Genomic DNA, 57671 nt, shown 5'->3' on the forward strand with positions numbered 1-57671 from the left:
TACGGCCTGGCCCACGTTGTGAGGATGGGCTGAAGAATCCAGCCTCGCCGGCGTTTGAGGCGCGGGGTCCGGGGCGGAGCCCCGCGAGGGCCCGGTGGTTTCCAAGGGATGGTTCGCCGCTGCGTCCTCAATCGCCGGGTGGGCTGGATACTTCGGCTTCGCAGGGACGGCGGTTCGCCCAGGTGCCTGTTCCTTCGGCCGCTCGCCGCCGCGTCCAGGGCCCTCTATCGCCGGAGGGGCCGGATTCTTCGGCCTGGCCCACGTTGTGAGGATGGGCTGAAGAATCCAGCCTCGCCGGCGTTTGAGGCGCGGGGTCCGGGGCGGAGCCCCGCGAGGGCCCGGTGTTTCCAGGGGACGGTTCGCCGTCGGGCCCCGGGTCCTCCGTCGCCGGGCCGGCCGGATGTTTCAGCCTCGCCGGCGTTTGAGGCGCAGGGCTCGGGGCGGAGCCCCGTGCAGAGCCCGGGCGGAGCCCCGTGCAGAGCCCGGGCGGAGCCCCGTGCAGAGCCCGCCGCAGAACCCCGCGCGGAACGGGCCAGAAACCTCAGCCCCGCCGGCGATTGAGGCGCAGGGGCCCCGGGGCGGCACCCCGCACAGCCCCCAGCCCCCAGCCCCCACTCACGCCCCCGGCAGCTTCGGAATCGACGGCAGATCCGTCGGCAGCTCCCCCGCCCCCACCTTGCTCAACGTGTCCTTCTTGCCCGAGTCCCACGAGATGACCAGCGTCTTGTCATCGCTGGACTCGATCGTCCCCATCGTCCGGTCCTTGTTGCCGTCGACACACGTCAGCGCGAGCATCTGCTTGCCGTGGTCCGCGACTTCACCACTGCATGTGTGCCCCTCCGCGACGAGCACGGCCTTCTTGCCGGTGATCCCGAGGCTCACGGGCTTGCCCCCGCTCATCCCGGACCACGCGCCGGCGATGTCACCGCCGTCGCCGGCCGGTTCCTCCGTCCCGGGGTCGGTCGCCGAGGCCGTGGGCGCGCCGGGCGCCGGGCTCTTCTCCTTGGACGAGTCCCCGCCACCGTCCCCGTCACTGCCGCAACCGGTCAGCACAAGAGCGATCGCGGTGGCGATTCCTGCCGCGGCCACGGATGTACGTACACGCATGGGATGTCCCCCTGTGTCGGATGAAAGACCGCGCCAAGCTACCAGGATGCCGCGGATACCCCCGGGAGGAATCCGGCGTACGCCTTCCCACGCGGGCCCCCCTCGGGCCGTACCGTCCGACCAGCGCTGTCTGGACTGTTACCTGGAAAAGGGAGCCGGATGGGCCCCCTGAGCGTCTCTTACTAGTGCACGGGGGAAACGACCCGGACGACCCGCCCCGCACGTCGGCGCACACGCCCACGGACGGCGGTGGACGCTCGTCCGTTCCCCGGGCGCCTGAGGGGGCACTCGAAGTCACAGGGCACGGTGTGATCCGCCGGAACCGCTCACTGCGTAACCGAAGGAACACCCCACGTGCACGTGCATCTGCTCGTGCGGACGCTCATGCATTCGCAGGTGAAACAGAGCTATGATCCCCGACAGTTGACACATGCACCTTGTACCTCGGGAGCTACTCGTGCACCACGCGTACAACGGCATGGCGGCCACGGAGCTTCCCGGGGTCGTCTGGCAGAAGAGCAGGCACAGCAACTCCCAGGGTTCGTGCGTGGAGTTCGCCAAGCTGCCCGGCGGGAATGTGGCGATGCGCAATTCACGGCATCCCGACGGTCCCGCGCTCGTCTACACACCGGCGGAGATCGAAGCGATGATCCTGGGTGTGAAGGACGGGGAGTTCGACCATCTGATAGCGGGCGGCTGACGGGGCCGAACGCGCCTCAGCGGAGCTCAACGGGCCGCTCGGACACGGCCGTTCCCGCCGTGGGTTCCGTGGCGCCCGTTCCGTGGGGACGGGTTGGAGCGTGCGGATCGCCGTGTCCGCCACCGGCCCCACCAGGGTTCGAACGGGCTGCCCGCCCACAGGCGCGGTCGCCCCGGCGGTTACTGACGGACCGTCGGACGCCCCGCACCGGAACGCGGACCGGGACGACTTGAAGAAGACGTGAAGCAGGCATGAAGAAGCGGGCCCTCCCCCGAACAGTGGGCCCGCTTCCAGCTCGTTCGACCGGAACTCTCCGCCGTGTCGGCCCGGCGGAGAGTACGGCTCGGTCGGATTCAGCTCAACCGGAACAGCGCCCACACGACTTTGCCGTGCAGCGCCCCGGCGAGCGGGTGCCAGCCCCAGCTGTCGCTGAAGGCGTCCACGAGGAACAGGCCCCGGCCGGACTCGGCCGGCCCACGGGGGTCGGGGAACGGTGAGCCCTCGCCGAAGCTCCCGTCACCGAAGCCTCCATCACCAAGGGACTCGTCACCAAAGGACTCGTCACAGAAAGACCCATCGTCGAAGGCGCCACCGGCGGGCAGTCCGCCACCGGAGGGCGCCCCGGTGACGGAACGGCCGTTGACGCCATGGAGGGATCCGTTGCCCGACGACCCGTTCCCGGGGGAGTCGCCCCCGAGGCCCCCGCCCCCCTCCCCGTACGCCCCGCTGCCGAGCGACGCCCCGGGTCTCACCGGACTCGGGTCCCGCACCGCGCACACCAGCCGGCCGGGCCATCTCATCAGATGCAGCCGTACGGGCGGGTCCTGGGTCTGTCTTGTCTCGTCGGGCACGGCATGCCGCAGCGCGTTGGTGACAAGTTCGGACACGACCAGACTGACATCGTCGAAGCAGTCGTCGAGGTTCCAGTCCCGGAGGGTCGCCCGGGTGAACTTACGGGCCCCGCGCACCGCTTCATAGCGGGCCGACAGCGAGCAGGACGCCGAACTGGTGGCCTTCGCCTGGTCGATGGGGGGAAGCCCCTGCCTTAAAGGCTCGAGCATGGTCGATCCATTCGTCCCCATGCGAGGCACTCCCGGGAATCGCGGCTGTGACGCTTCAACACAAACGAACATGCAGGTGCGCAAGAACCATCGTTCCGAATGCTTACGGCAGATGCAAGGGCAGATGCACGTGCACGCGCCCGTCCTGTCCACTCCCGTGGGGGTTCTGGGTCATATCTTCCCCACATCTCTTTCATGGGCTTCCCAAGCGCTTCCCATTTCAGTAATCGAATGAGTACGGGCTGGAGTGTTTTGGTGGCAGAATCCGGCACTTGGGGCTAGGGGATGCCTCAGGCTGTAGGGACCGGAGGACCGGGAACGTTGGACGAGCAGGACGAGAAGGACGAGGAGGGTCCGAGTCGTGACCGCAGGCGAGTCGTGGGCCGAAGGGCCGGGTGGCGGATCCGTGGTGCGGCGCATCCTGTTGGGCTCGCAGCTGAGGCGGTTGCGCGAATCGCGCGGCATCACCCGTGAGGCGGCCGGCTACTCGATCCGCGCATCAGAGTCGAAGATCAGCCGCATGGAGTTGGGACGTGTGAGTTTCAAGGCGAGGGATGTCGAAGATCTGCTGACGCTCTACGGAGTCGCCGACGAGACGGAGCGGGGCGCTCTGCTCGCCCTCGTCAAGGAGGCCAATATCGCCGGCTGGTGGCACAGCTACGGGGATGTGCTGCCCGGCTGGTTCCAGACGTATGTGGGACTGGAGGCGGCGGCCTCGCTCATCCGGATCTACGAGGTCCAGTTCGTGCACGGTCTGCTCCAGACCGAGTCGTACGCCGCCGCCGTCGTCGCACGCGGCACACCGAACTCCACCCCAGCCGACATCGACCGCAGGGTGGCGCTGCGGCTGGAGCGCCAGAAGGTGCTCGTATCGGAGCGCGGCCCACGGCTGCACGCCGTCCTCGACGAGGCGGCACTGCGCCGCCCCTACGGCGATCGGGCCGTGATGCAGGGGCAGTTGAGGCATCTTATCGAGATTTCGGAGCAGCCGAACATCACGCTCCAGGTGATGCCCTTCAGCTTCGGCGGCCACGCGGGCGAGAGCGGCGCCTTCAGCATGCTGCGCTTCCCCGAGTCGGACCTCTCCGACATCGTCTATCTGGAGCAGCTCACCAGCGCGCTCTATCTGGACAAGCGCGAGGAAGTCGCCCAGTACGAGAGGGTGATGGAGCGCCTCCAGGAGGACAGCCCCGACCCGGAGCAGAGCCGTGACGTACTGCGCGGTCTGTTGCAGCTGACGTGAGCCGGAGGACCGTGACCTGCGGTCCGGTCCGAATCACCTGACCGTGGTCTACTCCAACTCGCCCTCTGCGCAAGTATAGTGACGTGACATCAGGCATCTGCTTCTCCTGACGGCTCCCGCTGCTTCCGCAAGAGGTAACTGAGGGTAAGGGATCGGATCACATGTCCTTGTTCACCGAACTGGCCCACCAGTACATCGACGGCGAGTGGAGGCCCGGGAGCGGCTCCTGGGACATCATCGACTTCAATCCCTACAACGGGGAGAAGCTGGCCTCCATACCCGTCGCCACGGCGGTCGAGGTGGACCAGGCGTACCGGGCGGCCGAGCGTGCGCAGGTGGCCTGGGCCGAGACCAACCCGTACGCCCGCCGCGCCGTCTTCGAGAACGCCCTGCGCATCATCGAGGAGCGCGAGGCGGAAATCACCGAGGCGATCATCGCCGAGCTGGGCGGGACCCACCTCAAGGCGGGCTTCGAGCTGCATCTGGCCAAGGAGTTTCTGCGCGAGGCGATCCAGCTGGCGCTGAGGCCCGAAGGAAGGATTCTTCCCTCGCCGGTCGACGGCAAGGAGAACCGCGTCTACCGGCTGCCCGTCGGTGTCGTCGGAGTGATCAGCCCCTTCAACTTCCCCTTCCTCCTCTCCATCAAGTCGGTCGCGCCCTCGCTGGCGCTCGGCAACGCGGTCGTCCTCAAGCCGCACCAGAACACCCCGATCTGCGGTGGGGCGCTGGTGGGCAAGGTCTTCGAGGACGCGGGGCTGCCGCCCGGACTGCTGAACGTCGTGATCACGGACATCGCGGAGATCGGCGACGCGCTGATCGAGCACCCGGTCCCCAAGGCGATCTCCTTCACCGGCTCCGACAAGGTCGGCCAGCATGTCGCCACCGTCTGCGCGGCCAACTTCAAGCGGGCGATCCTGGAACTGGGCGGCAACAGCGCGCTGATCGTTCTGGCGGACGCGGATATCGACTACGCGGTCGACGCGGCGGTTTTCAGCCGTTATGTGCACCAGGGGCAGGTGTGTATGGCGGCGAACCGGGTGCTCGTGGATCGCGCGATAGAGCAGGAGTTCACCGAGAAGTTCGTCGCCAAGGTGCGCACGCTCAAGGTGGGCGACCCGGCCGACCCCGCCACCCACATCGGACCGCTCATCAACTCCCGTCAGGCCGACGCCGTCACCACACTGGTCGCGCAGACGGTCGAGGCGGGCGCGACCGCACTGCTGCGGGGCGGGTCCGAGGGCAATCTGGTGGAGCCGTCGGTGCTCACGGGGATCGCGACCGACTCCCCGGTCCTGGGGCAGGAGATCTTCGGGCCGGTCGTGCTGATCGTGCCGTTCGACGGGGAGGACGACGCGGTGCGGATCGCGAACGACACTCCGTACGGACTCAGCGGAGCCGTCCACACCGCCGATGTCGAGCGGGGCGTGGCCATCGCCAAGCGGATCAATACCGGCATGATCCACATCAATGACAGCACGGTCCATGACGAGCCGATCGTGCCCTTCGGCGGGGAGAAGCACTCCGGGAGCGGGCGGCTGAACGGGGAGTCGATGATCGAGGCGTTCACGACCCAGAAGTGGATCTCGGTACAGTACGGCCGCTCGCGGTTCCCCTTCTGACCCTTCTGGCCGCTTGAAGGGCATTTGTTACCCACACTTTCGGACGCTTGCGCAGGCTTACGGACGGGACGGGCCGTCCAGGACAGAAACTGTCCTGGACGGCCCCTAGCGTTTGCGGTGACGGAGGGAGGGCGGAAGCCTCTCCTGTGGAGCAGCCTGAAGGGCGGACACGATGGTCACTCACGTTCCGGCGGAAGCCGAGGGAGACGAGCGCGGGGCGCTGCTCGCCTTTGTCGAGGCACAGCGCGGGGCGATCCGGCGGTCGGTGCTGGGGCTGACCGAGCAGCAGACGGCGAGCCGGCCGAGCGTCAGTGAACTGTCGCTGTCCGGACTGGTCAAGCATGTCGCCGAGACCGAGCTGAACTGGCTGCGGATGGCCCAGCAGCGTCCGAACGAGAAGCAGCGTACGGAGGAGACCTGGGGCGACAGCTTCCGGCTGGTGGACGACGAGTCGCTGGAGGACATGCTGGCGTTCTGGGGCTCGGTCGCGGCGGAGACGGCCGAGTTCATCCGCGCCGTGCCCAGCCTGAACGACACCTTTCCGCTGCCCGAGGCGCCGTGGTTCCCCAAGGAGGGCAGGGTGTCCATGCGCTGGCTGATGATCCACCTGGTGGAGGAGATCGGCCGGCACGCGGGCCACGCGGACATCATCCGTGAGTCGCTCGACGGGAAGACGGCGTTCGACCTGGTGGCGCTGGAGTACGGCGAGAACGGGGCCGGGTAGACCCCGGAACAGGGCCGGGTAGACCGCGGAGAGAGCCGGCGATACGCGTGCCCGCCGGCCGTACGTATGAGTGCCGACTCTGCGGTGCCGAGCCTACGTATGGGTGCCGACGATCCGCGTGACGCCGGCGGTCCGCGTGACGCCGGCGGTCCGCGTGGACGCGCCGTCGGCGTGAGGGTGCGCGTGGAAGGCTGCTTTACGGGTGGATGGCGGCGCCCCCGGGAAGGTAACCCCTACTCTAGTCAAAGTTGAAGAGATGGGAGTCCCGGACGATGTCAGCGATCCGCATGCTGGTCCTCGGGGCCGTGCGCCAGCACGGGCGGGCGCACGGCTACCAGGTCCGCAACGACCTGGAGTACTGGGGCGCGCACGAGTGGTCCAACGCCAAACCCGGTTCGATCTACCACGCGCTCAAGCAGATGGCCAAGCAGGGCCTGCTGCACGCGCACGAGATCGCGCCGTCCACGGCGGGCGGCCCGCCGCGCACCGAGTACGAGATGACCAAGGAGGGTGACGAGGAGTTCTTCCGGCTCCTGCGCGAGGCCCTCACCGCCTACGACCAGAAGATGGACACCCTCTCCGGGGCCATCGGCTTCATCGTCGAACTGAGCCGGGAGGAGGCCGTGGCGCTGCTGACGGAGCGCGTGCGCGGGATGGAGGACTGGCGGTCGGCGGTGACCGGCTACTACACCCCCGAGGAGGGGCCCGGGCAGCTCGGGCACATCGGCGAGATCATGAATCTCTGGGTCGCCTCGGCGGACTTCGGCGTCGATTGGACGCGTGGCCTGATCGCCCGTATCGAGGGCGGCGCGTACACCTTCGCGGGGGAGGGCGAGCCCTTCGTGGGGGTGCTCGGCGAGGGCGAGGAGAACCCGTACGCGACGGGTGAGCCGCACGAGGGCGATCTGGGCTAGTGGGCATGCGCCGGGGGCCTGATTCTCGCGCCGTCAAGTAATCAAGTTTGACTAACGAGCAATCGGGGGATAGCTTGCTCTGGCTGTAGTCAAGTTTGACTAATAGGTGCGGCGGCGCGGAAGGAGACGTATGACAGACGTGATCGTCATCGAGGGAGCGCGGAAGCGGTTCGGCGACAAACCGGCCCTGGACGGACTGGATCTGGCGGTGGGCCGGGGCGCGGTCCATGGAGTGCTCGGGCCCAACGGCGCGGGCAAGACCACCGCCGTACGCATCATGGCGACGCTGCTGCGGCACGACGAGGGCGTGGTGCGCGTCGCAGGGTACGACGTACGGAAGGACTCCGCCGAGGTGCGGCGGCGGATCGGGCTCCTCGGCCAGCACGCGGCGCTCGACGAGCACCTCGGCGGCCGGCAGAACCTGGAGATGTTCGGGCGCCTCTACCATCTGGGCGCGCGCCGGGCGGGGCGGCGGGCCGATGAACTCCTGGAGCGGTTCGGGCTCGCGGACACCGGATCCAAGGCGGTCAAGCAGTTCAGCGGGGGTATGCGCAGGCGGCTGGACCTCGCGGCCTCACTGATCATCGAACCGGAGGTGCTGTTCCTGGACGAGCCGACGACCGGACTCGACCCGCGCGGTCGGAACGAGGTGTGGAGCGCGGTCCGCTCACTGGCGGGCGGCGGTACGACCGTCCTGCTGACCACGCAGTATCTGGAGGAGGCCGATCAACTCGCCGACCGTATCTCCGTCATCGACAAGGGCCGGGTCGTCGCGGACGGTACTTCCGACGAGTTGAAGGCGAAGACCGGTGGCGACCGGATCGACATCGTCCTGCGCGACGCGGAGGATCTCGACGTGGTCGCGGCGCTGCTGCCCTTCGACCGTACGGTGACGCTCGACCGGGACCGCCGGCTGCTGAGCGCACCGGTGACCGGGCGGATGGCGGCGCTCACCGAGACCGTACGGGCGCTGGAGGCCGCGGGTATCGAGGCGGAGGACATCGCGGTCCGCCGGCCGACGCTCGACGAGGTGTTCCTGCACCTCACCGACGACTCCGCCGGAACGGCACCGGGGCCGGGGAAACCCGGGAACTCCGAGAACTCCCGGAACCCGGGGGCTCCTGAGGAATCCACCGAGGCCGCGGGCAAGGAGGTCTCCGCATGAGTACGCACGTACTGACCGACGCGTGGACGATGACCCGGCGGGAACTCGCCCACTGGGCGCGGATGCCGTGGCAACTCGTCTTCGGCCTCGCCTTCGGGGTCATGATGATGGTGATGTTCGCCTTCCTCATGGGCGGCGGCCGGGGGGTCGAGGGCGGCTACATCGGCTATCTGGTGCCCGGGATGCTGACGCTGACCATGGCCTTCGGCCTGGAGTCGACGATGGTCGCGGTGACCGAGGACCTCAACCGGGGGGTGATCGACCGGTTCCGCTCGATGCCGATGGCGGACTCGGCGGTCCTCGTCGGCCGGAGCGTCGCCGACATGCTCGAATCCGCGCTCAGCCTGACCGTCATGATCGGTGCCGGTTACGCGATCGGCTGGCGCTGGCACGGCAGCTTCGGCGGTCTGCTGGCGGCGGTGGGGCTGCTGCTGATGCTGCGGTTCGCGATGCTGTGGATCGGTATCCACCTCGCGATGGTCGCGGGCAGGCCGGAGTTGCTCCAGGCGGTGCAGATCCTGGTCTGGCCGATCGCCTTCCTCTCCACCGCGTTCGCCTCGCCGTCCTCGATGCCGGACTGGCTCGCCCTGATCGTCGAGTGGAACCCGATGTCGGTCACGGCGACGGTGGTACGCGACCTCTCCGGCATCGCGGTACCACCCGGCGGCTGGGCCACGGACCACGCGGCGCTCCTCGCGGTGCTCTGGCCGCTCGCGCTCCTCGCGCTCTTCTTCCCCCTGGCGGTCCACCGCTTCCGCGACCTGAGCAAATAGCCCTGAGCCCGGGCGCGTTCCCGCCCGGCACCGTGCCTCGGGCGATTTCAGCCTCGCCGGCGTTTGAGGCGGTACGCGGTGGTGCACCGGTGTTGTCCGCGGTGGTTGCCGTGTTTGGCGTGTGGGGTGGCTTCGCCCTGGGGTGCGCGGCGGGGACATGGCCGGTTCTCGGCCCGATGCGCGGGCGTCTCGGTGCCCGGCGGGCTGGGTTGAGTATTTTCAGCCTCGCCGGCGTTTGAGGCGCGGGGTCCGGGGCGGCGCCCCGCTTCCACCTGGTGTGGTCTGGGCTGGTTCGGCGGTGTGGGTGGGCCCGGGGCGGCGGCACCCGCGCTGTTCGTGGCGGCTCCCCTGCGGGGCAGTTGGCGTGTCCCCGTTCTGGACTGCCTCGGTGCCTTGGGGGCTGGGTTGAGTATTTTCAGCCTCGCCGGCGTTTGAGGCGCGGGGTCCGGGGTGGAGCCCCGCATCCACCTGGTGTGGTCTGGGCTGGTTCGGCGGTGTGGGTGGGCCCCAGGCGCGGCACCCGCGCTGTTCGTGGCGGCTCCCCTGCGGAGCAGCTCCGGCACCCGGCGGGGACACGGCCGGGCCATCGGCTCGACGCGCGGGCCCCGCGCAGAGCCCCGCACCAACCCCGCTAATGATGAAACGCCGTCGCCGCCGCCACATCCTTCCCCAACGGCCGCTCCTGCCGCCGCAACTCCGGCATCAGCTGGTCCAGGTCCTCCACGAGCAGCTCCGCCAGATCCGCGGAGAATCCGTTCCGGCAGACCACCCGCAGCACGGACAGGTCCTCCCGGTTCGCGGGGAAGGTGTACGCCGGCACCAGCCACCCCTGCTCCCGCAGCCGGCGCGACACGTCGAAGACATCGAAGTTGGTCACCCCGGGCGCCGTGGTGACGGCGAAGACGGGCAGCTCGTCGCCGTTCGTGAGCAGCCGGAACTCGTCGTACGAGCCGAACCTCCGCGCCAGCCCCATCGCCACATCACGCGTGGTCTGCTGCACCGCGCGGAAGCCGTCCCTCCCCAGCCGCAGGAACGTGTAGTACTGCGCGACCACCTGCGCCCCCGGCCGCGAGAAGTTGAGGGCGAAGGTGGGCATGTCCCCGCCGAGGTAGTTCACCCGGAAGACCAGTTCCTCGGGCAGTTCCTCGGCCGACCGCCACAGCGCCCAGCCCACACCCGGGTACACCAGCCCGAACTTGTGCCCGGAGGTGTTGATGGACGACACCCTCGGCAGCCGGAAGTCCCACACGAGGTCCTCGTCCACGAAGGGCGCCACCATCGCTCCGGACGCGCCGTCGACATGGACGGGAATGTCCAGCCCGGTACGGTCCCGCAGCGCGTCCAGCTCCGCGCACAGCTCGGCGACCGGCTCGTACGACCCGTCGAACGTGGAGCCGAGCACGGCCACGACCCCGATGGTGTTCTCGTCGCAGAGTTCGGCCGCGGCCCGGGGGTCGAGATGGAAGCGCTCGCCCTCCATGGGGATCAGCCGGGCCTCCACCTCCCAGAAGTTGCAGAACTTCTCCCAGCAGACCTGCACATTGACGCCCATGACGAGATTGGGTTTCGCGGTGGCGGGATAGCGGTCGGCGTTCCGCTGTGCCCAGCGGCGCTTGAGCGCCATGCCCGCGAGCATGCACGCCTCGCTGGACCCGGTGGTGGAGCAGCCGACGGCGGCGGAGGGGTCGGGCGCGTTCCACAGATCCGCGAGCATGGCGACGCACCGCCGTTCCAGCTCGGCAGTGCGCGGATACTCGTCCTTGTCGATCATGTTCTTGTCCCGGCACTCGCCCATCAGCACCCCTGCCTGGGGCTCCATCCAGGTGGTGACGAAGGTGGCCAGATTGAGCCGGGAGTTCCCGTCGAGCATCAGCTCGTCGTGGACGAGCCGGTACGCGGTCATCGGCGGCATCGGCCCGTCGGGCAGGCGGTGCGTCGGTGGCGCCGAGGTCATTCCACTGACCGGGTCGGCCTCGCCGTAGAACGGGTTCAGGGAGAGCCTGCGGACCTCCCGCTCATGCTGGGTCTCCCCGTCGGGGGACGTGTCCGCACCCTTGTGGAGGGCCATCCGCTCGCCGCCTTTCCGCGTCCGGGTGCCGTACGGCACCAGCTCTCAGGCTCATACGGCCACCCGGCACCCGCAACGCGAGGACCGGGCGGTGCGAGCCCTCTTCGGGACCGCGGGAGCCCAGGTCAGCCGGTCCGTCGAAACGGTGACCGACGCCCTGCGGCCCCCGGTCACCGCCCTGCGCCCGCCCCGCCACCGTCAGGCTCACGGTGTCCCGCGGGCCCCGTATGACCCGTGGTGCGTCCGGCTCGCGCATCCGCCGCCCTGGTTCAGGGGGCCAGCTGCCTCGCGTATGCGCCGGGCCTCCTGGTTCAGGGGTCCAGCCGCCTGGCGCATCCGCCGGGCCTCCTGGCCCAGGGCGCGGCCGGGCTCATGGAGTCCCTGCCCCACCGCCTCAGGGCCGGGGCGCGATCACCGCCGCCGTCCCGTACGCGCACACCTCGGTGCCGGTGTCCGCCGCTTCCGTCACATCGAAACGGAACATGAGCACCGCGTTCGCGCCGCGCGAGCGCGCCTGCTCGATCAGCCGGTCCATCGCCTGGTTGCGGGTCTCCACCAGGGTCTTCGTCAGCCCTTTCAGCTCACCGCCGATCATCGATTTGAGCCCGGCGCCGATCTGGCTGCCGAGATGGCGGGAACGCACGGTGAGCCCGAAGACCTCGCCGATCACCTGCTGCACCTCATGGCCGGGGACGTCGTTCGTGGTGACCACCAGTACGTCGGGGTGGGGCCCCTGCCCGCCGCCGTAGTCCTCGATGCCCATGTTCGTCCGCCTTCCGTCACTCCTGGTTCAGCGTCTTTGACGCACAGCTTTGTACCGGTGCGGGCACAGTGCATCCTGGGAGGGCCCGTGGAACGCGGACCTGGGCCGATGCGTTGATAACTTTGGACGACGGCCGGAAGTGCGCGTGCCGAGATACCGCCCCAGAGACTCAGGAGCCCGGACCTCGTGACTACCCTTGCGCTCGGACCGAGCTGGCTGGATCCGGACTATCTGATCGGGACCTTCGGCCTCATCGGAGTCCTGCTCATCGTCTTCGCCGAGTCGGGCCTGCTCATCGGTTTCTTCCTGCCGGGCGACTCGCTGCTGTTCACCACCGGTCTGCTGGTCACGACCGGGAAGCTGGACACCCTGCCGCTGTGGGCGGTGTGCGTGCTGATCGTGCTGGCGGCGGTCGCCGGTGACCAGGTCGGCTATCTCTTCGGCCGCAAGGTGGGCCCCGCGCTCTTCAAGAAGCCCGACTCCCGCCTGTTCAAACAGGAGAACGTGGAGAAGGCGCACGAGTTCTTCGAGAAGTACGGTCCGAAGTCGCTGGTCCTCGCCCGCTTCGTGCCCATCGTGCGGACGTTCACCCCGATCATCGCCGGGGTCAGCCGGATGAACTACCGCCTGTTCATCACATACAACATCGTCGGCGGCATCCTCTGGGGCGCGGGTGTCACCCTGCTCGGGGCGGCGCTGGGCAATGTCGACTTCGTGCACCAGCACATCGAGAAGATCCTGATCCTGATCGTGCTGATCTCGGTGCTGCCGATCGTGATCGAGGTCCTGCGGGCCCGTTCCAAGGGGAAGAAGGAGGCCGCGCGGGGCGACGGCGAGGGCGGCGGCACCGCCGACCGGACCCAGGCCCCCGCCCCGGTCCAGCGGGGTCGCCACGCCAAGCGCTGAAGCCCTTTCCGTACGACCCGGAAGCCGTGCCCGTATCGACCGGGGCACGGCTTCCCGCGTTTCCGGACCCGTATTCACGGCCCGCGCTCCCGACCCCGTGTTCCCGGCCCGCGTTCACGCACCCAGCAGGTGCGTTCGGGCGTCCACGTCCGGCGTCCACGTCCGGCCTCCACGTCCGGCCTCCACGTTCAGTCGGCACGTCCCGCGGTCACGGGAGGGCGGCGGCGGGGAACGGCTGGAGCACAGGCGTCAGAAGCCCCTGGTCCGCTTGGCCGCCTTGCGGCGGGTCGCCGGTTCGCCGACGCCCGGCACCCGCAGGAAGAGCCGGAACATCTCGCTTCCGAGGTTCACCCCGATCGCGATCGCCAGCGCCAGCGCCGCCGCCTTGGAGAGCGAGGCCAGACCGGTGTTCAGCTCGCCCCGGGCGATGGCCAGCAGGCCGAAGTAGGTGGCACTACCGGGCAGCAGCGGCCCGATCGCCGCCGTCACATACGGCAGCGCGGACGCGTACCGGTAACGGGAGAGCATCTGGCCGAACAGGCCCACCAGACCCGCGGCGATCGCCGTGGCGGCGACCGGCGGAATGTCCGCGGTGAGGGCGAGCGCCCCGTACACCGACCAGGCGACCCCGCCGTTCAGGGTCACCAGCAGCACCGTGTCACGCTCCTGCTGGAGGAGCACGGCGAAGCACAGCGACAGCGCCATCGCGGCCAGCAGCTGCACTTCGGGCCGCTCCACGCTGTGCAGCGCGGTCTCGGGGGTGAGCCCAGCGCCCAGCGCCAGCCCCAGATAGAGCACGCTCAGCACACCGATGACGATGGCGACGATCAGATAGCCGACCTCCAGCAGCCGGGCCGCCGCGGTGATGTAGAAACCGGTCAGACCGTCCTGCACCCCCGCGACCAGCGCCCGGCCCGGGATCAGCGCGAACAGCCCACCGGTGATCACGGCGGAGGCGCGGACGTCCAGCGGTGAGAGCGTCAGCGCGACGGCCATCGCGGCCGGGGCCAGCGCCGCCGCCACGAACTGGTAGAACTCCGGCAGCCCCCGGCCCGCGCACACCCACGCCAGCCGGTCGCCGAGCATGGCGCTGACCGCGGCCGCCAGGAACACCAGCACATCGCCGCCGACCAGCACGGACGCCGCACCGGCCAGCAGCCCGCTCGCCACCGTGAGCACCCAGCCGGGGTACGGGTGCCGGTTGCGCCGTATCTCCGCGAGACGGCGGTACGCCTCCTCCAGCGAGACCTCCGACTCCGGCGAGCTGATGTCGTGGACCAGCCGGAAGACCGCGGCCAGCCGGGTGTAGTCGGTGGCCCTGCGGCGTACGGTCCGGTTCGCCGTCACCGGGTCGTCGACCAGCGACGGCTGATACGTGATCGAGAGCAGGGTGAAGGTGACGGTCGGCTCGCAGCGGTCGAGCCCGTACGAGCGCGAGATGGCGAACATGGCCGCCTCGACGTCCTCGGCGCCCTCGCCGCCCGCGAGCAGCAGCTCTCCGATACGGAGCGTCAGGTCGAGCACGCGGGGAACGGCCGGACCGCCCTCCTCGTGCCGCTGCACGGCCTCCGGCACGGGCCGCTCGCCCACCGGCATCCGCAGCATCGTCCGCATCCGGTCCTGCCAGGGCGCGTCCTTGGTCAGCGTGACCACGGGAACGCCCTCGGCGGGGGTGAACGCGGGCGGCGAGCGCCGGGCGCTGTACGTGGACGGCGGGGCGAAAGCGGACCCCTCCGTCTCGGCCGCCCCCGCCGTCTCCGCCACGCCCGTGGGGGTCGCGAACTCCGAGGTGGGCTGGTCCTCCTCGGGGGCGTCGGGCGGGGCGACCCCGGCCGGAACCGCGAACTCCGACGTCGGATGCTCCTCGACCGGCGGCTCCGGGCGAGCGGGCACCCCGGGCGGCCCGAAGGCGCTGGTCGCCTCGTCGGACGCGGGTTTCCGCCCGGCCTGACCCGACCCTTCGGTCTCCTCGGGACCTTCGCTCTCGGGCTCCGGCACCGTTCCTCCCTTCCCTTTTGTGGCTCGGTTCTCTCCCTCAGACTCCGTCCGGGGGAGAGAACCGAGCCACAAAAGAAGGACCAGGGGCGGGACACCCTCTGGGTGGCCCGCCCGCTGGACGTGGTGCGTGTCAGGCGCTCAGTGGGCGCCGCCCTGCGCCTCCAGGCGCTTGTAGGACGCCTCGATCTCGGCCTCGGCCTCGGTGCGGCCGACCCAGTTCGCGCCCTCGACGGACTTGCCGGGCTCCAGGTCCTTGTAGACCTCGAAGAAGTGCTGGATCTCCAGGCGGTCGAACTCGGAGACGTGGTGGATGTCGCGGAGGTGCTCGACGCGAGGGTCGGAGGCCGGGACGCAGAGCAGCTTGTCGTCGCCGCCCGCCTCGTCGGTCATCCGGAACATGCCGATGGCCCGGCACTTGATCAGACAGCCGGGGAAGGTCGGCTCGTCGAGGATGACCAGGGCGTCCAGCGGGTCGCCGTCCTCGCCGAGGGTGTTCTCGACGAAGCCGTAGTCGGCCGGGTAGCTGGTCGAGGTGAAGAGACGACGGTCCAGTCGGATGCGGCCCGTCTCATGGTCCACCTCGTACTTGTTCCGCGAACCCTTCGGGATCTCGATGGTGACGTCGAACTCCACGGGTGGCTCCTCCATGATCAACACATACGTCCGGTGATGCTGTGCCCCTCCGGGCGGTGACCCCCGGACCCCCGGTCGGATGTCTCTGGTGCCGACCGGGGTGCCATGCTCGCGGCAAGACGCAGTTCTGGTGGTTAAGTGTCCCTCACGCAGGTGTGTGATCGCGAAAGGGGCTGGTGCGAGGTGCCCGGGATGCCGGTGATCAAGACATGGCAGCTCGCGGCGGGCGCGACCGTGGTGGGCCTCGCCCTGGCCGCCGGGGCGGTGGCCGCGGCCGGCCCGTGGGACTCGGGCCAGCGTAAGGCCGAACGGGACTGGGCGGCCGACCGGGCCCCCGGTGGTGGCGCGGATCACCGGGCGTCCGAGGGGAAGCGGGTCGCCCCGCCCGCCCCGGCGGTGCTCACCGCGCTCGGTTCCGCGGCCGGGGCCGCCGCCCCGGGCCGGGCGGCCCCCGTGCCCGCCGCGGGGCTCGCGCCGGAACTCGGGCGGCTGCTCCGCGACCGCGGACTCGGGCCCGTCCGTGCCGCCTCCGTTGTCGATATGACGACGGGCCGGGAGGTGTACGGGACCCGCTCCGGCGCCTCGATGATCCCGGCCTCCACCACGAAGATCGCCACGACCGTCGCCGCCCTGTCCGCGCTCGGCCCCGACCACCGCATCCCCACCACCGTCGTCGCGTCCGGCAAGGGCGCCGGGACCGTGGTCACCCTGGTCGGCGGCGGTGACGCGAGCCTGGACGGCGCCCGGCTCGGGAAGCTCGCCGACCGTACGGCGAGCGCCCTGCGCGCCGCCGGTCCGGCCCCGGTCCGGCTGGCGTACAGCACCTCGCTGTACCGGGGGCGGGAGCTGCACCCCATCGGCGTGAACGGGAACCTCGCCCATGTCACCCCGCTGATGGTCGATCAGGGGCGCCTGGACCCCCGGTCCACCGGGTCCGCCGAGCGCAGCGGTGATCCGGCCGGGGACGCGGCCCGCGCCTTCGGGCGGCTGCTGGAGGCCCGGGGGGTGGCGCTCGCGGCGGGTGCCCCCGCCCGCCGCGCCCCCGCCCCGGGCGCGCGGCAGCTCGCCGAGGTGCTCTCCCCGCCGGTGTCCGAACTCGTCGAGCGGACCCTGACCGAGAGCGACAACGACATCGCCGAGTCCCTGGCCCGGCAGACCGCGATCGCGACCGGCGAGGAGGCGAGCTTCGCGGGCGCCGGACGGGCCGTCAAGAAGCAGCTGGCACGGCTGAAGGTCCCGCTGGCCGGGACGAACTTCGCCGACGGCAGCGGTCTCGACCGCGCCGACCGGGTCTCCGCCCGGCTGCTGACCGCCCTGCTGGCCCGCGCCGCCGAGCAGGGTCGCCCCGGACTGCGCCCGGTCCTCACGGGTCTCCCGGTCGCGGGCTTCAGCGGAACCCTCGACTCCCGTTATCCGGCCACCTCGCCGGGCGCCGGTCTCGTACGTGCCAAGACGGGCACCCTGACCGGGGTGAACTCGCTGTCCGGCACGGTCGTCGCCCCGGACGGACGGCTTCTGGCCTTCGCCTTCCTGGCGGACCGCACCACCTCCCGCGACGACGCCCAGCTCGCCCTCGACCGTCTGGCGGCGGCCCTGGTGTCCTGACGCCTGTGTCCACGCGCCTGTCTTCCGGCGCCTGTGTCCCGCGCCTGTGTTCCGGCACCCACTCCGGCGCCTGTGTTCCGGCAGCTGTGGGACTCCGCCGTGACGGGTGCCCGGGCGTGAGGGGCGTGGACCGGACGTCCGTGGAGCACCGTCGTGAGGGGCGTGGACCGGACATCCGTGGAGCACCGTCGTGAGGGGCGTGGACCTGAAACCCGTAGAGCACCGTCGTGACGGTCGTGGGCCGGCCTTCGCGTAACACCGTCGTGACCGTCGCCGGGTGTTACCGGCGGGGCGCCCGGGGCCGGGAACGCCCGGGACACGGGCCGGCGGCCTCCGGGCCGGTCCCGGTGGCGGGCTCCCCGGCAGGGGCGGCCGGTTGGGTCACACCGCACCGTGCCCGGGGCCCACCACGTACGGTTGACGCATGACGAGCATCGGTGGTGCCGAGATGGTCGACTGGAATCTCGCCGTGGCGACCGCGACCCGCTTCGTGCGGCCCGGTCCCGACGTGAGCAGGGACGAGGCGCGCGCGGTCGTCGCCGAGCTGCGGCGGCATGCCAGGGCCTCCGAGGAGCATGTACGGGGCTTCACCCGTATGATCCCCGACGATCACGAGCCGGAGGACACCCCTGTCCTCGTCGTGGACCGCGCGGGCTGGGTCAGGGCGAATGTCGCGGGCTTCCGCGAACTGCTCAAGCCCCTGCTGGAGAAGATGCAGGAGCGCCGCACGGGCGGCCCCACGGGCGCGGTGCTGGGCGCGGTCGGCGGCAAGGTCACCGGCGTCGAGCTGGGGATGCTGCTGTCGTTCCTCGCCTCCCGCGTGCTCGGGCAGTACGAGACCTTCGCGCCCGCCACCCGTGATCTGCCCGCGGGCAACGGCGGGGGCCGCCTTCTCCTCGTCGCCCCGAACATCGTGCATGTGGAGCGCGAGCTGGAGGTCGATCCGCACGACTTCCGGCTCTGGGTCTGTCTGCACGAGGAGACCCATCGCACCCAGTTCACCGGGGTGCCGTGGCTGCGCGACCATCTGGAGGGCGAGATCCAGTCCTTCCTCGCGCAGACCGAGGTCGATCCGATGACCGTGCTGGAGCGTCTGAGGGAGGCCGCCCAGTCGCTGTCCGGCGCCCGCCCCGAGGGCGAGGAGCACGAGAGCGGACGCTCCCTCGTCGAGCTGGTGCAGACGCCCGCGCAGCGCGAGATCCTCGGCCGGCTCACCGCCGTGATGTCCCTCCTGGAGGGGCACGCGGACTTCGTGATGGACGGTGTCGGACCGGAGGTGGTGCGCTCGGTCGCGGAGATCCGGGAGAAGTTCCAGCAGCGCAGGGCGCGCGGCGCGAGCCGGCTGGATCTGGCGCTGCGCAAGCTGCTCGGGCTGGACGCGAAGTTGCGGCAGTACCGCGACGGCGAGCGTTTTGTGCGCGCCGTGGTGGAGGAGGTCGGTATGGACGGGTTCAACCGTGTCTGGACCTCCCCGAACACGCTCCCCACCAAGGCGGAGATCGCCAAACCGGCGGACTGGGTCGCACGGGTGCATCGCAAGGCGGAATCGTGAGCACGGCGACGGCATTCGCCCGCACGGACCGGGCAGACGCCCCCTTGGGGGCGCAGCATCACCCATCCGAGGGACCGTAGGCGTTGGGATAGGCGTGCAATGCTCGGGGAACGGCTCGGTTCTGTCACCATCGACGCACTCTGAGTGACCGGGGTCGGAGACGCTCCTTGCTCCGATCTCGGGCCGAGGCAGAGCCGAGGCACCCCCCAAACTCTTCATGAAGGGCACCGGACATGGGTCCCCATCCTGCGGTCGCGGCGATACGCCTGGCGGTCCGCCGCGTACTCCACGACGTACTCACCGAACACACCGAGTCGCTCGCGCGCCTCAGCCACGCGGGCTCCGCCCCGCGCTCGGAGGCCGCCCGTTCCGACGCGTCCCCGGCCGTCCGGGCCGAGGCCCCCCGCACCGCCCCGACCGCCCGTCGCTCCGGGCGCCCCGAGACCTCCGCGGCCTCCTCCCTGCCGCGCCCCGCGACCTCCTCCCCGGGCAGGCTGCCCGGCCTCCCCGCCGGCGTCCCCGCCCCCCTCGTCCTCGTGGCCTGCTCCGGCGGCGCCGACTCGATGGCCCTGGCCTCCGCCCTCGCCTTCGAAGCACCCAAGCTCTCCGTCCGCGCCGGGGGAGTCACCGTCGACCACGGCCTCCAGGACGGCTCCGACCTGCGCGCCGCCGAGGTCGCGAGCCGCCTGGCCGCGATGGGGCTCGACCCCGTCGAGGCCGTCTCGGTACGGGTCGGCCGCGGCGGCGGGCCCGAGGCCGCCGCCCGGGACGCGCGCTACGCCGCGCTCGACGACGCCGCCGAGCGCCATGGAGCCGCCGCCGTGCTGCTCGGCCACACCCGTGACGACCAGGCCGAAACCGTCCTGCTGGGCCTCGCCCGCGGCTCCGGCATCCGCTCGCTGTCCGGGATGGCCGCCGTCTCCGGTACCCGGGGCCGCTACCGCAGGCCCTTCCTCCAGCTCGACCGCCAGACGGCCCGCAAGGCATGCATGGTCCAGTCGCTGCCCGTCTGGGACGACCCCCACAACGCCGACCCCGCCTACACCCGCTCCCGCCTGCGCCACGAGGGTCTGCCCGCCCTGGAGAAGGCGCTCGGCAAAGGAGTCGTGGAAGCTCTCGCCCGTACCGCGCAGCTCTCCCGTGACGACGCCGACGCCCTGGACACCTGGGCCGCCGACGCGGCGGCCTCCGTGCGCGACGAGGCCGGACAGCTGGACTGCGCCAAGCTCTACGCGCTGCCGCCCGCCGTACGCCGCCGGGTGCTGCGCCGGGCCGTGATCGACGCCGGAGCGCCCGCGGGTTCGCTGTTCGCCCGCCATGTCGAGGAAGTGGACCGCCTGATCACCGGCTGGCGCGGCCAGGGAGCCATCAATCTGCCGGGCCGCGTCGAGGCGCGCCGGCAGAGTGGCAGACTTGTCATCCGGCAAGGCTGACCGGCCGAGGCGCGAGCCTGGCGGCTGCGGTCACCCGGGAGCCCTCTCTCCGGGGCCTCCGGACCCCGGCGAGAGAAAGCGACCGCGTGAACGAGAAGGACATGGGCACCGACCTCCAGTCGGTGCTCATCACCAAGGAAGAGATCGACGCGAAGCTGGCGGAGCTGGCAGCGAAGATCGACGCGGAGTACGCGGGCAAGGAACTGCTCCTCGTGGGTGTCCTCAAGGGCGCCGTGATGGTGATGGCCGATCTGGCGCGGGCCCTGTCCAGCCCCGTCACGATGGACTGGATGGCGGTGTCGTCGTACGGCGCGGGCACCCAGTCCTCCGGTGTCGTACGGATCCTCAAGGACCTGGACACCGATATCAAGGGCCGCCACGTCCTGATCGTCGAGGACATCATCGACTCCGGGCTCACGCTCTCGTGGCTGCTCTCCAACCTGGGGTCGCGCGAGCCCGCCTCCATCGAGGTGTGCACGCTGCTGCGCAAGCCGGACGCGGCGAAGGTCGCGATCGACGTCAAATGGATCGGCTTCGACATTCCCAGCGAGTTCGTCGTCGGCTATGGGCTGGATTACTCGGAGAAGTACCGCAATCTGCCGTTCGTCGGCACGCTCGCACCGCATGTCTACGGCGGCTGACGACCGGGGTGGAGTGATCCCCGCCACGTGATCCGGCCACATGATCCCGCCACCGTGACGGGCCGCGGCCCGGTCGGGCGGAGCCGGACTTGTACGACAGCGGGGCGGGCGGGAACCAAGGGCCCTCTCGCGCCGTTGAAGCATGGGAAGGCGGGTTTGTCAGCCGTACCGTTCGGTCACGGTAGCGATGCTGAGGTACCGTCCGAAGAACAGTCTTTTCTCACAGCAGCATTTACCTACGGGCAGGAGGAACGGGGCGATTCCGCCCCGTATGGATGGACGTGAAGCGATACTTCCGTGGGCCGGTCATGTGGATCGTGCTGGCCGTCCTTGCCGTGGTCGTGGTGATGCAGGTCGTCGGCTCGTCGGGCGGCTACAAGACAGTTGACACCGGCCAGGTCGTGCAGGCGATCGACAGAAACCTGGCGGACCAGGTCAAGCTGACCACCGGCGACGATCAGATCATCAAGGTCGACCTCAAGGACGGCCAGAAGGTCAAGGGCAGCGACAAGATCCAGGCGAGCTACATCGGGACACAGGGCGCCGATCTCGCCGCGAAGCTCCAGCAGAAGTACGAGGCCGGGGACATCAAGGAGGGCTACACCGTCTCGCCCTCCAAGCAGAGCCCGTTTCTCTCGATTCTGCTCTCGCTGCTGCCCTTCGTGCTGATCGTGCTGGTCTTCCTGTTCCTGATGAATCAGATGCAGGGCGGCGGCTCCCGAGTGATGAACTTCGGGAAGTCCAAGGCCAAGCTGATCACCAAAGACACCCCGAAGACGACCTTCGCCGATGTGGCGGGGTCCGACGAAGCCGTCGAGGAGCTCCACGAGATCAAGGAGTTCCTCCAGGAGCCGGCGAAGTTCCAGGCCGTGGGCGCCAAGATCCCCAAGGGCGTCCTGCTGTACGGCCCGCCCGGCACCGGCAAGACGCTGCTCGCGCGCGCCGTCGCGGGCGAGGCGGGCGTCCCGTTCTACTCGATCTCCGGTTCCGACTTCGTCGAGATGTTCGTCGGTGTCGGTGCCTCCCGTGTGCGTGACCTCTTCGAGCAGGCCAAGGCGAACGCTCCGGCGATCGTCTTCGTCGACGAGATCGACGCCGTCGGCCGGCACCGCGGCGCGGGCCTCGGCGGCGGTCACGACGAGCGCGAGCAGACGCTGAACCAGCTGCTCGTCGAGATGGACGGCTTCGACGTCAAGGGCGGCGTCATCCTGATCGCCGCCACCAACCGGCCGGACATCCTCGACCCGGCGCTGCTGCGCCCGGGCCGTTTCGACCGGCAGATCGCGGTCGACCGCCCCGATATGCAGGGCCGTCTGGAGATCCTCAAGGTTCACCAGAAGGGCAAGCCGGTCGCCCCGGACGTCGATCTCGGCGCCGTCGCCCGGCGCACGCCCGGCTTCACCGGCGCGGACCTGTCGAATGTGCTGAACGAAGCCGCGCTGCTCACCGCGCGCAGCGACAAGAAGCTGATCGACAACCACTCGCTGGACGAGGCGATCGACCGGGTGGTCGCGGGCCCGCAGAAGCGGACCCGGATCATGTCGGACAAGGAGAAGAAGATCACCGCGTACCACGAGGGCGGTCACGCCCTGGTCGCGGCGGCCTCGCCGAACTCCGACCCGGTCCACAAGATCACCATCCTGTCCCGCGGCCGTGCCCTCGGCTACACGATGGTCCTCCCCGACGAGGACAAGTACTCGACCACCCGCAATGAGATGCTCGACCAGCTGGCGTACATGCTGGGCGGCAGGGCGGCCGAGGAACTCGTCTTCCACGACCCCACCACGGGCGCGGCGAACGACATCGAGAAGGCGACGGCCACGGCCCGCGCGATGGTCACGCAGTACGGCATGACCGAGCGTCTCGGCGCGATCAAGTTCGGCGGCGACAACACCGAGCCCTTCCTGGGCCGGGAGATGGCGCATCAGCGGGATTACTCCGAAGAGGTCGCCGCGCTGGTCGACGAAGAGGTCAAGAAGCTCATCGAGACCGCGCACAACGAGGCGTGGGAGATCCTCGTCGAGAACCGCGACGTCCTCGACAATCTGGTGCTCCAGCTCCTGGAGAAGGAGACGCTGGGCAAGGAGCAGATCGCCGAGATCTTCGCCACGATCGTGAAGCGCCCGGCCCGTCCGGCGTGGACCGGTTCCGCCCGCCGTACGCCCTCCACCCGTCCGCCGGTCCTCTCCCCCAAGGAGCTGGCACTGACGAACGGCGCGGCAGGGGCGAACGGCACCCCGGCGACCCCGACGGACACCGGCCCCGGCGTCGAGATCGGCCCCGAGGAGCGTCCCGAGAGCTGACACTGTCTCGCTGGTCACACCGGTCACGGGATGGATGCCGCGTCCCCTCAGGTTTTAGCCTGGGGGGACGCGGCATTCGTATGACTCTCGTCGTATCACCGCTGACTCATGTCGTAGGGCCGCGCATCGCGTACGCGGAGAACAGGAACGAGGCACAGATGACCGACCCGGTGACACTGGACGGCGAGGGCACGATCGGCGAGTTCGACGAGAAGCGTGCCGAGAACGCTGTCCGCGAACTGCTCATCGCGGTCGGGGAGGACCCCGACCGTGAGGGGCTGCGGGAGACGCCGGCTCGGGTGGCCCGCGCGTACAAGGAGATATTCGCCGGGCTGTGGCAGCAGCCCAGGGATGTCCTGACCACGACGTTCGACCTCGGCCACGACGAGATGATCCTGGTGAAGGACATCGAGGTGATGAGCTCCTGCGAGCATCATCTGGTCCCGTTCGTCGGGGTCGCCCATGTCGGCTATATCCCCTCCACCGACGGCAAGATCACCGGGCTGTCCAAGCTGGCCCGGCTCGTCGATGTCTATGCCCGTCGCCCCCAGGTCCAGGAGCGGCTCACGACCCAGATCGCGGAATCCCTGATGGAGATCCTCGAACCCCGTGGTGTGATCGTGGTCGTCGAGTGCGAGCACATGTGCATGACCATGCGCGGGGTCCGCAAGCCGGGTGCGAAGACGATCACCTCGGCGGTACGGGGACAGCTGCGCCACCCGGCGACCCGTAACGAGGCGATGAGCCTGATCATGGCCCGCTGACCCGCTGACCCGCTGACCCGCTGACCCGCTGACCCGCTGACCCGCTGACCCCGCGGGGAGACCTCTGTCCCTGATCTCCGGCGTTCCTGATCCCTGTCCCGCGCTCCTTGCCTGCGCGGGCCATCCAGCGACCCCAAGGCGGGGCCGAGGGCTGACAACACAGGCCGCGCGATGGCGAGGGGCGCCCGGGGAAGCCCGGAGGGCGGGCTTTGTTACGTCCCCGGGGCAGCGGTCTTCGCAAGGGGAGCCCAGGCTGAAGCCGGGGACTTCGCCGCCTGCCGTCGCGTGGGCGGCTCGAGAGCACGAGTACCGCGGGCAGCCCGGCGGGCGACGCCGCCACGGAATCCCGGGGTCAGGGCCCGGTCTCTGCTGCGCGTTGGAGGCGGGTTGTAGACGCCCCGCCAGTTACCGTACTTCTCCGGCAGGTAGACCCGCTGGATCCCGGTCTGGAACTCATAGGCGATCGCGTCGACACCTGGCGATGCTCCCTCCACCGGCCACCCCGTTTCGGCGTCCGGTCCGGAAGCAGAGGTTCGATCCGTGCCCATTGCACATCAGTCAACGGCATGATCTGACAACGAGAACTAGCGCCACTGGAGGCCGTCCGAATCAGCCATGTCCGGAACCAGGCGCCTCGCTTCCGACAACCACAGTCCCTCACCGCCGCGTGTCATGGACTCATCGAGTTCCTCGGCCGCTTCTTCCAGGTAGTCCAACCGGGCCTGTGCCAAGCTCAGCCGCCCGTTGGGACCACCCCGCACGATGTGAGCATCCGCATCGTCCTGCCCGTCGTCCTCCCAGCCGCACTCCGGACAGATCTCGAAGTTTGCCCGCTCCTCCAACGTGAGCTGGAAGCAGCACGGGCACGAGATGAGATCGCACACGGCGTGAATCCCGGGACTGGCGGGTGCTTCGTCAGAGACCATGGCCACCATCGTCCCGCCCGCCGGAGTGATCCACAATAAGCGTCCTAGGCGTGGGCGCGGCCCGCGCCTGAGGAGCCGTTGCCCTCGTCGCCGTCCTCGGGGAGCTTGCAGACGCGTTCGAGGAACAGCGCCGCGGCGATGACCGCGATCCCCGCCAGAACGGAGAAGCCCGCGTAGATCGCCTGGTCACGGCGGGCCGGGATGTCCAGGGAGCCCAGCAGATACACCCCCGTACCGCCGTACATACCGCCCACCAGCGCCGCCACCAGCGCGCTCGCCTGGCCGAAGACCACCGCGCGGGCGGCCATCAGCGGCTCCACGCCCTTGGCCCCGGGCCGCCGCTCCCGCTGCGCCTTCAGCCGGGAGCGCAGGGACAGCGCCGTCGCCGTCAGGATCGCCGCGATCACGGCGAGCACGATCGGCGCGGCCAGCGGCACACTGGGCAGCGTCCCGAAGGACTCCCACAGACGGGCGCCCGCCCACGACAGCACCCCCGCCCCGGCGAAGAGAGCGGCCAGCACTCCGAGCCGTAGCTGCTTCACCGAGAGCACACGTCCTTCCCCTGCTTCTTCCCGTGACGGCTGCTTCTTCTCGCGACGGCGACGGCGCCCGATGGAGTCCGATGGAGTCCGGTGGGGTCCGTCGATGAGTTCGCTGTCGTCTGAGCCTAACGACTACTCCGGCAGCCGGAGTTCCAGATCGGCCCGGGCGAACACGCCCTCCTGTCCGACCCCGTCCAGCAGCCGGGCGACCGGCCCCCGGCCCGGGAGCTGCGCCTCCGGCTCTATGTCGTGCCAGGGCGCGAGCACGAACGCACGCTCATGGGCCCGGGGGTGCGGCAGCGTGAGCGAGGGATCGTCCGAGACCTCGTCCGCGTACGCCACGATGTCGACGTCGATCGTCCGCGGCGCCCAGCGCTCCTGGCGCACCCGGTCGAACGCCTCCTCGATCGCCTGTCCGCGCTCCAGCAGGGATTCGGGGGGCAGCGTGGTCTTCACCACGACCACCGCGTTGAAGTACGACGGCTGGGAGCCGGGGTCCACGCCCCACGGCTCCGTCTCGTACACCGGCGACACCGCCTTCACCCGGAGCCCGGGTGTGTCCTCCAGTGCGTCGATCGCGCCCTGGAGCGTCTCCAGCCGGTTGCCCAGGTTCGACCCGAGGGAGATCACGGCCCGCCGCGGATCGGAGAGCGTGCTGTCCGCCGCGTCCACCTGCTCCACCACGGACGCGGGTACGGGCTGCACTGTGGGGTCGCTCATACACGGCTCCGGGTGATCGTCACGGTCACATCGTCGAACGGCACGGTGATCGGCGCGTCCGGCTTGTGCACGACCACCTCGACCTCCTCGACGCCGTCATGCTTCAGGCACTGCCGGGCGATCCGCTCCGCCAGCGTCTCGATCAGATCGACGGGCTCGCCCTCGACGACCGCGACGACCTCCTCCGCCACGATGCCGTAGTGCACGGTCTTCGCCAGGTCGTCGTCCGCCGCGGCGGGCCGGGTGTCGAGACCGAGCACCAGATCCACGATGAAGGTCTGACCCTCCTCGCGCTCCCGGGGGAAGACGCCATGGTGCCCGCGGGCCTTGAGGCCGCGCAGCGCGACACGATCCACGCGAATCACTCCTGCTGTCGTAGGTCGGAAGGGCGAGCGACCGCGCGGCGGCGGCTCCTGTGCCCTCTTCGAATCTACCTGCGGGCACTGACACCCCGTGCCCACGGGTGGGTGTGGCGGCGGCCCGGGTGCCGGACAGCCGTCCCGTGGGCACGGCCGAAGACGGGCCGGAATCCCGTACCGGGCCGTGGGCCAGGAGGGGCCGCCCGGCCCGTACGCCCGGGGCCCGCCACCGCCCGCCCGGCACCGGCGCCCGCGACGGACACGGCCGTCTCCCGGGAGGTGGGGACGACCCGGAGACCGGGACGACCTGGAAGGCCGGACCTCCGGCGGGCCGGTCGGCGGGAGATCGCCCCGGTCCGTAAAGCAGGGTCCGCCCGCCGCCCCTATCAGGCCGGAAAGGCCGGGCTGGATCCGGGCGGGATCCGGCCGAGGTGCCCGGCGGGATCCGGAGCGGGTCAGGAGCCGGGAGCTGGACCGAAGGCACAGGAGCCTACGAGGCGGACGCGTCCTCCGGGCCCTCCTCCTCGTCGTCGCCCTCCGCCAGCACGGGCGAGCCGTGGTGCGACCAGATCCGCCAGCCCTCCTGGGTGCGCCGGAACACATTCGTGGCGACCACGAGCTGCCCCACCAGCGGCCCCAGCTCCCCGGACTGCTCCGCCGGGCCCCCGCTCAGGATGTTCTCCGTGCAGGTCACCAGCGCGGTGTCCCCGGACAGGCTCACCTTCACATCGGTCAGGAAGAACTGGATGTACTCCGTGTTCGCCATGATCAGCGCGTATGAGCGCAGCACCTCACCGCGCCCGGAGAGCACCGGCCAGCCGGGGTGCACGCAGGAGATCTCGTCGTCCATCCAGAGATCGGAGAGGGCCTCGAAGTCCCCGCGCTCCACGGTCTCGTAGAAGGTGGTGTTGGCCTCTTCGACCAGTTCGACGTCGGTACGGCTCACCGGGCGGCCTCGACGGCGCGTGCGACCCGTACGGCGTCGGCCGTGGCCCGTACCTCGTGGACCCGGACGGCCCACGCGCCCTCGTGCGCCGCGATCGCGGAGACCGCGGCGGTGGCGGCGTCCCGCTCCCTGGCCCGGGGCGGGGTGCCGTTCTTCGCCAGTACGTGCCCGAGAAAGCGTTTACGGGAGGCGGCGACCAGAAGCGGGCGGCCCAGCGTGTGGAAGTCACGGACATGGGCGACGAGCGCGAGATCGTGGCCCGCGTCCTTGGCGAAGCCGAGACCGGGGTCGAGCACGATGCGTTCGGGGGCGATCCCGCCGCCGACGACCGCGTCCATACGGTCGCGCAGCTCCGCGACGACCTCGGCGACGACGTCCTCGTACACGGCCCGGCTGTTCATGTTCTCGCTGAAGCCGCGCCAGTGCATGACGACGAACGGGACGCCCGCGGAGGCGACGGCCGGGACCATGGCGGGATCGGCGAGTCCGCCGCTGACGTCGTTGACGAGTACGGCTCCGGCCGCGACGGCCCGGTCCGCGACGACGGCCCGCATGGTGTCGACGGAGACGGTGACGCCCTCGGAGGCGAGGCCCCGGACGACCGGGAGGACCCGGCGCAGTTCCTCCTCCTCGTCGACCCGGCTGGCGCCGGGCCTGGTGGACTCACCGCCGACGTCGATGAGGTCGGCGCCGTCGGCGACGAGGGCGAGGCCGTGTTTGACGGCGGCGGTGGTGTCGAACCAGCGGCCGCCGTCGGAGAACGAGTCCGGCGTCACGTTCACGACGCCCATGACCGCGCAGCGGTCCCACTCGGGCAACCCAGGCAACGTACTCATACGCCCAGCCTAGGGCGTGTCGCGGGCGCGGCGCCGTCCGCCCGGAGGGCGGGGGCCCAGGTGTCCGGTACGTGCGGTCGCCGGGCGGAGAATCGCTCTCGTACGGGGCGTACTGATCGGGTGGCCCGAGTACGTGGCCCGGGTCTCCGGCGCGGATACCTCCCGGGCCCCATGGCCGGAGACGAGGGCACCTCCCGGGCCGCCGGGCCCAGGGGCGAGCCGGGCGTCGCGGACCCGGCGGGATGCGTCCCGGAACGGGATTCCACACGGCCCGATCCGGTACGACCCGGGCCGGGCCCACCCCGCCGCACGCCTTCCGCTCGTGCGCCGGGCCGGGAGGGCGGTCTGGCCCGGTCGGGCGCCCCGGGCCGGCCGGGCGGCAGGTCATATGGCCCGGAGGAGCGCGGTGCCGGTGCTGCGCCGGTCCGCCGCGCCGTGCCGGTCTCCGGCAGTGCGGCGGATCCGGGCCGGCTTCCGCCCGGTGAGATCGCGGGCGCGCCGTACGCGTGCGGTGTCCCCGTCGCGCTCAGTGCGCGTCACCGTCCGCCGTACGTTCCGCATCGCGCGCCCGCCGGGCGGGAAATCCACGGCGTCCACCACCGCCTCGTCGCCCGGTCCCAGTGCGTCGAGGCCGGTCTCGCGGGTCCAGACCTCGGCGCCGGTCTCGGAGCAGCCCGTCACCGCCGGGGTCCGGGAGTGCGCCTCGGCCACGTCCATGAAGCGTTCGATCGCCCCGGGCCATGCCTCGATGTCGCCGATGGGGTCGCCGTCGGCGAGCATCACCCCGGAGACGACCCGGTAGCGGATCGCCGCCTTTCCGCTGGGCGAGAAGACCACGCCCATGTCCCGGCGCTGTGCGCAGTGGCCGAGGGTGTCACGGCCGCCGTGCCGGGCGAGCAGAACGCGCAGCCTGCGCGCGTCGTCCTCGCTGAGCCGTACGGCCGAACGCTCGGGCCGCAGCGCGAGACGGAGGGTGGTGAGCGCGGTCAGCAGACCGAGCGCGCCGAGGGAGTACGCGACGGTCCGGGCCCCGTCGCCGCCGTAGCCGACGGGGCCCGGGACGGCGACGAGCCCCGAAAGGGTGTGCTCCAGCCGGTCGATGAGGCTCGGGCTGCCGGTTCCGCCGTCCGCGTGGACGCTGACGACGACCAGGCCGAGGCCGATCGAACCCGCTCCCATGAGGACGAAATGGGCGAGTGCCTTCCAGCGGCCGCGTGGGTCGGGCAGGGCGGCGAACTGCCCGCGGTACCGCAATAGCAGGACCATGACAAGTAGCGAGACCACCGCGCCGACGAGCGAGTTCCGGTGGACGAACTGCGCGACCGCCCCGGCGGGCAGCAGCATCACGGCCGCCCGCCAGGCCCGGCGTTTACGGTGTCTGAGGCCGTGGGCGAGCAGCAGCAGAAGCACACCGACGCTCAGCGAGAGCGCGGCGGCGACCGGGCCGGTCCCGCCCGGCAGTACGTCGGCGAGCGCCTGGGCACGGCCGGGCCGGAAGCGCGGGACGACACCCGCGACGACGCCGGTGAGGCCGACGAGCCCGCAGGCCGTGGCGACCAGGGAGGGAACGGACCCGAGCCGGGGCCCGTGCGGCATCCGCAGCAATCGTCCGATGGGCGCGGTGTTCCGCCCCGGCTGTCCGGTTCGCTCCACGATCCGGCGTATCTGGTTCATGGAAAATCGTGATTTGTCCCCATCTGCTGTTGTAGGCATCGCATCCCGTGATTCCGCGAGAGAGAGTGGGTGGCTCGTATGCCGTCGGTCGACCGGCTCCGGAATATGTGCGACCTCTAGGACGGATGTTCCCGGGGCCCGGTTCACTCTTCTTCACGTAAAAGTCACGGACGGGGGCTTGCGGTTGTGTCCGGGGGCGGGCTCAGGGGGCGGGGCCGCGGCCGTCCCGGGCATCGCCCGGTACCGGCCCGGGAGTGCGGCCACCGACGGCCGGCTGCGCTTGTACGGGGGTGGCCTGGCTTTCCGGCGGGCAGGCGGGCCGGACCGGGCAGACAGGTTGGACTGGGCGGGCGGCCCGGACCGGGCAGCCGGGTGGAGGGGAAGGCCAGGCAGGGTGGGCGTACCCGTACAGGCACGCCTCCCGGGCAGCCGGGCGCACCCGTAGGGCAACGCGCCCCGGGCAGGCGGTTGTCCGCGGGCGGCCCGGAAGCCATGCGCCCGCCGAACCGGTCCTTCCGCCGCCCCCGCCCGGCTCAGCTCTTCGCGGTGCCGGGGACGGCGTCCGCCGCTCCCGGGGATTCCCCGGCGCCCGCACTCGCGATCGACTCCAGGTCGACCTCCGTCCGGGGAATGTCCTGGGCGTCCGCGTCGATCGAGCGCCGCAGTGCCTCGTGCAGCCTCGCCGGGGTCAGCACCCCGAGGAAGCGGCCCGTCTCCTCCTTGTCGATCACCGCGATCCACCCCGCGTCGTGCTGGAGCATCGTGGAGAACGCCTGCTTGAGGGAGGCACCGAGCGGGAGCCAGGCGTCCATCCGGCGCGCGTGCTCCCGTACGGAACCGGGCACGCGCGCGTGCTCCGCGGAGAGCCAGCCGTGCAGATCGCCGTCGCCGTCCAGGACGACCGCCCAGCGCGCGCCGAGTTCCCGGGGCAGCCGGTCGTCGAGCCGGACGACGGGCGGCTGATCGAGGTCGCTCTCCTCGATGGGGGTCACGGAGAGCCGCTTGAGGCCGCGGTCGGCACCGACGAAGTCCGCGACATACGGCGTCGCGGGGGCGCCGAGCACGGCGGCCGGCGCGTCGAACTGCTCGATCCGGCCCTGTCCGTAGACGGCGATACGGTCCCCGAGGCGTACGGCCTCCTCGATGTCGTGCGTGACGAAGAGCACGGTCTTGCGCACCTGGGACTGGAGCTTGAGGAATTCGTTCTGGAGGTGCTCGCGCACCACCGGGTCCACCGCGCCGAAGGGCTCGTCCATCAGCAGGACGGGCGGGTCGGCCGCGAGCGCCCGGGCGACGCCGACGCGCTGCCGCTGCCCGCCGGAGAGCTGTTCGGGGTAGCGGTCGCCGTAGGTCGCGGGGTCCAGTCCGACCAGATCGAGGAGTTCGGCGGCGCGCTCACGGGCCTTTCCGCGCTGCCAGCCGAGGAGATGGGGGACGGTCGCGGTGTTCTCCAGCACCGTCTTGTGGGGGAAGAGGCCGACCTGCTGGATGACATAGCCGATACGGCGGCGCAGCCGGACCGGATCGACGGTGGATATGTCCTCACCGTCCAGGAATATCCGGCCGTCACTGGGCTCGATCAGCCGGTTGACCATCTTCATGGTGGTCGTCTTCCCGCAGCCGGACGGCCCGACGAGCGTGACCAGTTCGCCCTCGCCCACCTCGAACGACAGATCATCGACGGCCGTCGTGCCGTCCGGATAGCGCTTGGTGACGTGCTCGAAACGGATCATGGTTCCCCATTGTGGCGGGTGTTGTGTGAAGGCAATGTTGCCGGAATGTGTCGCTCCTCGGCGATTGTCAGTGGCCGGGGTTAGGGTCGCCAGACAAGTGTTCGGCCTGTGTTCGGCATGGCCCGGGCAGGGGTGGGGAGGTGGGGGAGCATGAGTGCGCGAGCGGCCGCGCAGAGCTGTCTGGCGGCCAACGACTGGATCTGCGGGGAGTATCTGCGCAGCCGGAGTCAGGAGTTGACCGATGCCACGGTCCAGCATGTCTGGATCACCGTGGCCTCGGTCCTGATCGGTCTCGCCGTGGCGTTCCCGCTGGCGCTGCTCGCCCGCGCGAGGCCCGCCTTCGCCGGCCCGGTCCTCGGGCTGACGACCCTGCTCTACACGATTCCGTCGCTGGCGATGTTCTCGCTGCTGCTGCCCGTCTTCGGGCTCTCGGCGGCCCTCGTGGTGACCGGCCTCGTGCTGTACTCGCTCACCATTCTCGTACGGAACATCCTGGCCGGTCTCGACGCGGTGCCCGAGGACGCGCGGGAAGCCGCCCGCGGTATGGGGTACGGCTCCGGGAGGCTGCTGTGGGAGGTCGAACTGCCGCTGGCGCTGCCCGCGCTGATGGCGGGGCTGCGCATGGCCACGGTCTCGACGATCGCGCTGACGACGGTCGGCGCCCTGGTCGGCAAGGGCGGCCTGGGCAATCTCATCGACGACGGGGTGCAGACCACGTTTAAGGCACAGGTGCTGACGGCGTCCGTGCTCTGTGTGCTGCTGGCGGCCGTCGCCGATCTGCTGCTGCTGGGCATCCAGCGGCTGCTGACGCCCTGGACCCGAATACCCGGGGCCACGGGGGCGCGCGCTGTCAGGGGGGCGGTCTGATGGGAGTGGTGGCCGATGCCTGGACCTGGCTGACCACGGGCTCCAACTGGTCGGGGGAGAGCGGTGCCTGGCACCGGCTCGGCGAGCATGTCTATGTCAGCGGGGTGGCCCTGGTGCTGGCCTGCGCGATCGCCCTGCCGATCGCGCTCTGGCTCGGTCATCTGGGCAGGGGAGGCGCGCTCGCGGTCAACATCTCCAACGCGGGCCGCGCGATCCCCGTCTTCGCGGTGCTCGCGCTCTTTATGCTCACCCCTCTCAGAAGCGCCGGTTACGCGCCGACGATCATCGCCCTGGTGCTGTTCTCCGTGCCCCCGCTGCTGACCAATGCATACGTCGGGATGCGCGAGGTCGACCGCGCGGTGGTGGAGGCGGCCCGGGGGATGGGGATGTCGGGCGGACAGGTCTTCCTGCGGGTCGAGCTGCCGCTGGCGTATCCGCTGCTGATGACCGGGCTGCGCTCGGCCGCCGTGCAGGTGGTCGCCACGACCACCATCGCGTCCATGGTGGGGCAGGGCGGCCTGGGCCGGATCATCACCGCCGGGTTCAACACGTACAACACCCCGCAGGTCGTGGCGGGCGCGCTGCTCGTGGCGCTGCTGGCGCTGCTGGTGGAGGGGGTGCTGGTGGCGGCCGACCGGCTGATCGACCCGCGCCGCCGCCGGGGGAAGGGCCGGACCCGGACCGCGAGGGTCCGCCGGTCGCCGGAACCGGTGAAGCCCTGAACCGTGGATCCCTGAACGCGTGAAGCGCAGCCTCGCCGGCCCCGGCTCCCCGTCTGCCCCTGCCCGGCCGGTCTCCGGCTCCCTGCCGGCTCCGGCGGCCGTCTGCCCCTGAGCCGGGCCGCCTTCCGAAGGTCCCAAGCTCCCAAGCTCCGGAGTGCCGAAGTAGTCCCGGAGTCCCGAACCCACCGACACATCGACCCACTGATGTCGTGAAGCTCTGAACGGAGAACGTGATGAACAGGTCCTCTCGTATCGCGGGAGCGGTACTGGCCGTGGTGACCCTCGCGGGTTCCCTCGCCGCGTGCGGCGGCGGGGACAGCCTGGAGAAAACGGAGAACGGATCAGGATCGGGCGGTGGTTCGGGCGGAAAGGGCTCACTCGTCGTCGGTTCCGCCTCCTTCACCGAGTCCAAGGTCCTCGCCGAGCTGTACGCGCAGATCCTCGCCGACGCCGGATATAAGACATCGGTGACGACGGTGAAGAACCGCGAGCTGTACGAACCGTCCCTGGAGAAGGGCGAGATCGATGTCGTCCCGGAATACGCGGCGACGCTCGCCGAATTCCTCAACGCGAAGGCGAACGGGCCGAAGGCGCCCGACGAGAAGCCCGTCGCCTCCAGCGATGTGACCGCCACCGTCACCGCGCTCACCGCGCTCGCCGAGCCGCGCGGACTGAAGGTGCTGCCCGCGGGCGGTGCCGTGGACCAGAACGCGTTCGCGGTGAGCCGGGAATTCGCCGGGAAGAACAACCTCAAGACCCTTTCCGATCTTGGTAAGTCCAAGCTGAAGGTCAAGATCGCGGCGGGGGACGAGTGCGAAGTTCGGCCGTTCTGCGCGCCGGGGCTGAAGAAGACGTACGGCATTGATGTCACCGGTGTCGACCCCAAGGGCGTCGGTACACCGCAGTCCAAGCAGGCCGTCAGGGACGGTGTGGACCAACTGGTTCTGACCACCACCACGGATGCCGTGATGGACGGTCTGGTCTTCCTGGAGGACGACAAGAAGCTCCAGAACGCGGACAATGTCCTGCCCGTCGTCAATGCCAAGGACGCGGGAGACGCCGGGATTGCGGAGGCCCTGGACAAGATCACCAAGGCGCTGACCACGGAAGATCTCGCGGAGTTGAACCGCAAGGTGGACGCGGAGCGCACCAAGCCCGAGGACGCGGCGAAGGAGTATCTGGAGTCCAAGGGCCTTCTGAAGAAGTAGTTCACGGGCGACCCCGGGGCCTCCGAGGCCCCGGGTATCCCTCGGGTATCGCCCCGAAGTGCCGTGAAGGAAACGTGAAGGGGGGATCGGGCGTTCTCGGCGGCATACTTCAAGACTTACTTGAACGTTATTTGCCGACCCGGCATCCCATTCGGTCTCGGCGCACGGTAAATTTCGGGCCATGCCCCGTGGACGCCACCGCCATTCCCCTCCCCTGCACAGGCTCCTGCCGCCTTCGGCGGTCGCAGGAGCGTCGGTACTGAGTGCCGCCGGCGCGTGGTTTCTCTCGGAACCGGCCCTGCTCCGAACCCTGACCGCCGCCGCAGCCGCCGCGGCTGTCAGCGGCGCCGTCCTGATGCGCAGTTGGGACCGCTCCGCCGGGCGCAAGGTCGCCGACCTCACCCGGGGCCGTGCCAGTGACGCCTGGCAGGCCGAGGAGCGTATAGCCGAACTGGAATCGGACATCGAGGAGTCGCGTGCGCTGCGCGCCCGGCTCGACGCCAAGCTCCGTTCCAAGAGGGTCGAACTGGCCGCGCTCCGCGGTGAGCACGCCGAACTCCTGCGCCGCTACGCGAACGCCGAGACCGAGCGCGCGGACGCCCTCGAAGGCCGCCGCAGGCTCGCGATGGAGGCCGCGGCGCCCCAGGAACTGCCCGGGTCCGCCTCGGCGGCCGACCGTGCCACCTATCTCCGCGCCTCCAAGGCCCTGGACGACCTCTCGCGCAACGCCGCCGCGCAGAAGGCCAAGGCCACTCTGGAGGAGGCCCGCGACCGGGACATCGCCGAGCGCACCAAGGACGCCAGGGACGCACGGGCCGCCGGGGCCCCCGCGGCCCGCCCGGCCGGTGCCACGGAGTCCGCCGCCGAGACCGCTACGGAGGGCGGCGATCCCCGGGGTGAGCACCTGGCGGACACCGGCGAGGAGCAGCACACCCGCGCCACGGCCCCCGTCCCCGCCAGGCGTGCCGCCCCCGGCGCCGCCGCGATCGTTCCGTACGGACCGCGCCGCCGGCCCGTCAAGCGCCGCCCCGAAGGCGGATTCGACTTCTTCGGTACGAACCACGCGCACCCGGCGGAGGGCACGGCCGCGCAGAAGGCCATCGAGTCCAAGTCGGCCGAGACCAAGGCGATCGGGACCCGTACCACCGAGACCAGGGCCATCGAGTCCCGGTCCGTCGATCCGAAGGCGATCGAGGCCGCGCAGACGGCCGACCTCGCCGATGTGGTCGGCGAGGAGGCCCTGGCCGAGCAGCACGCCGAGGCGGCACACGGTGTGTCCCCGGTCCGGCCCGTCAGCGATGTCATCGATCTGACGGTGCACGACGAGACGGAGAAGCTCGACCTGGGCCGGCTGCGGAACGCGGTCAGCTCCTGACGGTTCCCGGCCCCGACTTCCGACCGGCGGCCGGCGGTCTGCTGACGGGCCGCCGATGTCCACCGGCCGCCCGTCAGCCCGGTCCCCGCGTGCCCGTCGCGTCCACGGCGCCCGCCGCCGCGGGCTCCGCGTCCCCGGCGGGGTTCCGGCTCCTCGCGCGGGCTACTTGTCGATGTCGCCGACGACGAAGAACAGCGATCCCAGGATCGCGACCATATCGGCGACCAGGGTCCCCGGCAGCAGCTCGGTGATCGCCTGGATGTTGTTGTACGACGCCGAGCGGAGCTTCAGCCGGTACGGGGTCTTCTCGCCCTTGGAGACCAGGTAGTACCCGTTGATCCCGAGCGGGTTCTCCGTCCAGGTGTACGTGTGTCCCTCGGGGGCCTTGAGCACCTTGGGCAGCCGCTGGTTGATCGGGCCCGGCGGCAGCTCCGCGATCCGGTCCAGACAGGCGTCCGCCAGCTCCAGCGCGTTGTGCGTCTGGTCGAGCAGCACCTCGAAGCGGGCGAGGCAGTCGCCCGTGGTCCGGGTGACGACCTTGAGCGTGTCCCCCAGCTCCCCGTACGCCAGATACGGCTCGTCCCGGCGCAGATCGAAGTCCACGCCCGACGCCCGGGCGATGGGCCCGCTCACTCCGTACGCGTGCACGGCGTCCGCCGACAGGACGCCCACCTCGCGGGTCCGTCCGCGGAAGATCTCGTTCCCGAGCACCAGCCGGTCGTACACGTCCATCCGCGACCGCACATCCGCGACGGCGCTCCGGACCCGGCCGAGCCAGCCCGCCGGAAGGTCCTCCTTCAGCCCGCCGACCCGGTTGAACATGTAGTGCATCCGGCCGCCGGAGATCTCCTCCATGACGCTCTGGAGCTCCTCGCGCTCGCGGAACGAGTGGAAGACGGGGGTGATTCCGCCGAGTTCGAGCGGATACGAGCCGAGGAACATCAGATGGTTGAGCACCCGGTTCAGCTCGGCGAGCAGCGTACGGGTCCAGACCGCGCGCTCGGGGACCTCCATACCGAGCATGCGCTCCACGGCCATGACGACGCCGAGTTCGTTCGAGAAGGCGGAGAGCCAGTCGTGGCGGTTCGCCAGCATCACGATCTGGCGGTAGTCGCGGGCCTCGAAGAGCTTCTCGGCGCCGCGGTGCATATAGCCGATGACGGGTTCGGCGTGCTGGATGACCTCGCCGTCGAGCACGAGCCGCAGCCGGAGCACACCGTGGGTGGAGGGGTGCTGGGGCCCGATGTTCAGCACCATGTCGGTCTGCTCGGCGGCCCCGCCGAGGCTGAAGGTGGTCTCCGTCATGCCCTCAGTATCCCCCGCGCCTCCGTTTCGCCGGGGCGCCGGCCTTGCCCGCGGCGGTTGCCTGTCGGCTCGGCGTTGTGGTCGGTGCGGGTTGCTGTCGCGGGGGCGCGGCGGTTGCCTGCCGGCTCGGCGTTGTCGTCGGTGCGGGCCGTGGTCGCGGGGGCGCGGCGGTTGCCTGTCGGCTCGGCGTTGTCGTCGGTGCGGTCGCCTGCGGGGCGCTGCCCCGGACCCCGCGCCTCAATCGCCGGCGGGGCTGTTTTGTGCCCGCCCGGCTTTTGGGGAGAGGTCTTGGGGTGGGTATCTCCAGCCCGTTCGGCATGCGGGCCGTGGTCGCCGGGGCGCTGCCCCGGACCCCGCGCCTCAATCGCCGGCGGGGCTGATTCGTGCCCGCCCGGTTCTTGGCGAGGGGCCTTGGGGTGGGTACCTCCGACCCTCCGGTGGGGTGGAGCGGGGGCACCCCGGCGTGTCCGGCGGGGTGGAGGGCATTCCCAGCCTGTCCGGCGTTTGAGGACGGACCCGAGGGTGGGGCGGGGGCACCCCGGCCTGTCCGGCGGGGTGGGGCGGGCATCTCCAGCCCGTCCGGCGTTTGAGGACCGACCCGAGGGCGGGGCTGGGCCACCCGGCATGACCGGCGCGGCGGACCGCGTAATCCGCCCCCGAAAAAATCACACGCGTTCCTGGAGCCACAGGAACTCACCCAGCCCGCCCCGCCCCACCAGCTCCGCCGCCTCGCCCGCCGAGGACAGCGCCCTTACGTACGCGACCGGATCGGTCGACGCCAGCGACAAGGGGGGCCTTTGCGCCGATACCCCCAGCCCCTGCAGCGCCTCCCGCTGCGTCGTCAGGACGGCGCCGGGACCCGCGCACGCGTCCATCGCGACATGGGAGGTGATGTCACAGTTCCCGTCCGGCACCGCCCGGACCTCGCGGCCGTCGCGGAAACCCGTCACCGTCCCGAAGCGCGGCCGGGCCCCCGCCGTATGCCCGTAGTCGACCGCCACCGCCCGCCCCGCCCGTAGCGTCGCCACCGCACCCGCCCATGCCTCGTCCCGGGGGCGGCCGATCTCCGCGCGGGCGCCGGGCCCGGTCAGCGGCCACCACCGGGCCAGCCACTCGGCATCCGCGCCGTCCACGGGCGGACCGAGACGCTCCGTGCCGTCGGGGCGGACGAGCACCCGCCGGGGCACCCCGTCCTCGTCCGCCTCCGCGATGTCGACCGGCACATTGTCGAGCCACTCGTTCGCGAAGAGGAGCCCCCGGACTCCCTCCGGCGGCGAGGCCAGCCATGAGATACGCGGATCCAGGCCCTCGGGCCGCCCGGCGCGCTCGATCGCGTAAGCCCGTACCGGAAAGTCCTCGGGCAGTGCCGCCAGCACCCCCGTGACCAGCTCACCCCGCCCCGCGCCCATGTCGACGAACGCGAACCCGTCCGCCGCCCCCGCCGCCGCCTCGTCCTCCTCGTTGTCGTCGGCTCGGTGGCCCCCGCCGCCCAGCTCCCGCGCCGTCTCCAGCAGCAGCCGGGCGACCGCCGAGGCGAACAGGGGCGAGACGTGCACGGACGTACGGAAATGTCCGGCCGGACCCTCGGGCCGCAGATAGAAACCACCGGGCCCGTAGAGCGCCCTCTCGGTCGCATCGCGCCAGCTCAGCCAGGTCCCCGGCGCTCCCTTGTCGTCCGTCACGGCCATTAGTCTCCACCTTGCGGAGTACGCCTCCGCTGTTCGGATCGCTCTGGCGGTTGACCCCTGCGGCTGTCAGCCTTCCCTACGCTGGGTTACGTGCAGCGCCTCTATGACTTCCTTCGCAGACACCCCACGGGTGTCGACAGCTTGTGGGCTGTCGTGCTCCTGGCGTTCTCCGCGCTCGGGGTGGCGAACGACCGGTTCGAGGAGCATGTGTGGGCCGCTGTTCCGGTGATCGTGGGCCTGAGCCTGGTCGTGGCGCTGCGCCGCCGGATGCCGGAGAGGATGCTGGTCGTCGCCGCGGTGATCGGTCTGGCCCAGCTGCTGCTGGATGTGCGGGTCAACCCGGGCAACTTCGCGATGCTGGTGATCATCTACACCGTCGCCGCGCAGTCCGCGTCCCGCTGGGCACGCCGGCTGGCGCTCATCGGCGGGCTGACCGCGGCCACCCTGGCGCAGATCCGCTGGCCCGAGCCCGGGGTGACCACCCTGGGCCGGATCTTCTTCTCCGTGATCCTGACCGTTCCCTTCGCCCTGGCCTGGACGCTCGGCGACTCGATACGCACGCGCCGCGCCTACTTCGAACAGCTGGAGGAACGGGCGTCCCGGCTGGAGAGAGAGCGCGAGGCGCAGTCGAAGGTCGCGGTCGCCGCCGAGCGCGCCAGGATCGCCCGTGAGCTGCACGATGTCGTCGCCCACAACGTCTCGGTGATGGTGGTGCAGGCGGACGGCGCGGCCTATGTCCTCGACGCCGCCCCCGACCAGGCCAAACAGGCTCTGGAGACCATCTCCACCACCGGCCGCCAGGCGCTCGCGGAGATGCGGCGGCTGCTGGGGGTGCTGCGGACCGGGGACACTCCGGAGAGCGGTGAGTATGTGCCGCAGCCCGATGTGCAGCAGATAGAGGACCTCGTCGAGCAGGTGCGCAAGGCGGGTCTGACCGTGGACTTCAAGATCGAGGGGACGCCGAGGCCGCTGCCGAGCGGTGTCGAGCTGACCGCGTACCGCATCGTGCAGGAGGCGCTGACCAACACCCGTAAGCACGGTGGCCCCGACGCGGGCGCCAGTGTCCGTCTCGTCTACTTCGACGACGGGCTCGGCCTGCTGGTCGAGGACGACGGCCGGGGCTCGGCGCATGAGCTGTACGAGGACGGGGGCGTGGACGGGCAGGGGCACGGGCTCATCGGGATGCGCGAGCGCGTCGGTATGGTCGGCGGCACGCTGGACGCCGGGCCCCGGCCCGGCGGCGGCTTCCGGATCAGCGCCCTGCTTCCGCTCAAGCCCGCCTGACCTGCCCCCGACCGCCTGCCCCGCCCGACCGTCTGCCCCGCCCCGATCGCCCGACCTGCCCGACCGTCTGGAAAGAGCCAACCCGACTGGAGACGGCCAACCCGACCGGACGAAGCCGACCGGACCGACCGACCTCATCCGACCGCCATGAATCATGAACGGCAATGAACCAGGACGAACCGAGCCGCTCAGCCCGACGAGAATCCCTGCCCCTCGCCCCTCCTGCCCCTGGTTGCCCGGCCGCCCGCCCCTACAGATTGAGGACCCTCTGACATGTCCATCCGTGTGATGCTCGTCGACGATCAGGTGCTGTTGCGCACCGGTTTCCGGATGGTTCTGGCCGCACAGCCGGACATGGAGGTCGTCGCCGAGGCGGGCGACGGCGCGGAGGCCATCGAGATCCTGGGGTCCACGGCGGTCGACGTGGTGCTGATGGATGTCCGTATGCCGAGGCTGGACGGCGTCGAGGCGACCCGGCGGATCTGCGCCGCCCCGAACCCGCCGAAGGTGCTGATCCTGACGACCTTCGACCTCGACGAGTACGCCTTCTCGGGGCTGAAGGCCGGGGCCAGCGGCTTCATGCTCAAGGACGTACCGCCCGGGGAACTGCTGGGCGCGATCCGTTCGGTGCACAGCGGTGACGCGGTGGTCGCGCCGTCGACGACACGGAGGCTGCTGGACCGCTTCTCGCCGATGCTGCCGAGCACCGGGGGCGAGCCGCGGCACAAGGAGCTGGAGCGGCTCACCGATCGTGAGCGTGAAGTGATGCTGCTGGTGGCGCAGGGCCTGTCGAACGGCGAGATCGCGGGGCGGCTGGTCCTGTCGGAGGCGACCGTGAAGACCCATGTGGGGCGCATCCTCACCAAACTGGGCCTGCGCGACCGGGTGCAGGTGGTCGTCCTGGCGTACGAGACGGGCCTGGTCCGGGCGGGCGGCGGAGGCACCACGGCGTGATACCCGGCACATGGACCGGGTGAGCGGGGCGCGATGCCCGATGCTCGGGCCTTGTGGGGTGTGGTTGGTCCGGGGTCTTGTGCCTCGGGCTCCGCTCCTCAAGCGCCGGGGCGGACCTTCCCCCGGTGTGGGCCCTTGCCGGTCCGGGTTGCGTGCGGGGCTCCGCCCCGGACCCCGCTCCTCAGGCGCCGGAGGCGCTGAAGTGGCCGTCCTCCCGGATTCAGGCTGCTGGGGGCCCTCCGCCCCGGCCCCGCCCCCACCGCCGGAGGGCAGTGGACGCCCTTTCCATCCAAATGCCCGCCGGCCGCCCCTTTCCGTCATCCGGCCGCCCCTTCCCCTCATGGTGACTCCTTCTCCACATGGTCCAGGAAGCCGGCCACCGCCCGCCGGACGTCGGTCGGTGTCCAGTCCAGGGCCTCGGTGGCGACGGTGATCTCGGTGACCGAGATGCCCGGCGGGCAGCCCCCCGGGGACCAGTCGCGGAAGAGGGTGACGCCCGACTCCTCGGACTGGCGCAGACAGGCGCGGTTCAGCACATCCGCCGGATACGCGAGATAGACGAAGAACTGGTGGGTGTGGGGGGCCTCGGGATGGACGCGGGACCAGGGCGCGGAGGACTCGTCGAACGCCTCGCGCAGGGCCGAGGCGACGACCTTCGCATGGGACACGTACACCGGCAGACGGGGTAGCTCCCGCTCCAGGCCCAGGAGGGCCGAGAGGACGGCCGGGAACTGCTGGAACGCCAGACCGCCGTACCGGTGGCGCCAGGCGCGGGCCTCGGACATCAGATCCTCGGGGCCCGCGAGCGCCGCGCCGGACAGCCCGCGCAGCGACTTGTAGAACGACACGTACACACTGTCGGCGAGGGACGCGATCTCGTGGAGCGGGCGGCCGAAGTGGGGCGGGCACTCCCACAGCCGCGCCCCGTCGAAGTGGACCACCGCGTCCCGCTCGCGTGCGGCGCCCACGACCGCCACCAGCTCGTCCCAGGTCGGCAGGACGAACCCCGCGTCCCGCAGCGGCAGCTCCAGCATCAGGGAGCCGAACGGTTCCTCGAAGTCCCGGATCTCCTCGGCCGTCGGCAGCCTGGGCTCCGTCGTCACCCGGACCGTGCGCAGCCCGCTCACCGCGCCGAACGCGCCCCGCTCGTGCACCTCCGGGTGGGCGAGCGGGTGCAGCGCCACCGTCGCGCTCCCCGTGCGCCCCGCCCAGCAGCGCAGCGCGATCTGCTGAGCCATCGTCCCGGTCGGGAAGAACACGGCCGCGGGGAAGCCGAGCAGCGTCGCCACCCGCTCCTCCAGCTGTTCCACCACCCCGCTCCCGTACACATCCGTCGGCTCGTCCGGACCGAGAACGGCCGCCGCGTCGGCCGCGAGGTCCGCCAGCCGCTCGCCCAGGAGCCGGTCGGTCGTGTTCCGCCAGAGCAGCCGGTCCGAGGCCCGCCACGCGGCCCGGCGCCTCCTTCTCAGCTCGTCATCGTGCATCCGCTGTCCCCCATCAGGTCTCGCCGGGTCCCCCGCCGTCACTTCCCGATCATGTTCCCTCGATGATTCCCGGTCGTGGTGGCACCGTCCACGCCTGTGGATAACTCGCCTGTGGACAGCCGGAGGGGCCTTCGCGGCGCTGGCGTAGCATGTCGGCACATCGTCCGGTACCCACCGCGGACTGGAACGGAAGGCCCTACCGCGTGAATGCCACAGCACCCCGTGAGCCGATCGATCCCCGGGACCGCCCCGCCCGCCTGACCGTCGGCGTCGTCGGCGCGGGCCGGGTCGGACCGGCGCTCGCCGCCTCGCTCCGGCTCGCCGGGCACCGCCCCGTCGCGGTCTCCGGAGTCTCCGACGCGTCGGTGCGCAGGGCCGCCGCCCTGCTCCCCGACGTTCCGCTGGTCCCGCCCGCCGAGGTGCTCGCCCGGGCCGATCTCGTGCTGCTGACCGTTCCCGACGACGCGCTGCCCGCCCTGGTCGAGGGGCTCGTCGAGACGGGTGCCGTCCGCCCGGGACAGCTGCTGGTGCACACCTCCGGGCGGTACGGGGCACGGGTGCTCGACCCCGCCCTGCGCGCGGGCGCGCTCCCGCTCGCGCTGCACCCGGCGATGACCTTCACGGGCACGAGTGTGGACGTCCAGCGGCTGGCTGGCTGTTCCTTCGGCGTGACCGCGCCCGAGGAGCTGCGGCTCGCCGCCGAGGCACTGGTCATCGAGATGGGCGGGGAGCCCGAGTGGATCGCGGAGGAGGCGCGTCCGCTCTACCACGCGGCTCTCGCCCTCGGCGCGAACCACCTGGTCACCCTGGTCGCCCAGTCGATGGAGCTGTTGCGTACGGCGGGGGTCGCCGCCCCCGACCGGATGCTCGGCCCCCTCCTCGGCGCGGCCCTCGACAATGCCCTGCGCTCGGGGGACGCGGCTCTCACCGGACCCGTCGCCCGGGGGGACGCGGGCACGGTGGCGGCCCATGTCGCCGAGCTGCGCAAGCACGCGCCCGGGACGGTCGCCGGCTATCTCGCGATGGCCCGCACCACCGCCGACCGCGCCCTCGCGCACGGCCTGCTCAAACCGGAGCTGGCCGAGGACCTGCTGGGAGTGCTGGCGGAAGGCGAGCAGAGATGACCCCCGAGACACCCCCCGGAACACCGGCCTCCGGGGCAGAGGGCACCGAAGCCACCCCCGAAGCGCCCGGTTCCGGTACCTCCGGCCCCCCTCCTACCTCCAGCACTTCTCGCACCACCGAAGGCTCACCCGCCGCCCACGGCTCACCCACTTCCCAGGCCGCACCCACCTCCCCCCAGAAGAACCGGACTCCCGGACGCCGGTCGTTCTCGTTCGGCGGCGGACCCAGGATCGAGCTGGTACGGACGCTGGAGGACCTCGACCACGTCCTCAGCCATGACTCGGTCCCCGGCCGTACCGCCGTTGTCATGACCATGGGCGCGCTCCACGAGGGGCACACCACCCTGATCCGCGCCGCCCGCGAGCGCGTCGGCCGCAAGGGCTATGTGATCGTCACGGTCTTCGTCAACCCGCTCCAGTTCGGCGCGGGCGAGGACCTCGACCGCTACCCCCGTACGCTCGACGCCGATCTCGTGGCCGCCGAGGCGGCGGGCGCCGACCTGGTCTTCGCGCCCTCCGCCGACGAGATCTACCCGGACGGGCAGCCCCGGATCCGTATCGGCGCGGGCCCCTTGGGCGAGCGTCTCGAAGGAGCCAGCCGCCCCGGCCACTTCGACGGGATGCTGACCGTCGTCGCCAAGCTGCTCCACCTCACCCGCCCCGATGTCGCGCTGTACGGGCAGAAGGACGCGCAGCAGCTCGCGCTGATCCGCCGGATGGTCCGCGATCTGAATCTGCCGGTGGAGATCGCGGGGGTGGAGACCGTACGCGAGGACGACGGCCTCGCCCTGTCCAGCCGTAACCGCTTCCTCTCTCCCGCCGAGCGGACCACCGCCCTCGCGCTGTCCCGCGCCCTGTTCGCGGCCCAGGACCGCCTCGCCGCCCAGCAGGCGCTGCTGGCCAGGGCGGAGGCCGTCCCGGGCACCCTCGCCCGCGCCGAAGCGCTCTCCGCGATGGGGGAGGCGCGGGCCGCCGCCGACGCCGCCGCCGTGGCCCAGGCGGGAGCCGCGGCCCAGACCGGCGCCGGCGCCGATGCCGTACGGGCAGCCGCCCTCGCCGTCCTCGACGAGGCCGCCCGCGCCACCCCGCCGCTCGTTCTGGACTATCTCGCCCTGGTCGACCCGGAGACGTTCACCGAGGTCCCCGACGGCCACCAGGGTGAGGCGATCCTCGCGGTCGCCGCCCGCGTCGGCGCGACCCGGCTGATCGACAACGTTCCCCTCAGATTCGGAGCCACCTCGTGACCGGCGCATCCCAGACCACCGGCATACGCCTGGACGCCCCGCCGCCGGGCTGGTCCATCGCGGCCGATGTCGTCGTGGTCGGCTCCGGTGTCGCGGGCCTGACCGCCGCCCTGCGCTGTGCCGCCGCAGGGCTCTCCACCGTCGTCGTCACCAAGGCCCGTCTCGACGACGGTTCCACCCGCTGGGCCCAGGGCGGCATCGCCGCGGCCCTCGGCGACGGCGACACCCCCGAGCAGCACCTGGACGACACGCTCGTCGCGGGCGCCGGGCTGTGCGACGAGGAGGCCGTGCGCCTGCTGGTCACCGAGGGCCCCGGGGCCGTACGGCGGCTGATCGCGTCCGGCGCCCACTTCGACACCTCCGCGTCCGGCGAGATAGAGCTGACCCGCGAGGGCGGCCACCACCGTCGCCGTATCGCCCACGCGGGAGGCGACGCCACCGGGGTCGAGATCTCCCGGGCCCTCGTCGGCGCCGTGCGCGACGCCGGACTGCGCACGATCGAGAACGCCCTGGTCCTGGACCTCCTCACGGACACCGACGGCCGTACGGCGGGCATCAGCCTCCATGTGATGGGCGAAGGCCAGCACGACGGCGTCGGGGCCGTCCACGCCCCGGCCGTCGTCCTCGCCACCGGCGGTATGGGCCAGGTCTTCTCCGCGACCACCAACCCGGCCGTCTCCACCGGCGACGGCGTCGCGCTCGCGCTGCGCGCCGGCGCGGAGATCTCGGACCTCGAATTCGTCCAGTTCCACCCCACGGTGCTGTTCCTCGGCGCGGACTCGGAGGGCCAGCAGCCGCTGGTCTCGGAGGCCGTACGGGGGGAGGGCGCCCATCTCGTCGACGCCTCGGGCACCCGGTTCATGCTCGGGCAGCACGAGCTGGCGGAGCTGGCGCCCCGCGACATCGTCGCCAAGGCCATCATGCGCCGGATGCGGGAGCAGGACGCGGAGCACATGTACCTCGACGCCCGCCACTTCGGCGCGCGGATGTGGGAGCGGCGCTTCCCGACGATCCTCGCGGCCTGCCGGGCGCACGGTATCGACCCGGTCACCGAGCCGGTCCCGGTCGCGCCCGCGGCGCACTACGCCTCCGGTGGCGTCCGCACCGATCCGCACGGCCGCACCACGGTCCCCGGGCTGTACGCGTGCGGGGAGGTCGCCTGCACGGGAGTGCACGGCGCCAACCGGCTCGCGTCGAACTCCCTGCTGGAGGGTCTGGTCTTCGCCGAGCGCATCGCGGCCGACATCGCCTCCGGCGCCCTACCGGCCCCCGGCGCCGCACCGGCCACCGGTACCGCACCGGCCGCCGGGACCCCCCTGGCCCCCGGAACCCCACCAGCCCCCGGGGCCCCCGAGCCCGCCGGGACCGCGACCGCCCCTCCCAGAACCCCCGCGCCCCCCGCGCCCTCCCCGCCCCCCTCCTCCGTACTGCCGCTGATCCGCCCCGAGGCCCGTGCCGGGATCCAGCGGATCATGTCGCACGGCGCGGGCGTCCTGCGCTCCGCCGACAGCCTCACCGAGGCGGCCCGGGCACTCCACGAGATCCACCGCTCGGCCGCGGGCGGCGGCCGGGAGAAGGCCGCCGAGCCCGGTGTCGAGTCCTGGGAGACCACCAACCTCCTCTGTGTCGCCCGGGTGCTGACCGCGGCCGCGCTGGAGCGTGAGGAGACCCGGGGCTGCCACTGGCGCGAGGACCGCCCCGACCGCGACGACGCGACGTGGGGCCGCCATCTGGTGGTCCGCCTCGCCCCCGACCGCTCGCTCGTCCTCCACCGCACCGACAGCACCGCCTTCCCGCCGACAGCCCCTAGGGAGCCCCAGCCGTGAGCACGCCCGAAGAACGTCCGCGCCCCGTGGACGTACCCCTGATCCAGATCGGAGCACCGTCCGCCGGGTCCGCCGCCGGGACCGCCGCAGAGTCCGCCGGCGGCTGCGGTGACGGCTGCGGCTGCGGTGGTGCGTACGAAGACGGGGACGCGTACGAATGCGGCCTCGACCCCGCGCTCGCCGCGCTGCTCGCCGAGGCGGGTCTCGACCCCGTCCAGGTCGAGGACATCGCCCATCTCGCGCTGGGCGAGGACCTCGACGGGGGTACGGACGTCACTTCCGCGGCGACCGTACCGGCGGACGCGGTCGCCACCGGGGACTTCACCGCCCGTGAGGCCGGCACGGTCGCGGGCCTCCAGATCGCCGAGGCCGTGCTCTCCGTCGTCGCCTCCGAGGAGTTCGAGGTCGAACGGCATGTCGCGGACGGCGACCGGGTCGAGGCGGGCCAGAAGCTGCTGTCCGTCACCACCGGTACCCGCGAACTCCTCACCGGCGAGCGCAGCGCGCTGAACATCCTGTGCCGGCTCTCCGGCATCGCGACCGCCACGCGCGCGTGGGCGGACGTACTCGACGGTACTAAGGCGAGGGTCCGCGACACCCGCAAGACCACGCCCGGTCTGCGCGCCCTGGAGAAGTACGCGGTCCGCTGCGGTGGCGGGGTCAACCACCGGATGTCCCTCTCGGACGCGGCCCTCGTCAAGGACAACCATGTGATCGCGGCGGGCGGTGTGGCGGCGGCCTTCAAGGCGGTACGGGAGGCGTTCCCCGACATTCCCGTCGAGGTCGAGGTCGACACCCTGCCCCAGGTGCGCGAGGTGCTCGACGCGGGCGCCGACCTGATCCTGCTGGACAACTTCACCCCCGCCGAGACCGCGGAGGCCGTCGCGGTCGTCGCGGGCCGCGCGGTCGTCGAGTCCTCCGGCCGGCTCACCCTCGACAACGCGCGGGCGTACGCCGACACCGGAGTCGACTATCTGGCGGTCGGGGCCCTCACCCACTCCTCCCGCATCCTCGACATCGGACTCGACCTGCGTGAGGCGGACTCCTGATGCTGCTCACCATCGACGTCGGCAATACGCACACGGTCCTCGGCCTCTTCGACGGCGAGGAGATCGTCGAGCACTGGCGCATCTCCACGGACGCCCGCCGTACCGCGGACGAACTGGCCGTCCTCCTCCAGGGCCTCATGGGTATGCACCCGCTGCTCGGCATGGAGCTGGGCGACGGCATCGACGGCATCGCCATCTGCTCCACGGTCCCCTCCGTCCTGCACGAGCTGCGCGAGGTCACCCGCCGCTACTACGGCGACGTCCCGGCGGTCCTCGTCGAGCCCGGGATCAAGACCGGTGTGCCGATCCTCATGGACAACCCCAAGGAGGTCGGCGCCGACCGCATCATCAACGCGGTCGCGGCGGTCGATCTGTACGGCGGTCCGGCGATCGTCGTCGACTTCGGTACGGCGACGACCTTCGACGCGGTCAGCGCGCGCGGTGAGTACACGGGCGGCGTGATCGCGCCGGGGATAGAGATCTCCGTCGAGGCGCTCGGCGTCAAGGGCGCGCAGCTGCGGAAGATCGAGCTGGCGCGCCCCCGGAGTGTGATCGGCAAGAACACGGTCGAGGCGATGCAGTCGGGCATCATCTACGGCTTCGCGGGCCAGGTCGACGGCGTGGTGCGCCGGATGAAGCGGGAGCTGGCGCCGGACGAGCCGGAGGAGGTGACGGTGATCGCGACGGGCGGGCTCGCCCCGATGGTCCTGGGCGAGGCGTCGGAGATCGACGAGCACGAGCCGTGGCTGACGCTGATCGGCCTCCGTCTGGTCTACGACCGCAATATCTCCCGTATGTAGTCGCGGTATCCCCCGCGTGCGGCCACGGTCCCCGCTCGCCGTCCGGCTTCACCTGCCGGGTGCTTCGCCGTCCGGCCTCACTCGCCCGGTGCTTCACCGTCCGGCCTCACCCGCCCGGGTGACCGTGCGGTCCGCAGCACCGCAGAACCGTCCGGGGCGTGCCCTGGCGACCGCCCCGGCCCGTGCGGCGCCCGGGGACAGGGGCCGGAACGTCCAGGACCACGGAGCCCGTACGCGGAGACGACGGGCGACCGCCCGGACAGTCCGGCGCCCCGGGGCCGGTCCCCGGCCCTCCGGCGGACCGAGCCGGGGCCCGGCATGGAGGGCGCGTCCCCGGTGCCGGGAAGGCGGACAGGTCACCGGTATCGACCCGCCCGGAATTGTCTAATTAGCCCGATTTTGTCCGAGTGCGCGTATCGTCGGGACATGCCCACGCCATACGGATCCCGCGGCGGCATGGCCTTCAGCGCAGACGAGCTGCGTGTGCTCCGACGCGCCCTCGCCGTTGCCCTTCAGCCCGCCCCCCTCGCCGACGAGGATGTCCAGGACTGCCTCCGGCTGGCAGATTCCGTGGACGAGGCCGTGCGCGAGGCCGGCCGGCTGCGCGCCTTCCTGCTCGCCGATCTCGCCCGCTACCGCGCCGCGCTCCCCGGCGCGGTGGCGGGCTACCTGGAGCTGCTCCAGGACGCCCTGGCCGCCGGCTACGACCCCTGCCCGGACGATCTCGCCGCTCTGCGGGCCCTGCGCGGCAACCCGGTCGCCGCGGCGGTCCTGGACCGCTGCGAGGTGATCGCGGAGCGTTCGGTACGGGCCCGGCTGGCCGGCCGCCCGTCGGCCTCGGGGCCGAGTGCGACCACCCCCGGGCCCCGCACCCGCCTCCTCGCGCTCCCCGGGGGCCGCGCCGCCGACGAAGAGCGCCCGAAGCCCGAGCCGCGGCCCAAGCCGAAGCCGCAGCCGAAACCGGAGCCCGCATCCCCCGCGCCCGGTGAGCGGCCGGTGCCCAAGCCGTCCGAGGTCTTCCCGCCGCGCCGCCGACCCGTGCCGCCGCCGGAGCGCCGGGCCGCGGGCTGAGGACCGGCCGCTGAGCGCCGGGGCACGGGCCGGCGGCTGGGGACTGAGGGCCGGGGCCCGGGGAGGCAGGGCTGAGGGCCGTACCGCGATCGGCGGTACGGCGGCCCGCCCGCCGGAGACCACGGGATGGCCGTTGGCTACTCTGGCAGCCATGGACTACGTATCCGCGCTTGTGCCTCCCGTGGTGATGGCCGTCTTCTTCACCACTCTGATCGTGACGATCGTCAAGAGCCAGGGTGGTCCGAACAAGGCCAAGGAGGACGCGTTCGTGGACGCCGCGATCGCCCGCGCCGAGGCGGCCCGCCAGACCGTCAAGGGCGACTGACGCCCGTAAGCACTCCCGCGCGTCCAGGACGCATGGCTGACTTCCGGTCGGCCATGTGTCCTTTTTGTTCCGTCATTACTGAATATTCCGACTTCTCCCACTATGGTGACGATGTGCCCCGCCAATTGGGAGATCTCGAAGACGCCGTCATGACACGCGTCTGGCAATGGAACCGGCCGGTCACCGTCCGGGAAGTCCTGGAAGACCTTCAGCAGGACCGGTCCATCGCGTACACGACCGTCATGACGGTAATGGACAATCTCCATCAGAAGGGCTGGGTCCGCAGGGAAGTCGAGGGCCGCGCCTATCGATATACGGCCGTCTCCACCCGTGCCGCCTACTCGGCCGCGCTCATGAACGAAGCCTGGTCCAAGAGTGACAACCCCGCGGCCGCCCTGGTCGCCTTCTTCGGCATGATGTCTCCGGAGCAGCGGGAGGCTCTCCAGGCGGCCGTCCGTATCGTTCAGGCCGACATCCCGCAGAGCGATCCCGTTGAGGGTGACAACGCACGGGAAGACACCGTTCACGGTGATCCCGGCGGTGATGCCGGAAGCGAAGACGGGGACGACGGAAGCGAAGGCGAGCGCGAAGAGGGGAGCGAAGGCGAGAGCCTCACGGAGAGGGAAGCCGCCCCCCGGGCCGGGCACGCAGTTCAGGCGGGTGTTCGCCATGACGAGGCCGCCGACGGACCCCCGACCACGGGGCGATAGCGTCGGCCCATGCCTTATCCCGCAGCAAATGCCGTCACCGTCCGGCGTGCCAGGACCAGCGATGTGCCCTCGGTCCGCCGACTCGTCGATCCGTACGTGAGTGAAGGCATCCTGCTCGACAAAGCAACCGTCACTCTTTACGAAGCCATCCAGGAGTTCTGGGTCGCCGAACGCGAGGAAGACGGTACGGTCGTCGGATGTGGTGCCCTGCATGTCATCTGGGAAGACCTCGCGGAAGTGCGCACTCTTGCCGTCGACCCGCTCTTCAGGGGCACGGGCATCGGTCATCAGCTGCTTGACAAGCTGTTGCAGACAGCACGCTGGCTGGAGGTGCGCAGGGTTTTCTGCCTCACCTTCGAAGTGGACTTCTTCGGCAAGCACGGCTTCGTCGAGATCGGAGAGACACCGGTCGACGGAGATGTCTACACCGAGCTGCTGCGTTCCTATGACGAGGGTGTCGCCGAGTTCCTCGGGCTCGAACGCGTGAAGCCGAACACCCTGGGCAACAGCCGGATGCTTCTGCACCTGTGATCCCCGGCGGACCCCATCCCGGACCGTGAACCAGGAGCGGATCCCTATGTCCGAATCGCGCACGTTTCCCGTCTTCCCGGGGTTCTGAACCTCTGCCAAGGGTTTGTGTTTTCCAGGGAAAAGCGGTTTCCTTTCCGCGTACTGCATTTTCGATGAAAGGAAATCCGGTGGCACAGAAGGTTCAGGTCCTTCTTGTCGATGACCTCGACGGCGGCGAGGCGGACGAGACGGTGACGTTCGCTCTGGACGGCAAGACCTACGAGATCGACCTCACCACCGCCAATGCGGACAAGCTCCGCGGGCTGCTGGAGCCGTACGCCAAGAGCGGCCGGCGGACCGGTGGGCGTGCCGCCGCGGGCCGCGGCAAGGGCCGCGCGGCGAGCGACAACAAGAACACCGCGGAAGTGCGCGCCTGGGCCAAGGCGAACGGTTACGAGGTCAACGACCGCGGGCGCGTCCCCGCCACGGTGCGTGAGGCGTACGAGAAGGCCAACGGCTGATCAGCGCACTCTTAATCGGCCGAGTATTCACCCGCTGCGTATTGGTACTGCTTCGCACGGACTTTCGTACGCAGCAATCGGGCCCGGTGGCATTCCGTCGCCGCCGTGTCCAGGAGCCGTACGAGATCGGGGCCGCCTCCGGCGACCGCTCCCGGGCCGCGCCGCCCGAACGGGGCGAGGGCCGGAAGAGTCGGCTCCACCTCACGCCCCGGCACGGGGGGCCGCAGCCACACGGCGGCCCCCCGCGAGCCGGTCCACCCGGGCGGCACCGGAGCGGTCATCCGCCCGCCCGCGCCGAGCGCGGTCAGCTCCAGGGCGATCCCGCCCCACTCCAGCCAGTCCAGCAGTTCCGGCAGCTCATCGGCGCTCCCCGCGGCCACCAGCAGCCGCATCCGGTCGCCCTCCAGCGCCACGGGCCCGGTGGGGACCCCGCGGCGCAGCACGGCGGCGCCCGCGTCCGCCGGTAGCTCCAGCACATCGAAGCGCAGCCCCGTCAGCAGCCCCACGGGCCCCTCCACGGCTCCCGGGGAGCCCTTCGCGACGGCCCAGCCGAGCGTTGTCCCGTACCACCGCGCGATGTCCCCGGAGAGGGCCTCGGGCCCCTCGGAGGGCTGACGCTGGGGCGGAAGGCTGACGGTCATACCCCGGGAACTCCCGATCGGCCCGAAGAGTTACGCAGAGTGGGACGGGCATGGCGCACGGTGTCCCGGTTCGGGGCGTTCGGCCGTGTTCGGCGAGGCAAGTCTGTTCGCCCGTAGCTGAGGGGGAACCGGTGCCCGCCGCATGGAGTGTCAGTCCTGACGGGTAAGACATTCCTAGTGGGGAGGGGCGACACGCTCGCAGGACGGCCTTACGTTCGCCATCGGCGTACAGATGACGAGAGTAACTGCCTGGCCTGCGGGAACATCGTCTCGCACCATCGGGTTGGAGCAGTTGTCGGCGTTCACGGCTCAGGAGGCCACAGACGGGTGTCGGCAGTTGGAATGAGCGGTCCCCGCTTGCGGGACTAAGCTGCGGAAGGACAGGGAGGGGACCGACCCCTTACTGCCTGACCGCTCTGAGGAGCGATTAACGATGTTCGAGAGGTTCACCGACCGCGCGCGGCGGGTTGTCGTCCTGGCTCAGGAAGAAGCCCGGATGCTCAACCACAACTACATCGGCACCGAGCACATCCTCCTGGGCCTTATCCACGAGGGTGAGGGTGTCGCCGCTAAGGCCCTGGAGAGCCTCGGGATTTCGCTCGAGGCGGTCCGCCAGCAGGTGGAGGAGATCATCGGCCAGGGCCAGCAGGCCCCGTCCGGGCACATCCCCTTCACCCCCCGTGCCAAGAAGGTCCTGGAGCTGTCGCTCCGCGAGGCCCTCCAGCTCGGGCACAACTACATCGGCACCGAGCACATCCTGCTCGGCCTGATCCGCGAGGGCGAGGGCGTCGCCGCCCAGGTCCTCGTGAAGCTGGGCGCCGATCTGAACCGGGTGCGGCAGCAGGTCATCCAGCTGCTCTCCGGCTATTCGGGCAAGGAGGCCGCCACCGCAGGGGGCCCCGCCGAGGGCACGCCCTCGACCTCGCTCGTCCTGGACCAGTTCGGCCGCAATCTCACGCAGGCCGCCCGTGAGTCCAAGCTCGACCCGGTCATCGGGCGCGAGAAGGAGATCGAGCGGGTCATGCAGGTGCTGTCCCGCCGTACCAAGAACAACCCCGTGCTCATCGGCGAGCCCGGCGTCGGCAAGACGGCGGTCGTCGAGGGCCTGGCGCAGGCCATCGTCAAGGGCGAGGTGCCCGAGACCCTCAAGGACAAGCACCTCTACACCCTGGACCTCGGCGCTCTGGTCGCCGGCTCCCGCTACCGCGGTGACTTCGAGGAGCGCCTGAAGAAGGTACTCAAGGAGATCCGCACCCGCGGCGACATCATCCTGTTCATCGACGAGCTGCACACGCTCGTCGGCGCGGGTGCCGCCGAGGGCGCGATCGACGCGGCCAGCATCCTCAAGCCGATGCTCGCCCGCGGTGAGCTCCAGACCATCGGCGCCACCACGCTCGACGAGTACCGCAAGCACCTGGAGAAGGACGCGGCCCTGGAGCGCCGCTTCCAGCCCATCCAGGTCGCGGAGCCGTCGCTGCCGCACACCATCGAGATCCTCAAGGGTCTGCGCGACCGGTACGAGGCCCACCACCGGGTCTCCATCACCGACGAGGCCCTCGTCCAGGCCGCGACCCTGGCCGACCGGTACATCTCGGACCGCTTCCTGCCGGACAAGGCGATCGACCTGATCGACGAGGCCGGCTCCCGGATGCGTATCCGCCGGATGACCGCGCCGCCGGACCTCCGCGAGTTCGACGAGAAGATCGCGGGTGTGCGCCGGGACAAGGAGTCGGCGATCGACTCCCAGGACTTCGAGAAGGCCGCTTCCCTGCGTGACAAGGAGAAGCAGCTCCTCGCCGCGAAGGCCAAGCGCGAGAAGGAATGGAAGGCCGGCGACATGGATGTCGTCGCCGAGGTCGACGGCGAGCTGATCGCCGAAGTCCTCGCCACGGCGACCGGCATTCCCGTCTTCAAGCTGACGGAGGAGGAGTCCTCCCGTCTGCTGCGTATGGAAGACGAGCTGCACAAGCGCGTCATCGGGCAGAAGGACGCCATCAAGGCCCTCTCCCAGGCCATTCGCCGTACGCGTGCCGGTCTGAAGGACCCGAAGCGCCCCGGTGGCTCGTTCATCTTCGCCGGCCCCTCCGGTGTCGGTAAGACCGAGCTGTCCAAGACGCTCGCCGAATTCCTCTTCGGTGACGAGGACGCCCTGATCTCCCTCGACATGTCGGAGTTCAGCGAGAAGCACACGGTTTCCCGTCTCTTCGGTTCCCCGCCCGGATACGTGGGATACGAAGAGGGCGGCCAGCTCACCGAGAAGGTCCGCCGCAAGCCGTTCTCCGTCGTCCTCTTCGACGAGGTGGAGAAGGCCCACCCCGATATCTTCAATTCCCTTCTGCAGATCCTGGAGGACGGTCGGCTGACCGACTCCCAGGGCCGCGTCGTGGACTTCAAGAACACGGTCATCATCATGACGACCAACCTCGGGACCCGGGACATCTCCAAGGGATTCAACCTGGGCTTCGCGGCCCAGGGCGATGTCAAGACCGGCTACGAGCGGATGAAGGCGAAGGTCAACGAAGAGCTGAAGCAGCACTTCCGGCCCGAGTTCCTGAACCGTGTCGACGACACCGTCGTCTTCCACCAGCTCACCGAGGAAGACATCATCCAGATCGTCGATCTGATGATCGCCAAGGTCGACGAGCGCCTCAAGGACCGTGACATGGGCCTGGAGCTCAGCCCCACGGCCAAGGCGCTCCTCGCGAAGAAGGGCTACGACCCGGTTCTGGGCGCCCGGCCGCTGCGCCGGACGATCCAGCGCGAGATCGAGGACGTTCTGTCGGAGAAGATCCTCTTCGGCGAGCTGCGCCCCGGTCACATCGTGGTCGTGGACTCCGAGGGCGAGGGTGAGGACAAGAAGTTCACCTTCCGCGGCGAGGAGAAGTCCGCACTGCCGGACGTTCCGCCGATCGAGCAGGCGGCGGGCGGTGCCGGACCGAATCTGTCCAAGGAGGCATAGGCCCTCCGGGGCCGGGGGTCCTCCGGGACCCGCGGCCGAAGGGGCTGCCCCGGTTCGTACGGAGACGTACGGGCCGGGGCAGCCCCTTTCCGCGTCGCGCCCAGAGGTCGCTCCCGGGCCCTTCCCGCGCGGGCCGGGGCCCGGCCGTCCCCGGGTGGCCCGAGCCCGGCCGTCCCCGGGTCAGAAGCCGAGAATGAGACGGGAGCCGAGGGCTTCGCGGCCCTTGATCAGGTGCTCGGGGACTCCAAGGACGAAGACCTCCAGCCCGGGCACCGAGTGGAGCGGTGTCAGATCGAGGCCGCCCTCGGCCGGTACGGGATTGTCGAGGTTGAGCACGCTCAGCGCGGGCAGCCCGGCGATCATCCTCAGATCGTCGGCGGAGATCGGCTGGGAGCCGATGCCGAGCTCCCGCAGGGAATGGCATTCGCGCAGCGGGGCGTAGCTCTCCAGCCCCGGACAGTGGCTGAGGAAGATCTCGGTGATGCCGGACCCGCAGGAGCGCAGAAAGGTGAGGTCGGTCAGCAGGCGGTTGCCGATCAGATCCAGCGACTCACAGGTCCGTCCCTCCAGGACGGCCGCCAGCTCGGCGGGCGGGAAGTCGTTGGTGAGGCTGAGATGCGGTGCCCGCGGCAGCAGGGGCAGCAGGGGCAGCTGGTCCGGACGGGTCAGATACAGCCGGACATTGCTCAGATCGATCCGGAGCAGGACCTGCTGGAGGTACTCCTCGGTCGGGTAGTTGGCCCATGTGCGGGCCAGCGAGGCGGCCATCGGACCGTAGTCGGAGCAGGCCGCGAGCCGCACCGCGTACGGAAGGGCGGCGGCGCCGCCGATCTCCCCGACCAGCGCAGCCGTGCGGCCCAGATCGCCGGGCGCGAGGGTGGTGAAGTCGGGCAGCAGCGGCAGTACGTCGGTGCCCAGCCGGGACAGCAGTCCCACGACGCCGGATTTTCGGGGCGGGAGGGCTCCTCTGACCGCCGTGTCGACCTTCTCCCGGGTTCCCTCGTCGAGGTAGGCCGCGTGCTGGGCGCACAGGGCCGCCAGCGTGTGCAGCACCGTCCGCTCCATGCCCGGCGGTTCGGCGTCCCCCGCCGCCACCAGCCCCCCGACCAGCACCGGGAGTTCACGGCGGGAGCAGTGGCCGGCCGCCAGCAGGAGAACGTCGTGCCACTGCTCCTCGTGCGCGTGACGGAGCAGCTCGTACATCTGGTCCCCCTCCACGAACTCCTTGGCCGCCAGAAAGTCCTGGAAGGTGCGGTGGGTGAACTGGAAGACGCCTTCCACCTGTTCCTGGAGGAGGCCGCTGCGGTTGAGGAGGTGGGTCAGGATCTGCCCGATCGGGCCCTGTTCCCGTACGCGGGGCATGCCGCGCAGTGCCAGGGAGAGCTGGTGGAGCGCCTGTTCACGGGTGAACTCGGTCTGGCCGCCCCGTATCAGCCAGACCGCGATCCGCTGGAGCAGCTGCTGGTGTTCGTCGACGGTCATCGTGATGCCCTCGGGCGCGTCGATGGCACGGCGCTTGTCGCGTTCACCGAGCAGCAGCTCCAGGGCGGAGCAGTACAGCGCCCACCGGGTCGGCGGCAGAAAGCCGTCCCGCTTGCGGTGCAGTGCGCAGATGACGGCGCACAGCAGCGGGGTCCGGGCCAGATCCTCCAGGATGTGGTTCCAGGTGAGCTGACGGGCAAGATTCCGTTCCAGGGCGACCAGGTCCTCCGGGTGCTCGCTGTCGAGCCGGGCCGCCGCGTGCCACGCGGTGATGAACGCCTGGATGTCGTCCCGCCGCATCGGCAGGAGGCGTACCTCCGCGAAATCCTCCGACTCCAGCCAGTCCGGGGCGACCGCGAGCGGGCGCACGGTCGCCACGCACCGGGTGCGCGGGAACAGCTCCAGCAGACTGGACAGCCGCTGCCGGGCCTCTTCGCGCTCCTGCGGGGGGATCTCGTCCAGCCCGTCGACGAGCAGCAGCGCCCGGCCGGCCTCCAGGACCCGGCGGGCCCAGCCCCGGGGGGCCTCGCCGACCATCAGCCGGGAGGCGGTGGCGAGCCGGTCGGGTCCGGGGAAGCCGCCGCCCTGGGCACGCAGGCTGCGCAGGGGGACGACGAACGGCACCAGACCGTTCAGCTCGGCGAGCCTGGAGTCGAGGGTTCCGGATGCTGCGTGGGCGGCCAGCCACTTGATCAGGGTGGTCTTGCCCGCACCCGCGTCCCCCCTGATCAGCACCCGGGGGCGGGTGCCCAGCAGGGACTCGACGCGCTGCGGGGACGTCTTGCCGTGCGCGGCCCGCCCCTCGCCCTCCTGC

General features: G+C 70.9%; 49 protein-coding genes and 1 pseudogene (1 of these 50 running past the window's edge). 31 read left to right on the forward strand and 19 right to left on the reverse strand.

Annotated features, from left to right (window positions below; genetic code table 11):
• Positions 1-615: 615 nt before the first annotated feature.
• Positions 616-1107 (reverse strand): hypothetical protein, encoded by a 492-nt coding sequence (locus tag ACIBCM_RS28585; protein ID WP_399248119.1) that lies wholly within the window; start codon positions 1105-1107, stop codon positions 616-618.
• A 457-nt stretch (positions 1108-1564) separates the two neighbouring features.
• On the opposite strand from ACIBCM_RS28585, the gene ACIBCM_RS28590 reads away from it, so the two are divergent.
• Positions 1565-1807 carry a DUF397 domain-containing protein gene (locus ACIBCM_RS28590; protein ID WP_389265762.1) on the forward strand — a complete coding sequence of 81 codons (243 nt, stop codon included), beginning with the start codon at positions 1565-1567 and terminating at the stop codon, positions 1805-1807.
• A 353-nt stretch (positions 1808-2160) separates the two neighbouring features.
• On the opposite strand, the gene ACIBCM_RS28595 is transcribed toward ACIBCM_RS28590, so the two are convergent.
• A complete protein-coding gene (locus tag ACIBCM_RS28595) occupies positions 2161-2889 on the reverse strand; it encodes an ATP-binding protein (RefSeq protein ID WP_399248121.1) in 729 nt (242 codons plus the stop codon).
• Positions 2890-3229: 340 nt separating this feature from the next.
• On the opposite strand from ACIBCM_RS28595, the gene ACIBCM_RS28600 reads away from it, so the two are divergent.
• The 6 genes from ACIBCM_RS28600 (at position 3230) to ACIBCM_RS28625 (ending at position 9306) form a co-directional block, all read left to right on the forward strand.
• Positions 3230-4111, forward strand: coding sequence for a helix-turn-helix domain-containing protein (locus ACIBCM_RS28600; protein ID WP_399248123.1), 882 nt, complete (start codon positions 3230-3232; stop codon positions 4109-4111).
• Between the two features lie 161 nt (positions 4112-4272).
• Positions 4273-5730, forward strand: a complete 1458-nt coding sequence (locus tag ACIBCM_RS28605; protein ID WP_399248125.1) for an aldehyde dehydrogenase family protein — start codon at positions 4273-4275, stop codon at positions 5728-5730.
• A 172-nt stretch (positions 5731-5902) separates the two neighbouring features.
• Positions 5903-6454, forward strand: coding sequence for a DinB family protein (locus ACIBCM_RS28610; protein WP_399248127.1), 552 nt, complete (start codon positions 5903-5905; stop codon positions 6452-6454).
• A 272-nt stretch (positions 6455-6726) separates the two neighbouring features.
• Positions 6727-7368, forward strand: coding sequence for a PadR family transcriptional regulator (locus tag ACIBCM_RS28615; RefSeq protein ID WP_399248129.1), 642 nt, complete (start codon positions 6727-6729; stop codon positions 7366-7368).
• 130 nt (positions 7369-7498) lie between these two features.
• Positions 7499-8533, forward strand: coding sequence for an ATP-binding cassette domain-containing protein (locus ACIBCM_RS28620; RefSeq protein WP_399248131.1), 1035 nt, complete (start codon positions 7499-7501; stop codon positions 8531-8533).
• Positions 8530-9306: an ABC transporter permease gene (locus ACIBCM_RS28625; protein WP_399248133.1), complete on the forward strand. Its 777-nt coding sequence runs from the start codon at positions 8530-8532 to the stop codon at positions 9304-9306. Before ACIBCM_RS28620 ends, ACIBCM_RS28625 begins: the two co-directional genes overlap by 4 nt.
• Positions 9307-9937: 631 nt before the next feature.
• Here the strand turns inward: ACIBCM_RS28625 and ACIBCM_RS28630 are convergent.
• Both ACIBCM_RS28630 and ACIBCM_RS28635 read right to left on the reverse strand, forming a co-directional pair.
• On the reverse strand, positions 9938-11374 hold the full coding sequence (locus tag ACIBCM_RS28630) for a glutamate decarboxylase (protein WP_399248135.1): 1437 nt from the start codon (positions 11372-11374) through the stop codon (positions 9938-9940).
• 394 nt (positions 11375-11768) lie between these two features.
• Positions 11769-12137 (reverse strand): YbjQ family protein, encoded by a 369-nt coding sequence (locus ACIBCM_RS28635; RefSeq protein ID WP_399248137.1) that lies wholly within the window; start codon positions 12135-12137, stop codon positions 11769-11771.
• 186 nt (positions 12138-12323) lie between these two features.
• Here ACIBCM_RS28635 and ACIBCM_RS28640 point away from each other — a divergent pair, with 186 nt between their 5' ends.
• A complete protein-coding gene (locus ACIBCM_RS28640; protein ID WP_399248138.1) occupies positions 12324-13043 on the forward strand; it encodes a DedA family protein in 720 nt (239 codons plus the stop codon).
• 249 nt (positions 13044-13292) lie between these two features.
• Here the strand turns inward: ACIBCM_RS28640 and ACIBCM_RS28645 are convergent, their stop codons facing one another.
• Both ACIBCM_RS28645 and ACIBCM_RS28650 read right to left on the reverse strand, forming a co-directional pair.
• The gene (locus tag ACIBCM_RS28645) at positions 13293-15041 is read right to left on the reverse strand and encodes a threonine/serine exporter family protein (protein WP_399248139.1); all 1749 of its coding nucleotides are present in this window, start codon (positions 15039-15041) and stop codon (positions 13293-13295) included.
• Between the two features lie 138 nt (positions 15042-15179).
• Positions 15180-15674 (reverse strand): inorganic diphosphatase, encoded by a 495-nt coding sequence (locus tag ACIBCM_RS28650; RefSeq protein WP_108151010.1) that lies wholly within the window; start codon positions 15672-15674, stop codon positions 15180-15182.
• A gap of 192 nt (positions 15675-15866) precedes the next feature.
• Here ACIBCM_RS28650 and dacB point away from each other — a divergent pair, with 192 nt between their 5' ends.
• From dacB to folE, 6 genes are all read left to right on the forward strand, one after another.
• On the forward strand, positions 15867-17279 hold the full coding sequence (gene dacB / locus ACIBCM_RS28655) for a D-alanyl-D-alanine carboxypeptidase/D-alanyl-D-alanine-endopeptidase (RefSeq protein WP_399248141.1): 1413 nt from the start codon (positions 15867-15869) through the stop codon (positions 17277-17279).
• Between the two features lie 424 nt (positions 17280-17703).
• Positions 17704-18831: a zinc-dependent metalloprotease gene (locus ACIBCM_RS28660; protein ID WP_399248143.1), complete on the forward strand. Its 1128-nt coding sequence runs from the start codon at positions 17704-17706 to the stop codon at positions 18829-18831.
• Positions 18832-19064: 233 nt separating this feature from the next.
• Positions 19065-20264, forward strand: coding sequence for a tRNA lysidine(34) synthetase TilS (gene tilS, locus ACIBCM_RS28665; protein WP_399248145.1), 1200 nt, complete (start codon positions 19065-19067; stop codon positions 20262-20264).
• 101 nt (positions 20265-20365) lie between these two features.
• The gene (gene hpt / locus ACIBCM_RS28670; protein WP_389265760.1) at positions 20366-20905 is read left to right on the forward strand and encodes a hypoxanthine phosphoribosyltransferase; all 540 of its coding nucleotides are present in this window, start codon (positions 20366-20368) and stop codon (positions 20903-20905) included.
• Between the two features lie 275 nt (positions 20906-21180).
• A complete protein-coding gene (ftsH, locus tag ACIBCM_RS28675; protein ID WP_399248147.1) occupies positions 21181-23208 on the forward strand; it encodes an ATP-dependent zinc metalloprotease FtsH in 2028 nt (675 codons plus the stop codon).
• Positions 23209-23366: 158 nt separating this feature from the next.
• Positions 23367-23972: a GTP cyclohydrolase I FolE gene (gene folE, locus ACIBCM_RS28680; RefSeq protein ID WP_399248247.1), complete on the forward strand. Its 606-nt coding sequence runs from the start codon at positions 23367-23369 to the stop codon at positions 23970-23972.
• A gap of 584 nt (positions 23973-24556) precedes the next feature.
• Here the strand turns inward: folE and ACIBCM_RS28685 are convergent.
• The 8 genes and pseudogenes from ACIBCM_RS28685 to ACIBCM_RS28720 form a co-directional block, all read right to left on the reverse strand.
• Complete coding sequence (locus ACIBCM_RS28685; RefSeq protein WP_399248149.1) at positions 24557-24898, reverse strand: CPCC family cysteine-rich protein; 342 nt, start codon at positions 24896-24898, stop codon at positions 24557-24559.
• 44 nt (positions 24899-24942) lie between these two features.
• On the reverse strand, positions 24943-25440 hold the full coding sequence (locus ACIBCM_RS28690) for a DUF3180 domain-containing protein (protein WP_399248151.1): 498 nt from the start codon (positions 25438-25440) through the stop codon (positions 24943-24945).
• Between the two features lie 132 nt (positions 25441-25572).
• Positions 25573-26160: a 2-amino-4-hydroxy-6-hydroxymethyldihydropteridine diphosphokinase gene (gene folK, locus ACIBCM_RS28695; protein ID WP_399248153.1), complete on the reverse strand. Its 588-nt coding sequence runs from the start codon at positions 26158-26160 to the stop codon at positions 25573-25575.
• On the reverse strand, positions 26157-26516 hold the full coding sequence (gene folB, locus ACIBCM_RS28700; RefSeq protein ID WP_399248155.1) for a dihydroneopterin aldolase: 360 nt from the start codon (positions 26514-26516) through the stop codon (positions 26157-26159). Before folB ends, folK begins: the two co-directional genes overlap by 4 nt.
• A 493-nt stretch (positions 26517-27009) precedes the next feature.
• Positions 27010-27465, reverse strand: coding sequence for a nuclear transport factor 2 family protein (locus ACIBCM_RS28705; RefSeq protein ID WP_399248157.1), 456 nt, complete (start codon positions 27463-27465; stop codon positions 27010-27012).
• Entirely contained in the window at positions 27462-28301 is an 840-nt protein-coding gene (gene folP, locus ACIBCM_RS28710) for a dihydropteroate synthase (protein WP_399248159.1), read from the reverse strand. The genes ACIBCM_RS28705 and folP overlap by 4 nt, the downstream gene beginning before the upstream one ends.
• A 393-nt stretch (positions 28302-28694) precedes the next feature.
• A pseudogene (locus ACIBCM_RS28715) lies at positions 28695-30014 on the reverse strand (phosphatidylglycerol lysyltransferase domain-containing protein); the annotation flags it as partial.
• A 494-nt stretch (positions 30015-30508) separates the two neighbouring features.
• Positions 30509-31708, reverse strand: coding sequence for an ABC transporter ATP-binding protein (locus ACIBCM_RS28720; RefSeq protein ID WP_399248161.1), 1200 nt, complete (start codon positions 31706-31708; stop codon positions 30509-30511).
• A gap of 150 nt (positions 31709-31858) precedes the next feature.
• Here ACIBCM_RS28720 and ACIBCM_RS28725 point away from each other — a divergent pair, with 150 nt between their 5' ends.
• The 4 genes from ACIBCM_RS28725 to ACIBCM_RS28740 all read left to right on the forward strand — a co-directional run bounded on the left by ACIBCM_RS28725 (position 31859) and on the right by ACIBCM_RS28740 (position 35880).
• Positions 31859-32575 carry an ABC transporter permease gene (locus tag ACIBCM_RS28725; protein ID WP_399248163.1) on the forward strand — a complete coding sequence of 239 codons (717 nt, stop codon included), beginning with the start codon at positions 31859-31861 and terminating at the stop codon, positions 32573-32575.
• The gene (locus ACIBCM_RS28730; RefSeq protein WP_399248165.1) at positions 32575-33297 is read left to right on the forward strand and encodes an ABC transporter permease; all 723 of its coding nucleotides are present in this window, start codon (positions 32575-32577) and stop codon (positions 33295-33297) included. Before ACIBCM_RS28725 ends, ACIBCM_RS28730 begins: the two co-directional genes overlap by 1 nt.
• Before the next feature lie 233 nt (positions 33298-33530).
• Positions 33531-34505, forward strand: a complete 975-nt coding sequence (locus tag ACIBCM_RS28735) for an ABC transporter substrate-binding protein (RefSeq protein ID WP_399248167.1) — start codon at positions 33531-33533, stop codon at positions 34503-34505.
• A 181-nt stretch (positions 34506-34686) separates the two neighbouring features.
• Positions 34687-35880 carry a hypothetical protein gene (locus ACIBCM_RS28740; protein WP_399248169.1) on the forward strand — a complete coding sequence of 398 codons (1194 nt, stop codon included), beginning with the start codon at positions 34687-34689 and terminating at the stop codon, positions 35878-35880.
• A gap of 162 nt (positions 35881-36042) precedes the next feature.
• Here ACIBCM_RS28740 and ACIBCM_RS28745 read toward each other — a convergent pair whose 3' ends face one another.
• The gene (locus ACIBCM_RS28745) at positions 36043-37185 is read right to left on the reverse strand and encodes an NADH-quinone oxidoreductase subunit D (RefSeq protein ID WP_399248171.1); all 1143 of its coding nucleotides are present in this window, start codon (positions 37183-37185) and stop codon (positions 36043-36045) included.
• Between the two features lie 665 nt (positions 37186-37850).
• Positions 37851-38867: an SAM-dependent methyltransferase gene (locus ACIBCM_RS28750; RefSeq protein ID WP_399248173.1), complete on the reverse strand. Its 1017-nt coding sequence runs from the start codon at positions 38865-38867 to the stop codon at positions 37851-37853.
• 96 nt (positions 38868-38963) lie between these two features.
• On the opposite strand from ACIBCM_RS28750, the gene ACIBCM_RS28755 reads away from it, so the two are divergent.
• Together ACIBCM_RS28755 and ACIBCM_RS28760 are read left to right on the forward strand one after the other, a co-directional pair.
• Complete coding sequence (locus tag ACIBCM_RS28755; RefSeq protein WP_399248175.1) at positions 38964-40157, forward strand: sensor histidine kinase; 1194 nt, start codon at positions 38964-38966, stop codon at positions 40155-40157.
• A gap of 273 nt (positions 40158-40430) precedes the next feature.
• A complete protein-coding gene (locus ACIBCM_RS28760; protein ID WP_399248177.1) occupies positions 40431-41111 on the forward strand; it encodes a response regulator in 681 nt (226 codons plus the stop codon).
• A 338-nt stretch (positions 41112-41449) separates the two neighbouring features.
• Here ACIBCM_RS28760 and ACIBCM_RS28765 read toward each other — a convergent pair whose 3' ends face one another.
• On the reverse strand, positions 41450-42595 hold the full coding sequence (locus ACIBCM_RS28765) for a threonine aldolase family protein (protein ID WP_399248179.1): 1146 nt from the start codon (positions 42593-42595) through the stop codon (positions 41450-41452).
• Between the two features lie 203 nt (positions 42596-42798).
• On the opposite strand from ACIBCM_RS28765, the gene ACIBCM_RS28770 reads away from it, so the two are divergent.
• The 10 genes from ACIBCM_RS28770 (at position 42799) to ACIBCM_RS28815 (ending at position 51775) form a co-directional block, all read left to right on the forward strand.
• Positions 42799-43719: a Rossmann-like and DUF2520 domain-containing protein gene (locus ACIBCM_RS28770; protein WP_399248181.1), complete on the forward strand. Its 921-nt coding sequence runs from the start codon at positions 42799-42801 to the stop codon at positions 43717-43719.
• Positions 43716-44963: a pantoate--beta-alanine ligase gene (gene panC, locus ACIBCM_RS28775; protein WP_399248183.1), complete on the forward strand. Its 1248-nt coding sequence runs from the start codon at positions 43716-43718 to the stop codon at positions 44961-44963. The genes ACIBCM_RS28770 and panC overlap by 4 nt, the downstream gene beginning before the upstream one ends.
• On the forward strand, positions 44960-46789 hold the full coding sequence (locus ACIBCM_RS28780; RefSeq protein WP_399248185.1) for an L-aspartate oxidase: 1830 nt from the start codon (positions 44960-44962) through the stop codon (positions 46787-46789). The genes panC and ACIBCM_RS28780 overlap by 4 nt, the downstream gene beginning before the upstream one ends.
• Positions 46786-47838 carry a carboxylating nicotinate-nucleotide diphosphorylase gene (gene nadC / locus ACIBCM_RS28785; RefSeq protein WP_399248187.1) on the forward strand — a complete coding sequence of 351 codons (1053 nt, stop codon included), beginning with the start codon at positions 46786-46788 and terminating at the stop codon, positions 47836-47838. Before ACIBCM_RS28780 ends, nadC begins: the two co-directional genes overlap by 4 nt.
• The gene (locus ACIBCM_RS28790; protein WP_399248189.1) at positions 47838-48638 is read left to right on the forward strand and encodes a type III pantothenate kinase; all 801 of its coding nucleotides are present in this window, start codon (positions 47838-47840) and stop codon (positions 48636-48638) included. The genes nadC and ACIBCM_RS28790 overlap by 1 nt, the downstream gene beginning before the upstream one ends.
• Before the next feature lie 456 nt (positions 48639-49094).
• Positions 49095-49709 carry a hypothetical protein gene (locus tag ACIBCM_RS28795; RefSeq protein ID WP_399248249.1) on the forward strand — a complete coding sequence of 205 codons (615 nt, stop codon included), beginning with the start codon at positions 49095-49097 and terminating at the stop codon, positions 49707-49709.
• A 151-nt stretch (positions 49710-49860) separates the two neighbouring features.
• Positions 49861-50034: a hypothetical protein gene (locus ACIBCM_RS28800; protein ID WP_399248191.1), complete on the forward strand. Its 174-nt coding sequence runs from the start codon at positions 49861-49863 to the stop codon at positions 50032-50034.
• A 149-nt stretch (positions 50035-50183) separates the two neighbouring features.
• Positions 50184-50744, forward strand: coding sequence for a BlaI/MecI/CopY family transcriptional regulator (locus ACIBCM_RS28805; RefSeq protein ID WP_399248251.1), 561 nt, complete (start codon positions 50184-50186; stop codon positions 50742-50744).
• 9 nt (positions 50745-50753) lie between these two features.
• Positions 50754-51275, forward strand: a complete 522-nt coding sequence (locus ACIBCM_RS28810) for an amino-acid N-acetyltransferase (protein ID WP_399248193.1) — start codon at positions 50754-50756, stop codon at positions 51273-51275.
• Positions 51276-51442: 167 nt separating this feature from the next.
• Entirely contained in the window at positions 51443-51775 is a 333-nt protein-coding gene (locus tag ACIBCM_RS28815) for an Lsr2 family protein (protein WP_389276143.1), read from the forward strand.
• A gap of 11 nt (positions 51776-51786) precedes the next feature.
• Here ACIBCM_RS28815 and ACIBCM_RS28820 read toward each other — a convergent pair whose 3' ends face one another.
• Complete coding sequence (locus tag ACIBCM_RS28820; RefSeq protein ID WP_399248195.1) at positions 51787-52416, reverse strand: SCO3374 family protein; 630 nt, start codon at positions 52414-52416, stop codon at positions 51787-51789.
• A 433-nt stretch (positions 52417-52849) separates the two neighbouring features.
• Between ACIBCM_RS28820 and ACIBCM_RS28825 the strand changes: the two genes are divergently transcribed.
• Positions 52850-55375: an ATP-dependent Clp protease ATP-binding subunit gene (locus ACIBCM_RS28825; RefSeq protein ID WP_399248197.1), complete on the forward strand. Its 2526-nt coding sequence runs from the start codon at positions 52850-52852 to the stop codon at positions 55373-55375.
• Between the two features lie 180 nt (positions 55376-55555).
• Here the strand turns inward: ACIBCM_RS28825 and ACIBCM_RS28830 are convergent, their stop codons facing one another.
• Positions 55556-57671 carry the 3' portion of an NACHT domain-containing protein gene (locus ACIBCM_RS28830; protein ID WP_399248199.1) on the reverse strand. It continues 860 nt past the right edge of the window, so only the last 2116 of its 2976 coding nucleotides appear in the window; its start codon lies beyond the right edge, outside the window — the gene reads right to left on this strand; its stop codon occupies positions 55556-55558.

This window comes from Streptomyces sp. NPDC051018 (genome assembly GCF_044456085.1).
Taxonomy (GTDB): domain Bacteria; phylum Actinomycetota; class Actinomycetes; order Streptomycetales; family Streptomycetaceae; genus Streptomyces.

Bases quoted from the DNA above. Each gene is read 5' to 3' on its own strand.
- ACIBCM_RS28660 (WP_399248143.1), top strand. From the start codon at position 17,704: ATGACGAGCATCGGTGGTGCCGAGATGGTCGACTGGAATCTCGCCGTG.
- folK (WP_399248153.1), bottom strand. From the start codon at position 26,160: ATGAGCGACCCCACAGTGCAGCCCGTACCCGCGTCCGTGGTGGAGCAG.
- ACIBCM_RS28735 (WP_399248167.1), top strand. From the start codon at position 33,531: ATGAACAGGTCCTCTCGTATCGCGGGAGCGGTACTGGCCGTGGTGACC.
- ACIBCM_RS28725 (WP_399248163.1), top strand. From the start codon at position 31,859: ATGAGTGCGCGAGCGGCCGCGCAGAGCTGTCTGGCGGCCAACGACTGG.
- dacB (WP_399248141.1), top strand. From the start codon at position 15,867: ATGCCGGTGATCAAGACATGGCAGCTCGCGGCGGGCGCGACCGTGGTG.
- ACIBCM_RS28635 (WP_399248137.1), bottom strand. From the start codon at position 12,137: ATGGGCATCGAGGACTACGGCGGCGGGCAGGGGCCCCACCCCGACGTA.
- ACIBCM_RS28595 (WP_399248121.1), bottom strand. From the start codon at position 2,889: ATGGGGACGAATGGATCGACCATGCTCGAGCCTTTAAGGCAGGGGCTT.
- ACIBCM_RS28765 (WP_399248179.1), bottom strand. From the start codon at position 42,595: ATGCACGATGACGAGCTGAGAAGGAGGCGCCGGGCCGCGTGGCGGGCC.
- panC (WP_399248183.1), top strand. From the start codon at position 43,716: ATGACCCCCGAGACACCCCCCGGAACACCGGCCTCCGGGGCAGAGGGC.
- ACIBCM_RS28625 (WP_399248133.1), top strand. From the start codon at position 8,530: ATGAGTACGCACGTACTGACCGACGCGTGGACGATGACCCGGCGGGAA.
- tilS (WP_399248145.1), top strand. From the start codon at position 19,065: ATGGGTCCCCATCCTGCGGTCGCGGCGATACGCCTGGCGGTCCGCCGC.
- ACIBCM_RS28795 (WP_399248249.1), top strand. From the start codon at position 49,095: ATGGCCTTCAGCGCAGACGAGCTGCGTGTGCTCCGACGCGCCCTCGCC.
- ACIBCM_RS28825 (WP_399248197.1), top strand. From the start codon at position 52,850: ATGTTCGAGAGGTTCACCGACCGCGCGCGGCGGGTTGTCGTCCTGGCT.
- ACIBCM_RS28585 (WP_399248119.1), bottom strand. From the start codon at position 1,107: ATGCGTGTACGTACATCCGTGGCCGCGGCAGGAATCGCCACCGCGATC.
- ACIBCM_RS28810 (WP_399248193.1), top strand. From the start codon at position 50,754: ATGCCTTATCCCGCAGCAAATGCCGTCACCGTCCGGCGTGCCAGGACC.
- ACIBCM_RS28740 (WP_399248169.1), top strand. From the start codon at position 34,687: ATGCCCCGTGGACGCCACCGCCATTCCCCTCCCCTGCACAGGCTCCTG.
- ACIBCM_RS28820 (WP_399248195.1), bottom strand. From the start codon at position 52,416: ATGACCGTCAGCCTTCCGCCCCAGCGTCAGCCCTCCGAGGGGCCCGAG.
- ACIBCM_RS28730 (WP_399248165.1), top strand. From the start codon at position 32,575: ATGGGAGTGGTGGCCGATGCCTGGACCTGGCTGACCACGGGCTCCAAC.
- ACIBCM_RS28610 (WP_399248127.1), top strand. From the start codon at position 5,903: ATGGTCACTCACGTTCCGGCGGAAGCCGAGGGAGACGAGCGCGGGGCG.
- ACIBCM_RS28615 (WP_399248129.1), top strand. From the start codon at position 6,727: ATGTCAGCGATCCGCATGCTGGTCCTCGGGGCCGTGCGCCAGCACGGG.
- ACIBCM_RS28760 (WP_399248177.1), top strand. From the start codon at position 40,431: ATGTCCATCCGTGTGATGCTCGTCGACGATCAGGTGCTGTTGCGCACC.
- ACIBCM_RS28790 (WP_399248189.1), top strand. From the start codon at position 47,838: ATGCTGCTCACCATCGACGTCGGCAATACGCACACGGTCCTCGGCCTC.
- folE (WP_399248247.1), top strand. From the start codon at position 23,367: ATGACCGACCCGGTGACACTGGACGGCGAGGGCACGATCGGCGAGTTC.
- ACIBCM_RS28620 (WP_399248131.1), top strand. From the start codon at position 7,499: ATGACAGACGTGATCGTCATCGAGGGAGCGCGGAAGCGGTTCGGCGAC.
- ACIBCM_RS28800 (WP_399248191.1), top strand. From the start codon at position 49,861: ATGGACTACGTATCCGCGCTTGTGCCTCCCGTGGTGATGGCCGTCTTC.
- ACIBCM_RS28720 (WP_399248161.1), bottom strand. From the start codon at position 31,708: ATGATCCGTTTCGAGCACGTCACCAAGCGCTATCCGGACGGCACGACG.
- ACIBCM_RS28805 (WP_399248251.1), top strand. From the start codon at position 50,184: ATGACACGCGTCTGGCAATGGAACCGGCCGGTCACCGTCCGGGAAGTC.
- folP (WP_399248159.1), bottom strand. From the start codon at position 28,301: ATGAGTACGTTGCCTGGGTTGCCCGAGTGGGACCGCTGCGCGGTCATG.
- ACIBCM_RS28630 (WP_399248135.1), bottom strand. From the start codon at position 11,374: ATGGCCCTCCACAAGGGTGCGGACACGTCCCCCGACGGGGAGACCCAG.
- hpt (WP_389265760.1), top strand. From the start codon at position 20,366: ATGGGCACCGACCTCCAGTCGGTGCTCATCACCAAGGAAGAGATCGAC.
- ACIBCM_RS28745 (WP_399248171.1), bottom strand. From the start codon at position 37,185: ATGACGGAGACCACCTTCAGCCTCGGCGGGGCCGCCGAGCAGACCGAC.
- ACIBCM_RS28685 (WP_399248149.1), bottom strand. From the start codon at position 24,898: ATGGTCTCTGACGAAGCACCCGCCAGTCCCGGGATTCACGCCGTGTGC.
- ACIBCM_RS28605 (WP_399248125.1), top strand. From the start codon at position 4,273: ATGTCCTTGTTCACCGAACTGGCCCACCAGTACATCGACGGCGAGTGG.
- ftsH (WP_399248147.1), top strand. From the start codon at position 21,181: ATGGACGTGAAGCGATACTTCCGTGGGCCGGTCATGTGGATCGTGCTG.